This is a genomic window from Kitasatospora sp. NPDC008115 (assembly GCF_042957205.1).
Lineage (GTDB): Bacteria > Actinomycetota > Actinomycetes > Streptomycetales > Streptomycetaceae > Kitasatospora.
Window position 1 is genome coordinate 1 of record NZ_JBIBHU010000025.1, and the last position, 55,757, is coordinate 55,757.

Genomic DNA, 55,757 nt, shown 5'->3' on the forward strand with positions numbered 1-55,757 from the left:
GTACTCGTCCAGCTCCGACAGAAGGCCGTCCACGCCCTCCCGGTCGGTGGTGTGATCGTCCGAGAAACGACGGTCACCCGTCGCGTCCGGCACGTGCTTCACACAGACAACGATCCTCAAGCTCATGAGCGGTTCTCCTGGTACGGGTGCACTGGTCGGATGCACTGGTCCACGGCCCCTGTCGCGCCGAGGGTACTGAGTGCCAGATCGGCGCTTGTCCCGATCCGGCCCGTCGGCTCCCCTCGACAGTCTCCGAGGCTCTCCCGAGACAATACGGCACTCAGTACCCCTCGTAAAGGAACTCAGTACCCTTTGCCGCCTTCCGGCGCTCCGGGAGCGGCGGCGAGGGCGCTGCAAGGTTTGTGCAAGACCGGCCAGGAGCCGTCATGGAATCCGCCAGAACGCCCGGGCAGAGACCCGCCGGGGCCGCCGAGAACCGGGGCCCCGGTCCGGGATCAAGGAGGGGGAACGACATGACCTTGGTGCACGGGGAAGTCGACGAAGTCAACCACGGGGAACGGTCCGGCGGGGAGCACCTGCCGGAGGAGCAGCACGGCCGGGCCGACGGGTGCGACGGGGGCACGGCGCGCCCGGTGGGCCCGTGGGCCACGCTCACCGACTGCAAGGAGGTGCTGGTCGTCGTCCACTCGATGGTCTATGGCCAGCGGCTGCACGACATCTATCCGCTGCTCGCCGCGGACCTGCGGGTGCACGTCCAGTTCACGGTGGCGCCGCACGCGTTCAACGGGGGTGCGGCGGCCCACGTCCGGCGGCTCGGGGGCACCGTGCTGCCCTGGGCGGAGGCCGTCCGGCGGGAGTTCGACCTGGTGCTGGCCGCCGGGTCGCAGGGCCTGGAGCGGCTGCGCGGCCCGCTGGTCCGACTGCCGCACGGGGCCGGGCACATCAAGCTGTCGCCGGCGGGGGCCGGCGCCGGGCGCACGGTGGCCGGGCTGGGACCCGAGTACGTCACCTGGCGCGGCCGGCTGGTGCCCGCCGCGTACGCGCTCGCCCACGAGGACGAGCGCGCCGAACTCGTCCGCGGCTGCCCGGAGGCGCTGCCGATCACCGAGGTGGTCGGCGACGGCTGCTACGACCGGATCGCCGCCGCCCTGCCCGCCCGCGAGCGGTACCGCGCCGCGCTCGGGCTGCGGCCCGGCGAACGGCTGGTACTGGTCTGCTCCACCTGGGGCAGCGGCTCGCTGTTCACCCGGCTCGACGCGGTGCTGCCCCGGCTGGCCGCCGAACTGCCCCGGCACGGCTACCGCACCGCGCTGCTGGTCCACCCCAATGTGGCCGCCGCGCACAGCCCGTGGGCGGTCCGGTCGTGGGCGACGGCCACCGCGCGCGGCGCGGTCACCGTGCTCGCGCCCGAGGAGGACTGGCGCCCGCTGCTGGTCGCCGCCGACTTCGTCATCGGCGACCACGGCTCGGTCACCCTCTACGGCACCATGACCGGCGCGCCGATCCTGCTCGCCGAGTACCCGCACCGGGACGTCAACCCGCGCTCACCCGGCGCCCTGCTCGCCCGCACCGCCCCGGCGCTCAGCCCGTCCCATCCGCTCACCGCCCAGCTCGGCTACGCCGCCGAGCAGTACCGGCGGGAGGAGTACGCGGCCATCGCGGCGCGGATCACCTCCCGGCCGGGCGCGTTCGACCGGCGGATGCGGCGGCTGCTCTACCGCGTCCTCGGGCTGGGCGAACCCGCCCACCTGCCGGAGCCGCCCGCGCTGCCGCTGCCCGCGCCGCTGTGGCCGGGGGGCGACGAGGTCGCGCGGGCCGGACGGGCGAGCCTGGACGGCGGGGCCGGACGGGCCGGACGGGAGGACGGGTGACCGCGCTGCACACCGTGCGACTCGCCCCGGCCGACGGCCCGTCGCCCTCGGCCGGGGCGCCCGGCACGCACTTCGAGGCCCGCATCCACTCCCCCGCCGGGGTCTGCCACGGGCTGCTCGCCACCCGTCGTCCGGCCGGCCGGTCCGGCGGGCCGCTGACCCGGGCGTTCGTCGACGAGCACCTGGCGCTCGACCTCGCCGACCCCGACGCCGTCCGCTGGCGCCACCACGCCGACGTGCTCCACCTCGGCACCACCGCCCCCGGCCGGGCCCGCGAGCGGCTCGCCGCCGTCCTGCGGGCCCACCCCGGCTGCGCGGTCGCCACCGCCGACGGCGAGGGCGGCACGCTGCTCGTGCTGACCCGGACGGGCGGCCGGCTGGTACTCCGGCCCCGCCCTGGGAGCAGCGGCCCGCCCTCGCCCGCACAACGGCTCGCCGTCGGCTCCCTCGCCCACACCTGGCTGGCCGCCGGCCGCACCCTCACCGAGATCACCACCCTGACCGCCTCGGCCTACACCTCCCAACCCCCCTGCCTCACCTGCCCCCTGGCAGGTTGAGGCCGGGGGCCGGCCGCCCCGCCGGGTGCGGGGCGGGGCGGCCGGGGCCCGCGCTTCGCCACTCAGTTGCCACTGCCCCACGGCACGAACAGACCCCAGCCATCGGGCCGGCGCCGACACCACCGCCCCACCGACGCAGCCCCACACCCCGCCACCGGCCCATGCAACAGCCAGGCCCCGCACCTTCCCGTTGTCGCCACCCGGCACGGGCGTACAGACCCGAACTGTCGCGCCGGGGCCGTTCTCACCGCCCGACAAGGCGCACCCACCACCACACCGCACCGTGGCCGGGTCAACCCGCAACCCGACCCCTCGACAGCCAGGCCCTACACCTCGCCCCCGGCTGCCGACGCCGACGACCTCCCAGGACCCCGACCACCGGGCCGACATGGGCCAAACCCACATCTCGTTGGCTGACAGGGTGTGCCCCAACCCGGCCGCTACGGTCGGGCGGGGCCCTGAGGGCGGCGGTGATACGGGCGATGCCGGGCGGAGGCCGTACGCCACGCCCGCGCCAGCACTGCCAGGGGCCCCATGCCTCGCCAACCGGGCAGAGCGGCAAGGCCCGGTGATCACCGGAGACCAAGCCCCCCAACCAATCGCCACCACTGATCGGACACGGCACCGAGAGCCCCGTTAGCCGGGCGGTACCCGGGCCGGAGGCCACACCCCCGCCACCACCACCGGGGCCCCACACCTCGCCAACCGGGCAGAGCGGCAAGGCCCGGTGATCACCGGAGACCAAGCCCCCCAACCAATCGCCACCACTGATCGGACACGGCACCGAGAGCCCCGTTAGCCGGGCGGTACCCGGGCCGGAGGCCACACCCCCGCCACCACCACCGGGGCCCCACACCTCGCCAACCGGGCAGAGCGGCAAGGCCCGGTGATCACCGGAGACCAAGCCCCCCAACCAATCGCCACCACTGATCGGACACGGCACCGAAGGCCCCAGTAGCCGGGCGGTACCCGGGCCGGAGGCCACACCCCCGCCACCACCACCGGGGCCCCACACCTCGCCAACCGGACAGGGCAGCAAGGCCCGGTGATCACCGGAGCGCAGAACACAGACCAAGCCCCCAACCAGCCGCCACTACTGATCGGACACGGCACTGAGGGCCGCGGTTAGGCGGGTGGTGTCGGGGGCGGAGAGGGCCTCGTAGTGGGACAGGGACTCGCGGTAGTGGGTGGCTGCTGCGGTCAGGTCGCCGCGGGTGCGGGCGAGGTCACCGGTGAGTTCGAGGACGCGGGCCTCCCAGTGGCGGGCGCCGCCCGTGCGGAACTCCGTGAGTGCGGTCGCGTAGCACCGGGCGGCCTCGTCGTGGGCGCCGAGGGCGGCGTGGGCCTGGCCGAGGAAGGCGAGCGCGCGGGCCGCCTCGTACGCGGCGGGGACGGCGAGGAGGTCGCGGTGGGCTTCGGTGATGAAGGGGACGGCCTCGGCGGCGCGGCCGTCCGCGAGCAGGACGTCGCCGAGCGCGAGGCGGGCGAGCGCGGTGCCGCGGAGGTAGCCCTCGGCCTCGCGCAGCCCGGCCGTCGTGCGCAGGCAGTCGGCCGCCTCGGCGAGCCGGCCCGCCGTGCGGTGGGTCTGGCTCAGGCCGTAGAGGGCGTCGGCCTCGGCGAGCGGCCGGCCGGCCTCGCGGGCCAGGTGGAGTGCCTCGGTGAACCACTCGGCGGCCCGGTCCCCCTCCCCCGCGTTGCGCAGACCGGTGCCGCCGGAGGTGAGCATCCGCAGCCGGCCGTCCGGGTCGCCGTCGGTACGGGCGGCGGTGCGGCCGATCCGGTGGGCCTCGATCCACAGCCGGGCCGGGCGCAGCCGCAGGAACAGCGGCCACATGGCGTCGACCAGTTGCCACGCGGTGGCGGCCCGGCCGGTTCGGGCGGCCCAGCGGACGGTCTCGGCGAGCCGGCCGGTCTCCGCGTCGAGCCACCGGACGGCGTCCGGCTCGTCCGCGAACTCCCGTACGCCCTGCACCGGTTGGCTAGTGTAGTCGCGGCGCAGGCTGCGGTGGCTGGGGCTCAGCAGCGCCTCGGCGGCGGTGGCGGAGGCGAGGTACCAGTCGAAGACGCGGTCGACGGCGGCCCGTCCCTCCGGCTGCTCGCGCACCTCGTCGGCGCGGGCCCGGGCGTGGAGCTTCACCAGGTCGTGGAAGCGGAAACCATCCTTCATCTCCTCCAGCAGGTGGACGTCGATGAGTCCGCCGAGCAGACGGTCGGCCTCGGCGGGCTCCAGGCCCGCGACCGCGCAGACCACGTCGAGGGTGAAGACGGGAAACGGCAGCAGGCCCAGCAGCCGGTACAGCCGGACCGCGTCGGCCCCGAGCACCGCGAACGACGCGTCCAGTGCGTGCCGCACGGCTTCCCCCTCGACGTCGAGCGCGGCGATCCCCTCGGACTCGTGGCCCAGCGCCGCGGCGGTGGCGGCGAGCGGCTGGACCGGGCGGGCGGCGATCCGGGCGGCCGCCAGGCAGACGGCGAGCGGGAGCCGGCCGCAGCGCTGCACCACGAGGGCGGCGGCGTCCTCCTCGCGGGCCACCCGGTCGGCGCCGACCCGCTGGGCGAGCAGTTGCACCGAGGCGTCGTCGGAGAGCACGTCGACCGGCCGGAACACGGCGCCGTCTATGCCGAGTCCGGTGAGCCGGCGGCGGCTGGTGACGACGACCACGGCGTGTTCCGAACCGGGCAGCAGCGGGCGGACCTGGGCGGCGGTGGAGGCGTTGTCGAGCAGGACGGCGATCCGGCGTTCGGCGGCGAGCGAGCGCCAGAGCGCGGCGACCTCGGCGAGGCCGCGCGGTACCGGGGCGATGCCGAAGGCGCGCAGGAAGCCGCCGAGCGCCTCGACCGGGTCGGTGGGTCCGCCGGGCGCGTGGCCGCGCAGGTCGGCGTAGAGCTGGCCGTCCGGGAAGCGGTCGGCGACGCGGCGCAGCCACTTGGCGGCGAGCGCGGTCTTGCCGACGCCGGCCGGGCCGGTGACGACCACGGTGACGTCGGCGGCGCCGTCCGGCGAGTCGCCCAACTCCCGGTCCAGGGCCTCCAGATCGGCGTCCCGCCCGACCAATCGCCGTGGTGTCGGAGGGAGTTGGCGGGGCACCGGGAGCGCCGGGGCGGCGGGCGGCGGGGTGCTCTGGCCGTAGACGGTCAACTGGTGGATCTCCCCGGCCTGGACGACCGAGCCGCCGACCCGGGTGCCGGATACCGAGTTGTGCGCCCCGGGGTGCGAGGGCTCCCGAGGGGCGTGCGGGTGCTGCGGTTCGCAGGTGCCGTCCGCCTCTCTCATCGGCCGCTCCCGCCGGAGCTTCGATGCCGAACTCCCGGTGCCGCGAACCGATCCGGCTCCACTGGCTCCCCCAACCGTAGAACGATGGACAGAAGTGACGGGAGTTGCCGCTGTGGTGCGACAATCGGCGGTACTCCCATATCACATGAGGCTCGGCCGGACCGGGTTTAGTGTCAATAACGCCTCCCCGTACAGCGGGACACGGTATGGATGACGCCCCCGCAATCGTGGGATGCTCCCTGCGACACGGCAAGCTGGTAGCCAACCGGCGGGGGGCGTCACAATGGAGTTCCACCTTCTGGGTTCGGTTGAACTTTCGGTGAACGGCGAGTTGTCGGCAATTCGCACGGACCAGGGACGGCTGCTGCTGGCCGCCCTGGCACTGGACGTCGGCCGCCCGCTCGGCCGCGAGGCGCTGGCCAACCGGCTGTGGGACGAGGAGCCTCCGCCCAGCGCGGTGACCGGCATCTACACCGTTGTCTCCCGCATTCGGAGGCAGCTGCGAGAGGCCGCCGACGACGAGGGGCACGGCGCGGCCCGCGACGCCCCGACCATCAAGAGCCGATCGCACACGTATACGCTTCATGCCGATCGCCAATTGATCGACTATTGGCGCTTTGTCGACCTCTCCCGTCATGCCCGCCAACTCACCGAGAACGGCGACGACATCCAGGCCCGTACGGTACTGGGCCGGGCCGAGGAAATCTGGCGCGGCGAGCCGCTCGCGGGCCTGCCCGGCAGCTGGGCCCAGTCCACCCGCGCCACCATGACCGACCAGCGTCTGGCCACCACCCTGCTCCGGATCGAGATCGACCTGCGGCTCGGCCGGTTCGGCGAGGTCGTCCCCGAACTCACCGCCCTGCACGAGGAACGCCCCACCGACGAGCGGGTCGCCGCCCACCTGCTGGTCGCGCTGCACGGCGCCGGCCGGCAGGTGGAGGCGTTCACCGTCTACCCCGCCGTCGTCCGCCGGCTGCGCGCCGACCTCGGCACCGGCCCCGGCGAGGCCCTCGTCCGGCTGCACGAGCGGATGCTCGCCGGCGACCCGCTCACCGAACCGTCCGGCCGCACGCCCGTCGCGCCGCGTCCCTCCCCCGCCCAGCGCTCCGGCGGCCCGCCGACCGCCGCGGCGGGGCGCCGTCTGATCGGTCGGCGGGACGACCTGCGCCGGCTGCTCGGGGGTGCCGAGGAGGCCGTCGAACAGGGCGGCGTGGTGACCGTCTCGGCGATCCTCGGCATGGCCGGGGTCGGCAAGACCACCCTGGCGCTGCACGCCGCGCACCTGATGCGCGGCCGGTTCCCCGAGGGGTACGTCCACCTCAACCTCGGCGCCCACGCGGTCAACCGGAGACCGCTCGCGCCCCAGGCGGTCGCCACCGCGCTGCTGCGCCGGCTCGGCGTGCCGGCCACCACCATCCCGCTCGACAGCGAGGAGCTGTTCGCGCTCTGCGCCGAGGTGCTCGCCACCCGGCGGGCGGTCGTCGTGCTGGACGACGCGGCGACCGCCGCACAGCTGCGGCCACTGCTGCCGACCGCGCCCGCCGCGCTGATCCTCGTCACCAGTCGCCGCCGGCTCGCCGAACTCCCGGGCTCCAGACCGGTCTTCCTCGACCTCCTGTCGGTGGACGACGCGGTCGCCCTGTTCATCTCGGTGGTCGGACGGGAGCGCGCCGACGACCGAAGCCGGATCGTCGAGATCGTCGAGGGCTGCGGGCTGCTGCCGCTGGCCATCGAGATCGCCGCCAGCCGGTTCAAGGCGCGGCCGTCCTGGACCCTGGACCACCTCGCCCTGCGGCTCTCCCGCAAGACCGGCCGGCTCGCCGAGATCCGGCACGACACGGAGAGCGTCGCGCGCGCCTTCGAGATGTCCTACCGCTCGCTGCCGGCCGACCAGCAGGAGGCCTTCCGGCTGCTCGGCGCCCACCCCGGACCGGACATCGGCCTGCACGCGGCGGCGGCACTGCTCGGCCGCCCGGTCGACGAGACGGACCACCTGCTGGAGGCGCTGCTGCACTGCCACCTGGTGCAGGAGAATTCGCCCGAGCGGTACCAGCTCCACGATCTGCTGCGGGATTACGCGCTCGCCCTGATGCGGGACGAAGGCGCCGAGGAGGAGGGCGGGGCGGCCCTGCGGCGGTTGCTCGGATTCATGCTGCACGCGGCCGACCAGGCGGACCGGCTGCTCTATCCCCGGCGTTCACGCCTCCCTCTCCCGGATTTTCGCCAATTACCGGGAATGGAAACGTTGTTGTACGACCTTGACCTCGATTCGCAGGAGTCGGCACGGGACTGGCTGGACACCGAACAGGCCGCCCTGACCGCCCTCGCCTCCCACGCCCGCGCCACCCGCCACCCGGAGGCCGCCGCCTGGCTGGCCCACGTGCTGGCCGGCCGCCTGGACGCCCAGGCCTACTGGAGCGAGGCCCACGACATGCACCGGGCCGCCGCCGCCCACTGGCGTTCGGCGGCGAACGACCGCTGCGAGGCCCGCGCCCTCATCGACCTCGGCGCCACCCTCACCAACGCCTCCCGCTACCCCGCCGCCTTCGAGGCCCTCGACCGCGGCCTCACCCTCGCCCGCACCGAACAGGACCCCGACGCCACGGCGGAGGCCCTGAGCCTGCTCGGAAGCCTGCTGTGGCACCAGAGTTCCCTGCCCGAGGCGCTGGCCCGCCAGGAGGAGGCGCTGCGGATCCGAAGAGAGGGCGGCGACCTCTGGAACACCGCGCGCTGCCTCGCGAACATCGGCACCATAGAGAACTCCCTGGGAAACCGGGAAAGAGCGCTCGCCGCCTACGAGACCGCCCTCCCGCTGGCCGTTCGATTCCATGACCGAACCCTGGAATTGCGAATCCGGAACAATCTCGGGGATCTCCACCTGGGAATCAACGACCACGCGGCCGCGCGTAAATACTTCGAGCGCGTACTTCTCATCGCGGGCGACTCGATCTCCCCGTTCGACCTCGCCGTGGTGCATCTCAACCTGGCGGCCTCGCTCCCGATGCCCGGGCAGTTCGACCGGGCCGTCGCCCTGTACCGGTCGGCACTGGCGACGTTCCGCTCGACCGGAAGCATCCGGCACGAGGCGAACGCCCTGAACAGCCTGGCCGGCGCCCTCCTCGCCACCGACCGCCCGGCCGACGCCCGCGACCAGTACGCCATCGCAAGGGAGTTGGCCCGATCGGTCGGCGCGGCCCGCGAGGAGACGGCGGCCCTGCGCGGACTCGCGAGCTGCGAACTGGCACTCGGCGCCCCGGACCCGGCCGTCGCGCTCCTCCACGAAGCCGTCGCCCTGGCCGACCACATCAAGGCGGCCGACGAGGCCGCACTGGCCCGACAGGCACTCGCACAGGCGCGCCGTGTACGTGAAGATTCTGTCGCGGAATAGTATGTTTATCACCCCCATATCTACGAACTCAAGCGCGATTTGCTCAGGCGCGCCCGACCTGATTTGCTGATCCGCACAACGAACGACTTAGCACCTACCGCAGAAATGTGTGGTCGACTTGTTCAAGATCGTCATTGCAGCTGCCCTCACGCTCTCGCTCACCGCCGGTTTCGGTGGGACACCCGTCTGGGACATCGCCATTTGGTGCTGATGCTGAGCAGCAGCGTGGGGCCGGTGCGGGTTCGCACCGGCCCCGTGGTGTTGGTGGGGGGTCAGGGAGTGGTCAGGGGGACGGCGGCCTCGGGGGTGAGGAGGCGGGCTGTCAAGGTTTCGGTCAGGTACAGGTTGACGGTGTCGGGGGTGTGGGAGAGGTAGCCGACGCTGACGTCCTGGCCGAGGTGGAGTTCGAAGTCGCCGCCGCGGGTGGAGAGGAGGAGGGCGCCCTCGATGGCGGGGGCCCAGATGAGTTCGCCGTCGAGGAGGCGGGCGATGTGGCTGGCGACGGGGTAGCCGTGGTCGGAGGTCTCGTTGACGGCGGTGTAGGCGTCGGCGCCCAGGAGGAGGGCGTAGGGGCCGCCGACTCCGGCCAGGCGGAGGGTGGTGAGGGCGCGGCTCACGGCCTCCGGGTATTCGCGGACGTCCGCCGGGAGCGGGACGGCGGGGTTGGTGGCGGCGGCTCGGATGCCCTCGATGGCGGCGGCGGGGTAGCCGTCGAAGACGGCGCGGTCCTCGGTGAGGGCGAGGGTGCGGGCGGCGTCCTTGACCGGCTGCCAGTCGCTGTCCCGGGAGCCGCGTTCGACGTCGTCCACGGCCGAGCGGTCGACCGCGAAGGGCACCCGGAGCTCGACCAGCGGCCGCACCTCGCGGGCGTGGGCCTGGACGCCGGGGTTGGGCGGGTCGATGGCGGTGAGGTGGCCGGTGCCGACGGCCGCGAGAGCGGGGCCGTCGGGGCCGCTCAGGTCGACGACGCGGCGGCCGGCGAGGTGGAGCTTGAAGGTCTGCCTGGCCTCCTCCTCGATCTCCGCCCAGGCCGCGGCGGAGACGGGGGCGAGCTCGCGGTGCAGGTTGTTCATGGCGCGGGGGTGCCTTTCAGGCTGCCGATGGCGAGGGAGCCGTCGGAGGAGACAGCGGACGGGACGAGCGCGGTGACGGACTCGGCGGCGGTGGACGCGGCCGCGGACGGCGCGGGCGGCGGGGCGTCCAGGAAGTCGGCGGTCGGGACGTGGAACAGGGTCCCGGTGGCCGCGACGGAGAAGTCGAGCAGGCGGTCGTGGGCGCCGGGCGGGCGGCCGACGAACATGTTCTCCAGCATCTCCTCGGTCACCGCCGGCGTGCGCGAGTAGCCGATGAAGTACGTCCCGAACTCCCCGCCCCCGGCGAACGAGCCGAACGCCATGTTGAACCGCATGATCTGCAGCTCCTCGCCGTCCGGGCCGGTGACCGAGGTCAGCGCGACGTGCGAGTCGGCGGGCTTGACGTCGTCGGCGAGCTCGATGTCGGTGAGCTTGGTGCGGCCGACCGCGCGTTCCTGCGCCTCGACGGGGAGGCGGTTCCAGGCCGCCAGGTCGTGCAGGTACTTCTGGACGATCACATAGCTGCCGCCCGCGAACTCCGGGTCCTCCGCGCCGATCAGGACGGCGTCCGCCGCGGCCCGGCCTTCCGGGTTCTCGGTGCCGTCGACGAAGCCCAGCAGGTCACGGTCGTCGAAGTAGCGGAAGCCGTGCACGGCGTCGACCACGGTGGCGGCGCCGGCGAGGCGGTTGGTGAGCTGGCCGGCGAGTTCGAAGCAGAGGTCCATCCGGGCGGCGCGCAGGTGGAACAGCAGGTCGCCGGGGGTGGACGGGGCCCGGTGGCGGGCGCCGGTGATCTCCCGGAAGGGGTGCAGCCCGGCCGGGCGGGGGCCGTCGAAGAGCCGGTCCCAGGCGTCCGAGCCGATTCCGGTGACGCAGGTCAGGCCGGCCTCGGGGGCGCGGAAGCCGACCGCCCGGCGCAGGCCCGCCAGGTCGGGCAGCAGGGCCCGGACGGCGGGTTCGCCACCGGAGTCGACGGTGAGGACGAGGAAGATCGCGGCGCTGGTGAGCGGGGTGAGGACGGGCTGCGGCATCGGCGGACTCCGGTCTCCGGGGTCTGATCATCCGTACGATTACACCCCGGAGCGGACATTTCGGCGCGGTCGGCAGGCCGAGCGGGTAGTGGGAGGGGAAGCGGGAGGCGGAAAGGGGACGGCCCCTCACCGGGGTTCACCGGTGAGGGGCCCGACGGGTCCTGACGGGGCGGACGGTCGGGTCGTTCGGGGCGGCCGGGGCGATCGGGGCGCTCAGGACGCGGTGGCGCGCCGGCGGCGCACGCCGAGGGCGGTGATGACGGCGCCGAGGGTGACCGCGGCGACCGGGACCACCAGGGCCGTCCGGAAGCCCTCCAGCCCGGACTGCCCGGAGCCGGTGGCGGCCAGGTGGACGGCGGTGACCGCCGAGAGGCCGAGCGCCGCGCCGAACTGGAAGGCGGTGTTGAGCAGCCCGCCGGCCAGCCCCTGCTCCTCCTCGGCGACGCCGTCGGTGGCGGCGATGGTCAGCGGCCCGTAGGCGAGGGCGAAGGCCAGACCGGTGAGGATCATGGTCGGGAACATCATCGGGTAGCTCCAGTCCATGCCGACCGGCAGGAACAGCGCGTAGGACACCGCCGCCAGGACGAAGCCGCCGAGGATCACCCGGACGGTGCCGAACCGCTCCACCAGACGGGGCGTGAGGGTCGGCGCGAGCACCGCGTCCACGCCGATGGCGAGCAGCGCGAGGCCGGTCTGCAGCGGGGTCCAGCCGCGCAGGTCCTGGAGGTAGAGGGTGGCGGTGAACTGGAAGCCGAAGAAGGAGCCGGCGAACAGCAGCGCACCGAGGTTGGCGCGCAGCAGCGGGCCGGAGCGCAGCAGGCCGAGGCGCACCAGCGGTGCGGCGCAGCGTCGTTCGACGGCGACGAAGGCGGCCAGCAGGGCCAGTCCCCCGAGCAGTTCGGCGACGGTCGGCACGGCGGAGGCGGCCGGTTCGCCGATCCGGACCACCGTGTGGACCAGCAGCAGCATGGCGCCGGTGGCGGTGGCGGCGCCGGCCAGGTCGAAGCGCTCGCCGGGGCGGCGGGCGGCCGGCCGGTCACGCGGGAGCAGCGGCAGGGCGGCGAGCAGCAGGCCGCCGGCGAGCAGCACCGGGGCGAAGAAGACCCAGCGCCAGCTGATCGCGGTGAGCAGGCCGCCGGCGACCAGGCCGAGCGAGAAGCCGGCGGCGGCGGTGCCCGCGTAGAGGAGCAGCGCCCGGTTGCGGCGCGGGCCCTCGGCGAAGGCGGTGGTGATGATCGCCAGTCCTGCGGGTGTCATGAAGGCGGCGGCGAGGCCGGTGGCGAAGCGGGCCAGGATGAGCACCCAGGGGGCGGTGGCGAGGCCGCCGAGGCCGGAGAAGAGGACGAAGACGGTGAGCCAGAACAGGAACATCCGGCGCCGTCCGAGCAGGTCGGCGGTGCGGCCGCCGAGCAGCATGAAGCCGCCGTAGCCGAGCACGTAGGCGCTCAGCACCCAGCTGAGCGAGCCGGTGCCCATGCCGAGGTCGGTGCGGATCGACGGGAGCGCCACGTTGAGCATGGCGACGTCGACGCCCTCCAGGAAGATCGCGCCGCACAGGACGAGCAGGACGGCGGTCTCGCGGCCGGTCAGGCGGGACGACGGGGGTCCGGCGGTGGGCACGGGGACGGGCGTACCGGTTTCGGGCACGACTGAGGACGCGGACACGGAGGTCTCCTGGGAGTGCGCTGGGGGGGTGAGGAGGCCGGACGGGGCGGTTCCCCCTCGTCCGGTCGGTTCCCTCTTGTAACCACTGCCATCCTGAGGCAGCATCAGGAGGCATGGAAGAAGGCACTTTGAAGTCACCGACGCACTGCGCGGTTACCGAGGACGACTACGACGTGCTCCAGTGGGACACCCGGGAGGACTGCGAGGTCCGGCAGATCCTCGACCGGATCGCCGACAAGTGGTCGCTGCTGGTGATCGCGCTGCTGGACCGCGGTTCGCTGCGCTTCACCGAGCTTCGGCGGGAGATCCACGGGATCAGCCAGCGGATGCTGACCGTCACGCTGCGGCAGCTGGAGCGTGACGGGCTGGTCGAGCGTACGGTGCACCCGGTGGTGCCGCCCCGGGTGGAGTACGCCCTGACGCCGCTGGGGCGGACGCTGCACGAGACCGTCCGGTCGCTGGTCACCTGGACGGAGACGCATCAGCGCGAGATCGCGGCGGCCCGGGCCGCGTACGACGCCCGGGTGGGCTGAGGACGCGCGAAGGGGCGGGCCTCCCGGGCCCGCCCCTTGCTCGTCGTGCGCCGTCCGCCCCCGCCGTCAGGCCCGCAGGGCCGCGAGCTGCTCGGCGAACGGGACCACGGTCTCCTCCTGGGCCCCGCCGTCCGCCGCCGGCCCGCTGGGGGCGCGGCCGGCGAGCAGCCCGGCGAGTTCGCCGGCGGCCCGGTCGATCCGACCGGGGAGCCCGTCGGTGAGCCGGTCGCCGGTGGTGCCCCAGTCGTCGGTGGCCGCGTAGACCGCGGTCGGGACGACCACCGAGCGCAGGTAGCCGAACAGCGGCCGGACGGCGTGCTCCAGCGCCAGCGAGTGCCGGGGCGTGCCGCCGGTGGCGGCGATCAGCACCGGCTTGCCGCTGAGCACATCGGGGTCGATCACGTCGAAGAACGACTTGAACAGCCCGCTGTAGGAGGCGGTGAAGATCGGCGTCACCGCGATCAGCCCGTCGGCGCGGGTGACCGTCCCGATCGCCTCGCGCAGCGCGGCGCCGGGGAAGCCGGTGACGAAGTTGTGCGCGATGTCGGTGGCGAGGTCGCGCAGTTCGATCACCGTCACCTCCACCTCGCGTCCGTCGGCGCCGAGCCGGCGGGCCGTCGCATCGGCCAACCGGTCCGCGAGCAGGCGCGTCGAGGACGGCTTGCTCAGTCCGGCGCTGACCACCGCCAGCCGGTACGCGGTCACTTGGCCACCTCCACGTTCTCCTCGGTGTCGCTCTGCTGCTCCCGGCGGGCGCGGTCGGCCGCGACCAGCGAGGCGTGGGTCGGCGCGTCGGGGACGCCGGCCGGGCGGCCCTTGGCGAACTCCTCGCGCAGCACCGGCACGACCTCCTCGCCGAGCAGGTCGAGCTGCTCCAGCACGGTCTTCAGCGGCAGGCCGGCGTGGTCCATCAGGAACAGCTGGCGCTGGTAGTCGCCGAAGGTCTCGCGGAAGCCCAGCGTCTTCTCGATGACCTCCTGCGGGCTGCCGACGGTGAGCGGGGTCTGGTCGGTGAACTCCTCCAGCGACGGGCCGTGTCCGTACACCGGCGCGTTGTCGAAGTACGGGCGGAACTCGCGCACCGCGTCCTGCGAGTTCCTGCGCATGAACACCTGGCCGCCGAGGCCCACGACGGCCTGCTCGGGGGTGCCGTGCCCGTAGTGGGCGTAGCGCTCCCGGTAGAGGTTGATCAGCTTCTGGAAGTGCTCCTTGGGCCAGAAGATGTTGTTCGCGAAGAAGCCGTCGCCGTAGTAGGCGGCCTGCTCGGCGATCTCGGGGCTGCGGATCGAGCCGTGCCAGACGAACGGCGGGACGCCGTCGAGCGGGCGCGGGGTGGCCGTGAACGACTGCAGCGGGGTGCGGAAGCGGCCCGACCAGTCGACCACGTCCTCGCGCCACAGCTGGTGCAGCAGCGCGTAGTTCTCGATCGCGAGCGGGATGCCCTGGCGGATGTCCTTGCCGAACCACGGGTAGACCGGTCCGGTGTTGCCGCGGCCCATCATCAGGTCCACCCGGCCGTCGGCGAGGTGCTGGAGCACCGCGTAGTCCTCGGCGATCTTCACCGGGTCGTTGGTGGTGATCAGCGTGGTCGAGGTGGAGAGGATGATGCGGTCGGTCTGCGCGGCTATGTAGCCGAGCAGGGTGGTCGGCGAGGACGGCACGAACGGCGGGTTGTGGTGCTCTCCGGTCGCGAAGACGTCCAGGCCGACCTCCTCCGCCTTGCGGGCGATGGCCACGGTGGCCTTGATCCGCTCGTGCTCGGTCGGGGTGCGGCCGGTGGTCGGGTCGGGGGTGACATCGCCGACGGTGAAGATTCCGAACTGCATGTTGCTCACCACACTCCAGGCTGAATCCCGCTGGGAAACCCGGCTCAGGATCCGATCGTCAAAGTTTCAACCACTTTAGCATCCGCCACCCGGGTGTTATTCCCCCCAGCGCCCGGATCCTGGCCCGAGACCGTACTACGGGCGCGCAGGGCGTCCGGGACCAGGGTCAGCAGGCCCGCGACGGCCATGGCGACCCCCAGCCAGAGGGCGGCGCGCAGCCCCCAGGCATCGATGGCGAGCCCGCCGAGCAGGGAGCTGAGGATGACGCCCAGCGTGATGAAGGCGTTGTGGACGGTGTTCACCAGCGGACGGGCGTTGCCGATCCGCTGCACCCGCGAGGCCATCGCCGGGTTCATGGTGACACCGACCAGGCCGACCCCGAGCAGCAGGCCGACCGCCGGCACCCGGAGCTGGGCGAAGAGCGCGAGTCCGGCCAGGAAGACGGTGTTCAGCGCCAGGCCGACGGCGAGCACCGGCAGCGCGTAGCGGTCGGCGAGCCGGCCGACCACGGTGTTGCCGACCACGGTCGCCGCGCCGTAGGCGACCAGCAGCAGCGGGACGGAGCCGGCCGCGAACCCGGTGATCTCGGTGAGGACCGGGTTGATGTAGCTGAACAGCGAGAAGGTCGCGCCGATGATCAGGGTGCTGGTGGCGAAGGCCAGCCAGAGCCGCCGGTTGCGCAGCGCGCCCAGTTCCTCGCGGAGCGAGCCGCCGCCCTCGGCGTGGTCGGCGTCCGGCACCCCGGCGACGGTGGCCAGCGCGACCGCCACGGTGAGGACCGCCACCGCCCAGAACGCCGCCCGCCAGCCGAGGCGCTCGCCGATGACGGTGGCCAGCGGCAGACCGAGCAGGGTGCCGAGCATCAGTCCGTTCATCAGCACGGCGATCGCCCGGCCGCGCAGTTCGGGGCGGGCCAGCTGGGTGGCAAGCGAGATCGAGATGCCGAAGAAGGCCTGCGCGGCGACCCCGCCGATCACCCGGGCCACCAGCATCACCGGATAGCCGGAGGCGGTCGCGGCGAGCAGGTTGCCGACCAGGAAGACGCCGAACAGCAGCATCAGTGCCCGCTTCTGACGCATTCTCAGCAACGAGACGGTGAGGAGCGGGCCGCCGAAGGACATCGCGACGGAGAAGGCGGTGATCAGATAGCCGATCTGCGGGACGGTCGCGTCGAGACCCTCCGCCAGCTGCGGCATCAGGCCGGCGACGGCGAACTCACTGGTCACCATCGCGAAGATGCCGAGGGCGAGGACGTACACGGCACGTGGCATGGGAGGACTCCCCCGGTAGTTTTGGATGGATCGGTTCAAAACAAGGGCAGGCGTGGGCCCAGCACGGCCCCGCCGGATGGGCGGACCCGTCCGGTCAGGGGGTGAGCGCGTCCACCGCGGTGGCGGCGATGGCCTCGACGGCGGCCCGGTCGGCCCCGCCCTTGGCGGCGACCCGCATCCCGGCGATCACCGCGTTCACGAAGCGGGCCAGTTCGCCCGCCTCCCGGCGCCCGGAGATCTCGCCCGCACGCTGCCCGGCGCCGATCGCGGCCCCCAGCGCGGCGAGCCGCACCTCCTGGTCCCGCTCCAGCACCGCGGCCGCCTCCGCATCCCGCCCGGCCAGCTCGACCACGGTGTTCACGGTCAGGCAGCCGATGCTGCGCCCCTGCGGGCGGTTCTCGAACTCCCCGTCGACGACCCGCGCGAGCAGCAGCCGCACCCGCTCCAGCGGCGGCCGCTGCTCGTCCTCCAGCAGTGCGACCTGCGGGACGGTCATCAGGTCGTTGTAGCGGTCCAGCGACCGCCTGAACAGGTCGCGCTTGCTGCTGAAGGTGTTGTAGATGCTGCTCCGCCCGAGGCCCGTCGCCTCGCAGAGGTCCTGGGTGGAGGTGGCCTCGTAGCCGTTCGCCCAGAACGCGCGCATCGCCGCGTCCAGCGCCCGGTCCTCGTCGAAGGTGCGCGGTCTCGCCATGGCAGCACCGTAGCCGTTTTGGACCGACCGATGCAATACGGTCCCCCGGCCGCCGGCACCACCGGCGGCGGCGGGACCGGAGCAGGACAATGGGAGGGATCGGAAGCGGTCGGCCGGAGCACCCGAAGGGCGGCGGAACCGATGGCGGCGTACATCGCGGTGAGCGCGCTGAGCCACGAGGGCCTGCTGCGCGAGCGGAACGAGGACAGCCTCGCCGTCGGTCCGTGGACGCTCTGCGCGACCGTCACCACCAACCCGCAGACCCTGCTCTTCCCGCTCGGCCCGCCCTGCCTGGTCGCGGTCGCCGACGGGCTCGGCGGCCACCCGGGCGGCGAGGTCGCCAGCGCGCTGGCCGCCCGGCGGCTGGCGGCGGCCGGGCCGGGGCTGGACGGCGAGGAGAGCGTCCGGGACGCCCTCCAGACCTGCAACCGGGAGGTGTACGCGGCCGCCGGCGGCGATCCCGGGCTGGCCGCGATGGGCACCACGGTGGCGGGCCTGGTACTGCTGGAGGACCGGGCCGTGATCTTCAACATCGGCGACAGCCGGGTCTACCGCGTCGACGGCGGCGGGCTGCGCCGGGTCAGCGTGGACGACAGCCCGCCGCTGCCGCCCGGCCGGCGCACCACCTCGATGGTCACCCAGAGCCTCGGCGGCTCGCTCGGGCTGACCTTCGTCGAGCCGCACGTGCGCAGCGCGCCGCTGGCCGTCGGCGACCGCTACCTGGTCTGCAGCGACGGCCTGACCGATCCGGTACCGGAGGAGGAGCTGTCGGCGCTGCTCGCCCGCCCGCCCGCGGAGCCCGAACGGGCCGACGGGCGGGCGGCGTTCGAGCTCTGGAAGGCCGCGATCGAGGCCGGCGGGCCGGACAACATCACGCTCGCCCTGGTGCGGATCGGGAAGTAGCGGCCGACGAGGCGGGAGGGCCCCGGCGGTTGTGCCGCCGGGGCCCTCGGTCAGTTCGTTTCGGTCACAACTCCTGTGTCAGTACTCGGCCTTGATGCTCGCGCGGGAGAAGCCCTCCTGCGCGTAGAGGCTCAGGAAGACGTAGCCGGCGGGCGGGTTGGTGATGGTCAGGGTCTCGGTGTTGCCGGAGTTGGCGGACTTGGTGGCGTAGGAGTCGGTGTAGGCCCAGGCCTTGTCGTTGAAGTAGAGGTCGGCATTGCCGCTGCCGCCCGTGCTGGTGAGCCGCAGCTGCGTCACCCCGGCCGGCAGGAACAGGTAGAAGTGCGCGTAGTTGCCGGTGGTCGCCGCCGCGTTGTCGCGCCCGCAGTTGCGGTCCAGCTGCCGGGTGTCGGCACCGGTGCACTGGCCGCCGCCGGGGTTCGAGCCGCCGACGGTGACGTCCTGCCGGGCGCTCGCGGTGGCGCCCTTGTCGTCGGTCACCGTGAGCGTGACGGTGTAGGTGCCGGCCTTGGCGTAGGTCTTGGCCGGGTTGGCCGCGGTGTCGGTGGTGCCGTCGCCGAAGTCCCAGGCGTGGGAGGCGATCGTGCCGTCCTGGTCGGTGGAGCCGTTGGTGAAGGCGACCGCCAGGTCGGTGACCGAGGTGGTGAACGCGGCGGTCGGCGGCTTGTTGTCGGTCGGGTTCGTGGTGGCGCAGGCGCCGGCCGCGCACTCGGTCAGCCAGCGGTCGAAGTCCGCGTCGTAGCGGGTGCCGATGGTGGTCTTGAGCAGGGTGCGGGCGCCGTCCCAGTCACCGGCGCGGTACTTGGCGAGCACGGCGTCCGTGTCGGCGCGGCGCTGCTCCAGCATGTAGCGGACGGCCAGGTAGCCCCAGCGGTAGACGCGCTCCTGGTCGCCGTACGCGGTGTCGAAGAGGTCGGAGAGCCGGTAGGTGTGGCGTCCGGCGGCGGTGATCGCCGCGGTGTTGTTCTCCTTGAGGTAGGAGTAGGAGACGTACTCGGCGAAGCCCTCGACCCACCAGATGGTCGGGGTGGTCATGCCGGCGTCGAAGTCGCCGTACATGTTGTAGCGGCCGTCGAGGTAGTGGGTGTACTCGTGGTTGAGGTTCCAGATCTGGAACTCCGGCGACCAGTCGGCCTCGTAGGCGAGGAAGCGCGGCGTGTTGCCGGCCTCGTTCGGCTTGCCCTCCAGGTACATGCCGCCGTTGTTGGTGTCGATGCCGTAGATGCCGGCCGCGAACACGGCGTAGTCGAAGCGCGTGTGGAAGACCACGACCTCGATCCTGGTGTTCTGGTCGTCGGCGACCGGGCCGCTGTCCTTGGCCACCGAGTGGAAGAAGGCGTCCTGGCCGTTGAGGCTGGAGCAGGTGCTGGCCAGCTGCCCGGCGTCCAGCTTCTGGGCGAGGACGCGGATGCTTCCGCTGCAGGCGTGGTCGACGGTCAGGACGGCCGACTTGAGCCGGGCGGGGGCGTCACAGGTGCCGTAGTAGGAGCAGTTGCCGCTGTCGTAGGCCTCGCCCATCTCGGCGACGGCGGCCCACTGGTAGGAGGTGCGGTCGTTCGGCGCGGACCTGTCGGCCAGCCCCTTCATCAGCGGGCGGACCGTGGCCCGGAGCGGCTCGTCCTTCAGGAAGCGGCCCAGCTCCCGGGTCGCGTTGTAGACCAGGAAGGTGTAGTCGCCGCCGAGCAGGGCGCCGTTGGCGGTGGCGAAGGCGTAGAGCGCGTCGAGCACGCTCGGGTCGGCCCGCACCGCCTCGACGAAGCCCTCCGTCTGGTGGCCGCGCCACAGCACGGTGAACACGCTGTTGAGCGCGTTGCCCATGTTCGCCGGGTTGTGGGTGGCGGCGTCGTACGCGCCCAGCAGGCGCTTGACCACCGGCAGGTAGCGGACGTTCTCCTGCGCGCTGTCGATGAGGGTGATCGCCTCGCCGAGCGTGGCCGCGTTGGCGGCGGAGACGTCGCGGGAGTGCGCGCTGTTGAAGAAACCGTCCAGCGCGCCGCGGATCGAGGTCCGCAGGGCGGTGCCGTAGGTGCCGACGTCGGAGGCGTGGTACCACTGCACGTAGTAGCCGGCCCGCAGGAACAGCACCAGCTGGGCGGTGGAGGTGGAGTTGTCGCCCGGGTAGTTCGCGGCGTCGTCGCGCAGGGCGTCCGCCACCGTGACCATCTGGGACTCGCGGAACGTCCCGTTCGCGTCACCACCGGTCAGCAGGAACAGGCTGTTGATGCAACCGATGTCGGCCGCCTTGACGGCCTGCACCAGGGCGCCGCCGGTCCGGCTGAAGTCGGGGATGTTGCAGGGCTGTTCGGCGAGAGCCATGGGGGCGCTCTCGCCGAAGGCCTTGGCGATTTCGGCCTTCTGCTCGGACTTCGACAGGGTCTCGGTGCGCTCGGGGTTGGTGGTCGAGAACGGGGCGCGGTCACGGGCCGGCGCCGTCCTCGTCCCTTCCTCGGTGGCCGGCGCGCCCCCGATCGCGGGCTGCGGGGCCAGGCCGGCGGGGCCGGCCGAGGTGGCGGGCGAGCCGCCGCCGGGCTGCGGCGAGGCCGGAGGGGCGGCCTGGGCCTGCGGGGTGAACAGTCCGACCGCCACGAGCATCGCGAGGAGGAGCGTCAGCAGCCTCGCGATGTGCGGTCGTTGGTGCAAAGGACGTGCGGTACTCACGTGGGGGCCTCCAGGCCTTCGTCGGCCGCGTGGGGGCGCGGCCGGTGGGGGTGGTGAGGACCGTTGCGATGGCACCGTTCAGGGCGGTGCCATCGAGCACCGGTGGGGAGTGTGACATGTACAATTGCACGCATCACATGGCCTAGGAAGCCCCAGAACCGGCAACTGCCGCTTCCGCACAGGAACTTCACGGAAAAGCCGCAGAACGACAAAGGCCGCCGGTCGGTAGACCGGCGGCCCCTGCGGGCGGCGATGTCGCCGCCACGGTGCGTCAGTTGCGGACGAGGAGCACCACGCCCGCGGTGACCACGCCGAGCGCGACGGCGCCCGCGCCGTACGACAGCCGGTGCGAACGCACCACCGGCAGGTAGCGGTCCACGGCGTAGCGGCCGGGGCCGGTCAGCGCGAGCGCCGCGGCGGCGGCGATCAGGAGGTACTCGTACTCGGCGCCGCCCTTCATGGCGAAGAAGTTGCCGCTCCAGGTGACGGCGAGGGCGTTGAGCATGGTGCCCAGGATCGCGGCGGCGGCCAGCGGGGCCAACAGGCCGATGGCGAGCGCGATTCCGCCACCGGTCTCGGTGAGGCCGGCCACGACGGCCATGGCCTTGGCCGCGGGGTAGCCCTTCATCTCGAAGAACTTGCCGGTGCCGTCGATCCCGCCGCCGCCGAACCAGCCGAAGAGCTTCTGGCTGCCGTGCGCGGCCATGGTCAGGCCGAGGACCACGCGCAGCAGCAGGAGGCCCGCGTCGTAGGCGTGCGGGGAGGCGGCCGCGGAGCCGGGGACTCTCCCGGCCGCGGCGAGGGTGGTGGTGGCGGCGGTCGTGCTCGGGCTGGTGCTCGGCATGCGCGTCTCCATCAGGAAAAGGGGGGTTCGTCGAAAGTGGCCGGATTTGTTCAAATTCGAACCGGCGGGTCGTTTGACCGTACCTGGAAGTTTGAATTTGAACAACCGCCTCGGCGAGAGATTTTTGGCGTGATCGGGTCAGTAGTGGTGTAGACCGGCGTACGAAGTCGCCAGGCGGGGGACGCTCAGGACATGGCACATCGCAAGGAACACCGCCGGGCACAGAAGAAGGGCACTCCGCACACCGAGGCCCTCGCCGCCTTCACCGAACGGGTGCGGCTGGTCACCCCCGACCAGTGGGACGCGCCCACCCCGTGCGCCGACTGGACCGTGCGCGACCTGGTCAACCACCTCACCGGCGAGCAGCTCTGGGTACCCGAACTGCTGATGGGCGCCACCGTCTCCGAGGTCGGCGCCCGTTTCGACGGCGACGTCCTCGGTGACGACCCGCTCGGCGCCTGGACCGCCGCCGCGGACGCCGCCCGCCAGGCCTTCGCCGTCCCCGGTGCCACCGACATCACCGTGCACCTCTCCTTCGGCGACGTCTCCGGCCAGTACTACCTGGACCAGCTCACCGCCGACGCCGTCGTGCACACCTGGGACCTCGCCGAGGGCATCGGCCGGCTCACCCGGCTGCCGGAGGACCTGGTGGACTTCGCGCTCGCCGAGTACACCGGCTACGGGGACCTCTCCGGCAGCGGGCTGTTCGACCCGCCGCTGCCGGTGGCGGACGACGCCGGGCCGCAGACCCGGATGCTCGCCCTCACCGGGCGCCGGGACCGCCCCTGACATGCGGCGACGCCCGCTCCGCCCGGGTAACGGGCCCGCCGCCGGATACTGGAGGTGTCGGGGCGGGGCCGCAGCGAACGGGGGAACGGGAGAGGCGGGCAGGCCATGAGCCGCAGGCCGGACATCCTCGGCGAGTTCACCGCGGAGCACCGCGCGGTGGAGGACCTGCTCGCCCGGATCGAGGCCGGTGCGGCCGGCCAGGAGGCCGGAGCGGAGCAGGACCGGCTGCTCGGGCAACTCACCGACCTGCTGTTCAGCCACTGCGCGGCGGAGGAGGAGCATCTGTTCCCGGTCGTCCAGCACGACGTGCCGGACGGCGGCGCGATCGTGTTCCGGTGCATCCACGACCACCTCGCGATCGGGCAGTACCTCGCGGACCTCCAGACCCTTCCGCCCGGCGACCCCGCCCTGGACACCCTGCTGGGCGGACTGGCCGAGCTGCTGCGCCGGCACCTGGCGACCGAGGAGAAGCAGCTGTTCGCCCCCGCCCGCAAGGTCCTCCCGGCCGCCGCCCGCAACGCGCTCGCCGAACGGCTGCGGGCCGACCGGGCGGAGATCGCCGAGGCCGGACCGTAGGACCCGGGGCCGGAGGCCGGGGTTCGACGTCAGGGCTCGACGTCAGGGCTTGGCGTTGATCACCGCGAACCGGCCGCCCTCCGGGTCCTGGAGCCGGGCGACCCGCCCGTACGGCGAGTCGAACACCGGGCCGAGCGCACTGCCGCCGAGTTCCGCCGCCCTGGCCGCCGCCGCGTCGGTGTCCGGCACCGCGAAGGACACCTCCCAGTGCGGCGGCATCCCCGCCGGGCCGCCCGCCTGCTCCCTGGCGAGCGCGGCGACGCTGTGCCCCTCGGCCCGCAGCACCACCCGGTCGTGCTCCCAGCGGACCTCGAACCGTTCCGGGTCCCGGCCGTCCCAACGGAACACCGCACCGTAGAAGAGCGCGGCCGCGAACGGGTCCGGGGTGCGCAGCTCGATCCAGACCGGCGCGCCCATGAGGTCCAGCCGCCTGGCCCGGCCCAGCGGCCCCTCCCAGATCCCGAACACCGCGCCCGCCGGGTCGGCGGCGAACGCCACCCGGCCCGCATCGAAGGAGAGCGGGCCCACGGCGAGCGTCGCACCGCGCTCACGGACCGAGTCGGCGGCGGCGTCCGCGCTCTCCGTGCCGAAGTAGCTGGTCCAGGCGACGGGCATGTCCCAGCCGCCGCTCGCCACGCCCAGTCCGGCCACCGCCTCCCCGCCGGCGACGGCGTGCACATAGGGGCCGAAGCGGTCCGGCCCCGGTTCGAACTCCCAGCCCAGCAAAGGCCCGTAGAAGTCCTTGGCCGCGTCGAGGTCGCGCGCCATCAGGCTCACCCAGCACGGGACGGCCGCCACGCAGCGCACCTCGGCCGTTGTCCCACCGCTGACCATCGCGACCACCTCCGAGACCCCGGCCGCCGGGCCCCTCCCGACTCCCACGGCCGTCCGGCCGTCCGGGCGACCTCAGCCTAGGCCGTGTCCTACGGTTCGCGGCGGATCAGCGCGCGGGGTGGGGTGGAGGCGCGGTGAGGCCGTGGTGGGGCCGTAGTGAGGCCGCGGTGAGGGGCGCGCGCGGGAGCCGTCACGCCCCCGGAGGAATCAAAGCACGGGTGCACCGCCGAAGCCGTCGTGGCCGGCGCCCGGGGAAGTCAGGGCCGGCCGGCCGTGGCCGCGGACGGGGTGCCGGCGGTGATCGCGGCGGAGTCCACGGAGAGGGGCCGCCGCCGCTCCGACGGACCCGACCAGGGAGGCGTTGGGTTCGAGGCCCTCGTCGTCGCGCTCTTCCGCCGTCGGCAGCGGTTCCCGGGGCAGCGGCTCCCCCGTCCGCTCCGGCTCCCCGTAGCGCCGGTAGCCGCGCACCAGGGCGCCGTCCTCGGCGGCGGCCCGGATGACGGAGTCGGTGAACGGGTCCTGGAAGAGCACCTGGGCCCGGCCGCAGGCGGCGCTGAGGCGTTCGGCCACCTCGTGCGACCACCTCGTGCGGCCACCACGTCGTCTCCCGCAGCGGGGACTCCGCGCAGATCGGCCGCCGGCCCGCGTACTCGGGTGTGACGAACACCCGGTGCACCGGCTCGGGCGTGGACTTCTCGTCGTCCACCTGCGCGGCCGGCCCGTACCGGACGGTGACGGGTATCCGGTCGTGCAGGCCCAGCACGGCGAACGCCTCCTCGTACGTCCTGCCCGGGACGGCCGGCCGCCAGTGGCCGGGCAGCGGGCCCGGGCGCTCGGCCTCGAAGGCGCGCCGGATGGCCGGCTCGTCGAGGCCGCGCGCCGACGCCCCGGCGCCCAGGACGGCGAGGACGGCGAGGAGCGCGGTGATCGCCTCGGGGGCGGGGACGGCTGCGGTCGCGGTGTTCATGGTGCGGACGCCGGCCGAGGGGTCCGACACCCCCGTCACCCGAACGGGTGGGCCGGGGCGGCCGTCTCCAGCCGGCCGTCCGCGAGGGTCGCCACCGCGTCCGCGAGGGCCGTGACGGCCGCCGGGTCGTGGGAGATGAACAGCAGCGCGAGACCGGTGCGGTCCCGGCGGTCGGCGAGGTGGGCGAGGATCGCCGCACGGGTCGCCGTGTCCAGTCCCGAGGTGATCTCGTCGCACACCAGAACCTTCGGCCGGACGATCAACGCCCGTGCCAGAGCAGCCCGTTGAAGCTCCCCGCCGGAGAGCGCGGCGGTCGGACGGGCCGCCTTCGCCGGGTCCAGGCCGAGCCCCGCGAGCAGGTCGCCCGCCTCCACCGCGGCGGCCGGCGGGGTGAGGCCGCGCAGCCGGACCGCTGCCCGGGCCACCTGGTCCAGGACGGGGCGGTGGTCGGCGAACGCCGCCCCGGCGTCCTGGAACACGTACTGCACGGCCGCCAACTCCCGCCGCCCGCGCCGCCGGACGCTGCGCGGCAGCGGCGCGCCGTCCAGCCGGACGGTGCCCTCGTGGCGGGGGTGCAGTCCGGCCAGACAGCGGCCCAGGGTGGTCTTGCCGCTGCCCGAGCGACCGGTCAGGGCGAGGCACTCCCCCGGCCGGAGCGTCAGCCCGACCTCGTGCAGCACGACGGCGCCGCCGGGGTGGCGGGCGGTGAGGCCGGAGACGTCGAGGCGGGCCGGGCGCGGCGGTTCGGGCGTGGGACGGAACGGTGCGAGCGGGGCGGCCGACGGCTTCGGCTGCGCCTTCGGTTGCGGGAGCGGGAGCGGGAGCGGGAGCACGTCCGCCGGCGGGCCGGTGCGCACCGCGCGACCGTCCGCCAGCAGCACCACCTCGTCGGCCAGCTCCCGGACCAGGTCGAGGTCGTGGCTGAGCAGGAGGAGACCGGTGCCGCGCGCGGTCAGCCGGCCGAGCAGGGCGGCCAGCCGACGGGTGGTGACCGGGTCCTGTCCGGTGGTGGGCTCGTCGGCCACGATCACCCGGGCGCCGGTGAGCAACGCCTGGGCCAGCACCACGCGTTGCTGCTGGCCACCGGAGAGCTGGTGCGGGAAGCGGCGCAGCACGCCGTCCACGTCCGCGAGTTCGGCGTCCCGCAGCGCACGCGCGACCGCCTCCGGCCCGCCGCCGTGGACCCGGGCGAGGTCGCGCAGCAGCACACCCACCCGGCGGGCCGGGTTGAGCACGGCTCCCGGGTGCTGCGGCACGTAGCCGACCCGGGGGCCCGGCACGACCGCGCCCGACACCGCGGCGCCCTCGGGGTAGGCGCCCAGCAGGGCGAGCGCGGTCGTGGTCTTGCCGCTGCCCGACGGTCCGACCAGCGCCGTCACCCGGCCCGCCCGCACGCGCAACGACACGCCGTCCACCAGCACGCGTGCGCCCACCCGTACCCCCAGCCGGTCCACCGTCGCGAGGTCGTCGCCGGTCATGCCGCCGCCTTCCGGCCCGCCGTCGCGGAGCGGTACTGCGCGGCGTCGAACAGCAGGTTGGTGCCGGTGGACAGCGCCGCCACCAGCAGAGCGGGGACGACGACCGCCCACGGTTGCAGGAACAGCCCCGGCCGGTTGCGGTCGACCATCACCGCCCAGTCTGCGGCGTCCGGCTGCACGCCGACCCCGAGGAACGCCGCCGTCGCGACCAGGTACAGCGCGCCGACCAGGCGCGTTCCGGCGTCGGCGGCCAGGGTGCGCCGGATCGTCCGCGCGACCTGTCCGAACGCGATCCGCGTCCACGACTCACCGTGCAGCCGCAACGCCTCGACGACCGGCCGGGACGCCGCCGCCACCGCCGCCGCGTGCACGACCCGGGCGACGTCCGGCACCGCCGCCACCCCCACCAGGACGGCCAGCCCGGCGGGCCCGGGCTCCAGCGCGGTGGCGACCAGCAGGACGAGGAGCAGGGCCGGGACGGCGATCAGCACGTCCAGCGGCCGCAGCAGCAGCTCTTCGAGCCACGCCCGCCCCGTCAGCGCGGCGGCCAGCGCGAGGGGCAGGGCGATCACGTAGGCGAGCAGGGTCGCGGTGACCGCGACGAGAACCACCGACCGGCCGCCGAGCAGGACTTGACGCCAGACGTCACGCCCGGTGAAGTCCGTACCGAGCCAGTGGCCGTCGCCGCCCGCCGTGAACGACACCCCGCGCGGCCCGGGCTCCCCCGCCACCAGCGGGCCGAACAGCGCGAGCAGCAACGGCAGGGCTGTCAGCGCCAGCCCGAGCGCGTACCGCCTCACGTCGCGGCCTCGCCGGAACCCGGCCGCCGCCGGGCCGCCGCGACCGCCCGGCGGACCAGCCACCGACAGCGCCGCAGCACGACGCGGCCGACGCCGCACCCGAACCCGCCTCCCGGTAGCGGGCCGACCGGTGCGGGGGCTCGGCCCGGATCGGAGCCGCCCGGGTTCCGGCACGTCCGCACCGTCGACCTCCCGGCCGGCGCGCCGCCGGTGGCGCGGGCCGCGCCACCGGGCCGATGCGGTCGGGGGACGCCGTGCCGCGCGGCGCGGCTGCTGCCACCGGGCACGGCGCGGGACGGCCGCGCGGCATTGCCCGCGGGACCGGGCAGCCGGCCGGCGGTGACGGTGGCGGTGACGGCGGGCGATGGCGCGCCGTGGCGGACAAGGGAGCCGCCGGGCGGGCACGCGGCCTCATCGGTGGGAACCGGCAGCGGGGCGCCGGAAGCCCGGCGGCCCACCGCACCTCCGGGCACCAGGGCGGGCCGAGCGGCCCCGACGGCGGGAACCGGCAACGCACCCACCTCACCGGCAACCTGCCGAGCCACGGCAGCCCGGCGCGCCAGGGCGGACCGGGCGGCCTGGCCGACGAGGACGGGCGGCAGCCCAACAGCACAGCAGCGGTGAGGGACGAGGCCGCCCGCCGGCCGACACCCGCGCACAACGCCGAACCGCCTTGCCTCAGGAGCAGAAGCAGAAGCAGGCAACAGCTCGGCGGCACCGCAGGCGTGCCGGCCGAGCGACCGCCGCACAGCACGGCCGACGAGAACGGGCGGCGGCCCGACGGCACCGCAGGCGTGCCGGACGAGCCGGCCGAGTGACCGCCGCACGGAGGCGGCGCGCGAACGTCGGGTGGCCTCGCCGACGGGAAGGGACGGCAGGGCCACGGCGCGGGAGCAGCGCCGGACGAGGTCGCCGACCGGGCGGCGGGTGGGAGGCGGAGTGGCGGGGCGGGGGTGTGGGGTCATACGGCGAGCTCCGTTCGGGGGGCGAGGCGGCGGGCGATGAGGTCGGCGGCCAGGTTGAGGACGACGGTGACGGTGCCGAACAACACGGCCAAGGCCTGGACCACGGGTACGTCGCGGGCCGCGACGGCGTCCAGCAGGACGGTGCCGAGGCCGGGCACGACGAACAGCGCCTCGACCACGATCACGCCGCAGAGCAGCCAGTCCGCCGTACGGGCGAGGTGCTGGACGGCCGGGGCGAGGGCGTTGGGGAGGGCGTGGGTGAGGCGGACGCGGCCTGGCGGGACGCCGCAGCGCAGGGCGTGGACGGCGTAGGGGGCCGCCATCGCGTCGATCAGCCCGGCCCGGACCAGGCGGGCGGTGGAGCAGACCGGGCGGGCCAGCAGGACGGTGACGGGCAGCACCAGCACCGCCGGTTCCCGGGCGAGGCCGCCGACGGCGGTCGGCGGGAGCCAGCCGAGGCGCAGCGCGAAGACCGCCGTGAGCAGCACGCCGAACGCGAACTCCGGGACCGCGTACAGCCCGAGCGTCACCGTACTGAGGGTTCGATCGAGCAGGCCGCCCTCGCGGCGGGCGGCGAGCAGGCCGAGACCGACCGCGGCCGGGACGAGCAGGGTGAGGGTGAGCGAGGCCAGCAGCAGGGTGGGGGCGAGGCCGTCGACCAGATGGTCGGCGACCGGGCGGCCGCTGGCCAGTGAGCGGCCCGGCTCGCCGTGGGCGAGGTCCCCCGCCCAGTCGGCGAACCGCTGCACGGCCGGGCGGTCGAGTCGCAACGCGGCGCGGATCGCGGCGATCCGGGCCGGGTCGGGGTCCTCGCCCGCGAGGGCGACCGCGGCGTCACCGGGGAGCGCCTCGGTGAGGGCGAAGACCAGAACCGGGACGGCCGCGATCTGCCCGGCGCCGAGCAACAGCCGGCGCCGGGCCCAGCCGCGCGGTGACACCGTCATGCCAGCCAGACCTTGTCGAACCTGGCCCAGTCGAGGGTGTTGGCCGGAGCGTCGGCGGCGACGCCGCGCAGCCGCGGGGCCGTGCCGACGATCCAGTCGGCGAAGCCCCAGACCAGCAGCCCGCCCTCCTCGTGCAGCCTGCGCTGCATCCGCCCGTAGAGGGCGGCCCGGGCGGCCGGGTCGGCGGTGGACTGGGCCTGGGCGTAGAGGTCGTCGAAGTCGGGGTGGCGCCAGTGGGTGGCGTTGGTGGTGGAGCCGGAGAGCAGCCGCTGGGAGAGGTGGGACTCGATGGGCATCGCGCCGGAGCGGAAGGAGGCGAGCACACCGCCGTCCAGGACGTCCTTCCAGTAGGTGTCCTTGCTGCCGACCCGCACCTCGACGGTGACGCCGGCCTCGGCCGCCTGGTCCTTGAGGATGCCCGCCGCCTCGACCAGTCCGGCCGCGACCGGCGAGGTGTCGAGGGTGACCCGCAGCCCGTCGGCTCCGGCCTCGCGCAGCAGGGCGCGGGCCCGGTCGAGGTCGCGGGTGCGCTGCGGGAGGTCGGCCGGGTAGTACTGACTGCCCTTGCCGAACAGGTCGTTGCCGATCTCCCCGGCGCCGGAGAGAGCGCCGTCGACGAGTTCCCGCCGGTCGACGAGGTGGAAGAACGCCTGGCGGACCCGGACGTCGTCGAAGGGCGGCCGGTCGGTCTTCATGACGAAGCCCTGCATGGCGCTGTTGCGCAGCCGGACGATGCGGATCCGCCCGCCGGACTCGTGGGTGCGGGCGGTGGCGGGGGTCAACTCGTGGGCGTACTCGGCCTGTCCGGCGAGCAGGGCGTTCGCGCGGGCGGACTCCTCGGCGGCGGCGAGGATCTCCAGTTCGTCGAGGTGCGGCGCGCCGTCCCAGTAACCGTCGAAGCGCCGCAGCAGCAGAGAGCTGCCGGGCGTGAAGGAGACGTGGGCGAACGGGCCCGAGCCGACCGGCCGTCGGAAGTCATCGGCGCCGTCCGGGACGATGTAGGCGCCGAACGCGGCCAGGACGTTGGGGAATTCGGCGTAGCGCCGGGTGAGCCGGAACTCGACGGTGCGCGGGTCGACGGCGCGGCTGGCGGCGAGGTCGACGGGTTCGAGGGAGGCCCGGGCCCGGAACGCGCGCCCGGGGTCGGCTATCCGGCGGTAGCTGTACAGGACGTCGGCGGCGGTGACGGGGCGGCCGTCGTGAAAGCTCGCCTCGCGCAGCCGGACGGTCCACACGTCGAGACCGGGGCCCGGCTCCCAGCCGGCGGCGAGGCGGGGGACGGCGGCGAGGTCGGGGCCCCAGTCGGCGAGCTTGTCGTAGAGCGCCTTGGCGCGGGCGGCGTCGGCGAACAGGTTGACCCGGTGCGGGTCGAGGGTCTCGTTGGCACCGCCGCCGGCGAACAGGGCGCGCAGCCGGCCGCCGCGGCGGGGAGCGGCGGACCCGGGCGCGCCGTCGGCGGCGGTACCGGCGCGGTCCGGGGAACAGGAGAGCAGGGCGAGGGCCGGTGCGACGGCGGACGCGGCGAGCAGGGTACGGCGGGTGAGCGGCATGGGAATCAGCGCCTCTTCCGGTCGGGGGAGTCGAGTCGGGCGACCAGGTGGAGGCGGTCGCCGTCCGCGGTGTCGGCGGGCCGGTCGCCGTCCGCCCAGGGCGGCTCGGTGCGCGGGCCGGGCCGGTCGTGCAGGGCGAGGACACCGAAGCCGTGGTGGGCGAGCAGGTGCCGCAACTCCTGGGGGAAGAGCAGCCGCCAAGCGGAGTGCTGCTCGACCGGCGGGGCGCCGTCGTCGCTCGCCCAACTGCGGGTGCGGCGCAGCAGTTGGGCGGCGTGGTCGATCCACAGCACGGTGCGCGAGGTGTGCGTGACGCCGTCGTGGGTGACGCTGTCGAGCCGTGGGGCGTCGAGGAGTTCGGTGCGGCCGAGGAAGAAGGCGCCGTTGCGCATCTCGGCGACCAGCAGGCCGCCCGGGCGCAGGTGGTGGCGGAGCCGGCCGAACAGGGCGTCGAGGTCGGCGTTGGTGTGACAGTAGAGCAGCGCGCTGTCCAGGCAGAGCACGGCGTCGAACCGCCCGGGCAGGGCGAAGTCCCGCATGTCGCCGACGTGGTAGGCCGGTCCGGGGTGGCGGGAGCGGGCGTGGGCGATCATCGCCGGGGAGCTGTCGAGGCCGGTGACGGTGCGCCCGGCGGTGCGGTGCAGCCAGCCGGCGTCGCGGCCGGTGCCGCAGCCGAGATCGAGGACGTCCGGCCCGGCGCCGTGCTCGCGGAGCATCGACTCGGCCCACCGGGCGGCGGTGAACCCGGGGTCGGGGAAGCGGAGTTCGTAGAGCTCCGGGTGGTCGGTGAGCAGGTTGCGCCGGGCGGCGTCCGGGCCGGCGGCCGGGGGGCGGTGGTTCATCGGGCCTCGCTGGGGAGGGGGCGGGCGGGGACGGGGAGTCGTCCGGTGCGGTGCAGCCGGGCGAGGGCGGTGGCGGAGCCGAGGCCGAGGGCGGCGCAGAGCAGCCAGGGCGCGGTGGCGGTGCTGTCCATGGCCCGGCCGACCAGGGTGTTGCCGAGCGCGGCGGCGAAGCCGGACACGACGTAGTAGAGGCCGTAGTAGGTGCCGGTCAGGCCGTCGCGCGCGAACGCGGGGATCAGCGCGAGGACGAACGGCTGCGCGGTCATCAGGCCGAGTTGGAGCAGCAGCACGCCGCCGAGCACGCCGGGCAGACCGGGTGCGGCGAGCGGCAGCAGGAAGCCGGTGGCGGCGACGGCGAGGCCGCACGGGATCCACCGGGAGGGCGGGCCGTGCCGCTGCAGCCGGGCGGTGATGCGCAGTTGCAGGGTGAGGTTGGCGAGGGTGCTGGTCAGGAAGACCAGGCTGACGGCGCCCGCCCAGCCGGTGGCGCGGCGGGCGGCCTCGGGCAGCAGCAGGTAGAGCTGGCTCTCCATGCCGAACAGGCCGACCATGCCGAGCGAGAAGGCCAGGAACCGCCGGTCGGCGGCGACCTCCCGCCAGTCGGCGAGCACCCCGCGCCGCAGTGCGGGCCGGGCCTCGGGTTCGGGCAGCGCGCAGGCCTGGGCGACGGTGAGCACGGCGAAGACGCCGGCGGCGGTGATCGCGGCGGCCCGGAAGTCGACCAGCAGCAGGAGGGTGCCGATCAGGGGTCCGGCCAGCGCGCCGGTGGCGGCGAACACCGAGAACAGCGCGAACGCCTCGGCCTTGCGGTCGGCGGCCGCGTGGGCGACGTAGCTGCGCACGGCCGGGTTGAACAGGGCTCCGGCCAGCCCGCTGAGCGCGGAGGCGGCCAGCAGCGGGCCGAGGGTGTCGCCGAGCGCGAACAGCCCGAAGCCGACGCTGCGCAGCGCGCACCCGGCGATGATGACGCGCCGGGCGCCGAGCCGGTCGGCGGCCGAGCCGCCGAGGATGAACAGGCCCTGCTGGCTGAGGTTGCGCAGCCCGAGGACGGCGCCGACGGCGAGCGCGGACAGGCCGAGGTCGTGGCCGAGGTGGCCGGCCAGGTACGGGATGAGCAGGTAGAAGCCGGTGTTGACGCCGAACTGGTTGACCAGCAGGAGCCGTACGGGCAGCGGGAAGGACCGTACGGCGCGCAGTATCCTCACCGGCCGGCCACCGGCCGGGGGCCCGCGAGCGGCTCGGCGACCTGCCCGGGGAGTGGTTCGGGCGCCGGCGCGGGCAGCACGCCGAGCCCGGCCCGGTCCGGGGTGCGGACGGTGCCGTCGGTGCCGCCGATGCCCTGCCAGGGGTCGTGGGCGAGCAGCAGGTGCCCGTCGAGGTCGAGCCAGCGGGCCCGGTCGGCGAGGTGCACGGCGGGCGCGATGCCGAGCGAGCTGGCGGCCAGGCAGCCGAGCATCAGCTCGGTGCCACTGCCGCGCAGGGCCTCGGCGATCCGCAGCACCTGGTGGACGCCGCCGCACTTGGCGAGCTTGAGGTTGACGCCGTGCACCCGGCCGGCGAGCCGGCAGGCGTCCTCGTAGCCGACGGCGTCCTCATCGGCGATCACCGGGATCGGCGAGCGTTCGGCGAGGGCGGCGAGCGTGTCGGGGCACCCCGGGGGGATCGGCTGCTCGACGGCCTCGACGCCGGTGGCGGCGAAGGCGTGCAGCAGTTGGAGGGCCTGGCCGGGGGTCCAGGCGCCATTGGGGTCGAGCAGCAGCCGGGCGTTCGGGGCGGCCTCGTGGATGGCCTGGACCCGGGCGAGGTCGAGGCCGGGGTCGACGGTGCCGGCCTTGACCTTGAGCACGGTGAACCCGGCGTCCGCGAGCCGGGCGGCCTGCACGGCGGCCCGGGCGGGCGGTTCGATGCCGATGGTGCGGGCGGTGGCGGCGGCGACCGGCTCGGCGCGGCCGAGCAGCCGGTGCACGGGCTCGCCGGCCCGTTTGCCGACCAGGTCGAGCAGGGCGGCCTCGACGGCGGCCAGCACCCCGGCCGGCAGCGCCGCGTACGGGGCCGTGCCGTCGCGGAGGTCGGCGAGCGCCTGCTCCGGGTCGGGGCCGTCCTCCAGCGCGGCGCGCAGCGCTTCGAGTCCGCGCCGGATCCGGTCGGTCGGCAGGTCCAGGTAGACGCTGCTGACGGCCTCGCCGTGGCCGGTCAACCCGCCGTGGCCGAGGGCGAGTTGGACGGCGTCCCGTTCGGTGGTCACCGAGCGGGAGATGCGCAGCGGCTCGGCCAGCCGGAGCCGGACGGTGCGGACGTCGAGCCTCATCGGCCCTCCTCGGTGCGGGTGGGGACGGTCACGGGGTGGGTCCGGCGGCGCCCGCCGCCAGGGCGGCGGGCGCGGTCCGGTCGGTGCGGCAGCGGGCCCAGCCGGTGACCTCGGCGGCCGCCGGGTGCGGGATCTCGGTCGGGCGGGGCGCGGCCCGTGCGGCGTCCAGGCCGTGCCGGCGGCAGAACGCGTCGTCGTACACGGTGCCGAGGTAGCGGTGCGGGCCGTCGGGGAAGACGGTGGCGACGGCGGCGCCCGGGTCGGCGCGGGCGGCCCAGGCGGCGACCAGGGCGACCGCGCCGGTGGACCAGCCGCCGCTGACGAAGGCGCCCCGGGCGAGGCGCCGGCAGGTGTCGACCGCCTCGGCCGGGCCGACCCAGTGCACCTCGTCGAAGGCCTGGTGGGCGACGTTGCGCGGGTGGATGGAGCTGCCGAGGCCGCGCATCAGCCGGGGCCGGGCCGGCTGGCCGAAGATGGTGGAGCCGACCGAGTCGACGCCGATGATCCGCAGCCGGGGCCAGCGGCGGCGCAGCGCCTCGGCGAGCCCGGCGCTGTGGCCGCCGGTGCCGACGCTGCAGACCAGCACGTCGAGGTGGTCGAGTTCGGCGGTGATCTCCTGGGCCATCGCCCGGTAACCGTCCGCGTTGTCGGGGTTGTTGTACTGGTCGGGCCAGTAGGCGTCGGGCAGCCGGTCGAGGACGGCGCGCAGCCGGTCGAGCCGGGCGGCCTGCCAGCCGCCGTGCCGGGCGGGCTGCTCGACCAGCTCCAGCCGGGCGCCGTAGGCGCGCAGCAACTGCCGCATGGACGGTTCGAGTTCGCTGTCGCCGACCAGCACGACGGGGTGGCCGAGGGCCTGCCCGGCGAAGGCCAGGCCGACGCCCATGGTGCCCGAGGTGGACTCCACCACCGTGGCGCCGGGCCGCAGTTCGCCGCGCGCGTGGGCGCCGCGGAGCATGGCGACGGCCGAGCGGGCCTTCATGCCGCCGGCGCTCAGCCCCTCCAGCTTGGCCCAGAAGCCGGGGTGCGGGTGCGGCAGCGGGGTGGTGATCCGGGCCAGCGGGGTGCCGCCGAGCAGCGGCAGCAGGGCCGGGTTGCCCAGGGCCGGACGGCCCGGCGCCGCGGCGGAGGCGAGCACGGCGGTCACCGCTTGGCCCCCCCGTACAGGTGGAGCAGGCTCGGGCCGCCGTCGAGCCAGAAGAAGGGGTAGGGCTCGGCGCTGACGGCGGTGACGCCGTCGCCGATCAGCCGGGGCAGGACGGCGCTGCCGGTCTGCGCGAACAGCACCAGGGGCTTGCCGGTGGCGCGGGCGTGGGTGAGCAGCGGGTCGAGGGTGCCGTTGCCGAGGGTCATGCCGGAGGCGAGGATGGCGTCGCAGTCGTCGAGGTGGGCGAGGGCGTCGGTGTGCACCGGCTCGTCCCATTCGGTGGTGCCGCCCTTGAGGTCGCACGGCAGGTAGCCGACCTCGTTGGAACGGAGCTGCTCCAGGAGGGAGTTGACGACGCCGACGACCAGCACCCGGCGGACGGCGGCGAGCGGCAGCAGCCCGACCACGGCGGCGGCGCGGACCCGTGACTTCACCAGCGAGGAGCCGGCCGGCAGCCCGAAGCGCCGGGCGCCGTAGGCGGGTGCGTGCGGGAGGCAGTGGCCGAGGTAGGCGTCGAGCGCGGCGACCCGGACGGCGGTGTGGGGGTGGTCGAGCAGCTCGTCGACGGTGGCGCCGACGCAGTCGGTGACCGTGTCGGCGGGCAGGTCGCCGGGTTCGACGGCGCAGGACCCGACGGCTGCGCCGAGCCGGAGGCTGAGCACCTCGTTGCGGTAACCGCGGGTGCGGCCGCTGTGCCGCACGGCCTGGGTGGTGCCGAAGGCCAGCGCGATCCGCAGCGAGGCCGGGTCGGGCCCGTACGCCCCCGTACGGGCCCGCCCGGTGATCAGGTCGAGCACGGGGTAGGCGTCGATCCCGAAGCTCGTGGTGGGACTGGGAGGCGGGGTGGGGCTGGGGGCGGAGGCGGGGGCGGGGGCGGTCAGGACGGTCGCGGCGCTCATGCGGACACCGCCGCGGGCTCGGCGGGGCGGGCGGTGGGCGCGAGGCGGGGGGTGAGCCCGGCGAGCAGCCGCTCGGCCGTACGGCGCGCCCCGGCCCCGCCGGCGTCGGCGGTCATGACGTGCCCCAGGTACTCGTTGTTGCTGGTCGCGGGCCGCACCTCGCGGCCGGACCCGGCGAGGGCGAGCTCGACCACGGCCGGGTCGCGTCGCACCGCGTCCTCCCCGTCGAAGCCGTCCAGCAGTCCGGCCTGCCGGCCGCCGGGCACCAGGAACGCGATGGCGGCGCTGGCGACCCCGGTCGGGCGGGCGGCCAGGTCGGGCCGTCGGCCGAGCGCGAGGTCGACGGCGGCGGCCGCCAGGTCCACCCCGGTGACCCGCCGGACCAGTTCGGTGATCCGGTTCCCGGCCGGGCGCGCGTTGACCTCCACCACCCGGGGGCCTGCGGGGGTCAGCTTGATCTCGGTGTGCGCGACGACCTGGTCGAGGCCGAGCGCGGCCAATGCGGCGACGGCGGTGCCGGCGGCGGCCTCGGCCTCGGCCGGGTCGAGGGCGGCCGGGAACATGTGGCCGGTCTCGACGAAGGCGGGCGCGCCGCCGACGCTCTTGTCGGTGATCCCGACGACGTGCGCGACGCCGTCCACCGACACCGTCTCGACGCTGACCTCCGGCCCGGTGAGCAGTTCCTCCAGCAGGACCGAGGGCTCCCGCCGCTGGCCCCTGGCGTTGACCGGGAAGGCCTCCAACGCATCGACTGCGGCGAGGAGTTCGGCCTCGTCGTGGACCGCGCGGACGAACATCCCGGCGCACAGGTCGACCGGCTTGACGACCAGCGGGTAGCCGATCGCCCGGGCCTCGGCGCGGGCCTGCCCGGCGTCGGCGCACAGCGCGTACGCGGGGCCGGGGACGCCGGCTCCGGCGAGCCGGCGGCGGGTGAGGTCCTTGCGGCAGGCGGCGGAGACGGCGTCGGGCGCCGGCCCGGGCAGGCCGAGCCGGCGGGCCACCAGGGCGACCTGCGGCAGGTAGTAGTCGCAGGAGGAGAGCACGCCGTCGAAGCCGAGCAGCGCGTGCAGCCGTTCCGCGTACGGGAGCAGCGCGCCCGGGTCGTTGGTGTCGGCGGTGAGGATGTTCTCGGCGGCGAGCAGCGGGTGCGGGCCGTCGGCGGGGGCGGCGGCGCGCAGGTAGTGGTGCAGATCGCGGGTGAGGAAGGTGAAGCGGTGGCCGCCCTCCCCCAGCGCCCGTGGCAGCAGCCTGCTCATGGAGCCGACCCAGCTCTCGATCACCAGCAGATGTGCCACGACTCTCCCTTTCGACGGACACGACGGACACGACGGACGCGGTGGACACGACGGACCCGGTTCTCGACGGACCCGCTGGACCCGGTGGACCCGGCCGACAGGCAGGACCGTAACGGGATTCGTTTTCATTTTCAACACGCTTGACCGCGTTTTCGTCGATGCATCAGATGAAAGTGGTTTTCATGTACTCTTGCCCACACCCGCCGCGCCCCAGTCCTGCCGGAGATGTCTGATGGATCGTCACTTCCCTTACACCGTCCGCCATGCACTCCCCCAGGACGTGCCCGGCGCACGCCGGCTGATCCTGGACACCTTCTACCGCGAGTTCGGCTACGGCTACGTGCCCGACTGGCACGCCGACGTCGTCGATCTCCAGGGGCACTACCTGGACCACCCCCGGCACGCGCTACTGGTCGCCGTGCACGGCGAGGAGGTGGTCGCCACCACCGCGCTGCACTCCACCGGACCGGCCCACCCGCCCCACCCGCGCGAACTCGCCCGGCGCTACCCGTCCGGGACCACCGCACAGCTGGTCCGGGTCTACGTCCGCGCCGAGCACCGGCGGCACGGGCTGGCCCGGGAGCTGGTCCACCGGGCCCGCGCGTTCGCCGCCGCAGAGGGCGGCTACCGGCGGCTCTACCTGCACACCAACACCGCGATCCCGGGCGCCGAGGCGTTCTGGCGCAGCCTCGCCGAGGAGGTCTACGACGCCCGACCGACCGGGGAGCACGGGCCGGGGGTGTCCACCGTGCACTTCGAGATCCCGCTGCACCGGCCGGTGGCGGCAAGCCTCGGGGCGGGCGTCGGCGAGGGCGCCAGGACGATGTGATACAGGTCACATCCGGGTGCGAAATTTCCGGGGACGGATTCCCCGTTTAGCCCTTCGTAGGACTAAGCGGGGAGTGACTCCCCGGAAACCCGTACCCGGGAGGAGTGCCCCGTGACCACCGTCGCCCCCCGTTCGACCCGCGCCGCGGGCCCGGCCCGCGCGCCCAGACTGCGCGCGGACGCGAGCCGCAACCGCGAGCGGATCGTCCTGGCGGCCCGGGACGCGTTCGTCGAGCACGGCGCGGACGCGCCGCTGGACGAAATCGCGAAGCGGGCGGGCGTCGGAAACGCTACGCTCTACCGGAACTTCCCCACCAGGACGGCGCTGATCCGCGAGGTCGCGCTGCTGGTCAAGAACCGCATCGTGGCGATCGCCGAGCGGGCGGCCGCCGAGGTCCCCGGCCCGTTCGACGCCCTGGAGCGGTTCGCCCACGAGACGGTCGACGAGAAGGTCGGCGCGCTCTGCCCGCTGCTCACCAACCGGGTCGACATGAACGACCCGGACCTGGTGGAGGCGCGCGAGCGTCTGCTGGCCGTCGCCGGCGGTCTGCTGGAACGGGCGAAGGCGGCGGGCGAGGCCCGTCCGGACGTCGACCACGGCGATCTGTTCATCGCGCTGAGCCAGCTCACCCGCCCCCTTCCGGGCACCTCGTGCCACGTCCTGGACGGCTTCGTCCACCGGCACCTGCAACTGTTCCTGGACGGCATGCGGGCACCCGCCCCCACCGTCCTGCCCGGCCGGGCCGCGATCTTCGAGGACTTCCACGGCGACCACTGATCCACCACTGATCCACCACCACTGATCCGTCACTGACCCGGCGCGCCGGCCCGACCGGCGCGACCCGGCACCGAGAACCCCTTCACCAGACCCCTTCACCGTGGCGACGCGGTGCGGCCGCCCCTGCGCGCCCGCCGCTCCTGTCCGCGTTCCTCCGTACCGCCCGCACACCCCGCACACCCCGCACACCGAAGTGAGTACCCCCATGCCGGAAACCGCCCAACCCGCCCTCCAGCCCGACCCGAGGCGCTGGAAGGCCCTGATATTCATCGGCCTCGCGCAGCTGATGGTCGTGCTCGACGCCACCATCGTGAACATCGCCCTGCCGTCCGCCCAGAAGGACCTCGGCATCACCGACGGCAACCGCCAGTGGGTGATCACCGCGTACGCGCTGGCCTTCGGCGGACTGCTGCTCTTCGGCGGCCGGGTGGCCGACCTGTGGGGGCGCAAGCGGGCCTTCGTGGTCGGCCTGACCGGCTTCGCGCTGGCCTCCGCGCTGGGCGGCGCCGCCGCCAACACCCCGATGCTGCTCGGCGCCCGCGCCCTCCAGGGCGTCTTCGGCGCGCTGCTGGCCCCGGCCGCGCTCTCGCTGCTGGCCGTCATGTTCACCGAGGCCAAGGAGCGCGCCAAGGCGTTCGGCATCTACGGCGCGATCGCCGGCGGTGGCGGTGCGATCGGTCTGATCCTCGGTGGTCTGCTCACCGAGTACATGAACTGGCGCTGGACCTTCTTCGTCAACATCCCGTTCGCCGTGATCGCCGCCGTCGGCGCCGTCATGGTGATCCGCGAGCCGGCCGTCGGCCGCAACCGCGACCGCCTCGACGTCCCCGGCGTGCTGCTGGTCACCACCGGCCTGGTCGCCCTGGTCTACGCCTTCACCCGGGCCGAGTCGGACGGCTGGGGCTCGGGCGTCACGATCGGCCTGTTCGTCGCCGCCGCCGTGCTGCTGGCCGCGTTCGTCCTGGTCGAGCGGAAGGTCAAGGCGCCGCTGCTGCCGCTGCGGGTCGTGCTGGACCGCAACCGCGGCGGGGTCTACCTGTCGCTGGGCCTGGCCGTGATCGGCATGTTCGGTCTCTTCCTGTTCCTGACCTACTACCTGCAGATCGTGCTCGACTACAGCCCGGTCCTGACCGGCGTGGCCTTCCTGCCCATGGTGGCGGGCATGATCACCGGCTCGACCCAGATCGGCGCCCGGCTGATGACCCGCCTGCCGGCGCGGTTCCTGATGGCGCCCGGCTTCCTGGTCGCCTCGCTCGGCATGCTCATCCTGACCCAGATCGACCTGGACACCTCCTACCCGGCGCTGATCCTGCCCGGTCTGATCCTGATGGGCCTCGGCATGGGCACCGCGTTCATGCCGGCCATGAGCCTGGCCACGCACGGCGTCCAGCCGCGCGACGCGGGCGTGGCGTCCGCCATGGTGAACACCTCGCAGCAGGTCGGCGGCGCCATCGGCACCGCGCTGCTGAACACCATCGCGGCCAGCGCCACCACCACCTGGCTGGCGGCCCACGCGGCCTCCACGACCACCCCGGCCGCCGCGCAGGCGGTGCAGTTCCAGGGCATGGTGGAGGGCTTCTCGACCGCGATCTGGTGGTCCTTCGGCATCCTGGTGCTGGCGTCCGCGCTCGCGTTCGTCCTGATCAACGCCGGCCGTCCCGGCTCCGGCGGCGGCGCGAACGGCGAGGGCGCCGACGCGGACGCGGTGGCGGCCAACGAGGTGCCGGTGCTGGTGCACTGATCCCGCGGAATCCACGACGGTGTGCGGCGGCCCGTCCGGTGTCTTCCCGACACCGGACGGGCCGTTCGCCGTCCGCGGGCGGCCACCGGCCGGGCGGGGTCGCCGGGCCTGCGCCGTCCGGGTGGATTCCCGTCGCCCCGGCGGCCGTCCGGGGCGCGGGACGGGTGCCGGACGGCCGCGCGCCCTCGAACCGACCGCCCCCGTGGACGACAATGGAGTGGCCCACCCGGCCGGGGTGCCCGACCGCACCCGTGCGAGGCTGTCCCGTGGGCCGTACGGCGAGGGTGCCCGGGACCACCGGACCCGGCGCCGGGGAGTTCCACCGGGCCGGGGAGTCCCACCGGGCCCGCCACCGCGCACCACCCACCCGCCGAACCGGACAGCCGGACAGGGAGGACACCGTGCACGACCGTACCGACCAGTTGGCCGACAGCAGATACCTCCTGCTCACCACCTTCGGCGAGGACGGCCGCCAGGTCCGCTCGCAGAGCTGGGTGATCGCCGACGGCACCGCGCTCGGCATCTGGACGCCCGCCCACTCCGGCGAGGCCGAGCGGATCCGCCGCCACCCCAAGGTCCTGGTCGGCCCGTGCGACGCGCACGGGCGCCCGACGGGGCGTCAGCTCCCGGCCCGCGCCGCCGTCTGCGACGAGGACGCCACCGCGCGGTACCGCACGTCGCTGATCAACAAGTACGGGCTCGCGGCCTTCCTGGCCCTCGCCCGCAGCCGGATGCGGCTCGGGCTGGCCGGGACCATCGGGATCCGGATCACGCTCAACGAGCTGGAGCAGCGGCTGATCGGGCCCGAGTGGCAGGTGCCGACCACCTACTGCCCGAACTGAGGCAGGGGGCGGGCCGCACCCGGGGGGTCAGGCCGTGCCGTCGTCCGGTGCGCGGGCGAGGTCCCCCGGCTCGCAGGCCTCCCGGCCGGTGCCGGCGTGCACCACCTTCACCGCGCGGCCCGGACCGCCCGGCACCACCCGCTGTTCCCGCCCGCAGCGCGGGCAGATCAGCGGAATGCGGGACCGGTGGGCGGTCGGGCCGGCAGTGCCGTCCGATGGCGTCACGACAGCGGGTGGGTCGGGACCGGGCTGACCTCCTGGATCTCACCGTGGGCTTTGGTGAGCAGTTGCGAGGCGAGGTCGTTGAGCGCCCGCGCGGCCGCGATCTCCTCGCCGACCCTCAGCTGTTCCGGATCGGAGGGGTGGCGGCTGGTGTCGCCACGCGCGTGCAGTTCCGTGCCGTCCGCCAGTCTCAAGAGGGCGACGGCGGCCGTGTGCGGCCCCTCCTCCCGGAACTCCATCTCGATGTGCCAACCGACAAGAGTCTGCATGGCGGATCACCTCCGGCGGTCGCTTCTCGTCCGGGTTACTCCTCCAGGGTGCGCCGCACCCCCGGTGAACACCAGGGCAGGAGACTTGAACGCGTTCAATCCGGTGCGTAGAGTCGGCCGGGCGAGAAGTGTTTGAACGTGTTCAAGGGAGCGGACCGCCATGGGACGAGGCACCACGGAGCTGGTCGGCCTGCTGGTCCTGCTCGGCATGGGCGCGGTGATCCCGCTCGGCCTCGCCCTGATCGACGAACCCGGCCTCGCCCGGCTGCGCCGCCTCTGGCCGCTCGCCGCCGTCCCCGGCGCGCTCTCGCTCTGGCTGCCGCGCGGCGCGCTCGCCACCGGCAGCGCCACGCTCTACGCGCTCGGCACACTCGCCGTCGCCGCGCACGCCCCGCTCCGGCTGGCCCGCACCCGCTCGCTCGCGCCGCCCGAGATCGCCGTGCTCACCGCGCTGGCGGCGCCGGCGGTGGCCGGGGTCGCCCTGGTCGCGGAGCGCTCCGGGCACCGGCTGTTCGGATTCGACCTCGACATCCTCGCCCTGACCGTCCCCCACTTCCACTACGCCGGGTTCACCGCCGCCCTGGTCGCCGGACTGGTGTGCCGCGCCGTCCCGGACCGCCCGGCCGCACGGTGGGCCGCGCTCAGCGTCCCGGCCGGGACCCTGCTGGTACTGGGCGGCTACTTCGTCGGCGACTGGGCCGAACTCGCCGGGGCCGCCGTCCTCACCGCGGGCATGTGGCTGGTCGGCCTGCTGACCTGGCGCGACCTGCGGGTGCGCGGCACACCCGTACTGCTCGGCGTCTCGGCGGCCGTGCTCGCCGTCACCATGCTGCTCGCCCTCTGGTGGGCGCTCGGCGAGGCCACCGGACTCCCCCACCCCACCCTCGGCTGGATGGCCGCCACCCACGGCGTCGGCAACGCGCTCGGCTTCGCCCTGTGCTCGCTCCTCGCCTGGCGCCGGCTCGCCCCGACCCCGCAGGAGCGCACCCGATGAACGACCTCAACTACCCCGAGGTCGGCGCCAGCACCGACCTCCACACCCCACTGCCCGCCGGCTACCACCACCTCCGCCACCGCGCCCTCGTCGGCCACGGCCGCGCCGCCCTGGACGAGGCCGGGGCCGCCGTCCTGGAGTGGCGGATGCACCGGGCGGCCGGGGTCCGCGTCACCGCCGAGGCGGACCGGGCGGCGGCCGGCGTCGCCGTCCACTGCGCCGTCGGCATCGGCCCGCTGCGGGCCGGCGCCCCGTGCCGGGTGGTCTGGAGCACCACCGACAGCGGGGAGCGCGACCGCCACGGCTTCACCTACGGCACCCGCCGGGGCCACCTCGCGGTGGGCGAGGAGACGTTCATGGTGGAGATGGCGGCGGACGGCGCGGTCTGGTTCACCGTCAACGCGTTCAGCCGCCCCCACCGCTGGTACGCCCACCTCGCCGGCCCCCTCCTCCCCCTCGCCCAACACCACTTCGCCCACCGCTGCGCCCAAACCCTCACCCACCTGGCCACCCCCACGACGCACTAGCGGACCGCCTGGAGTGGGAAGTCGGACCGGCCGACTTCCCACTCCGGCACCGACCGTGGGAACGGCGGAAGTGGCTCCCCCGGCCACAAGCGAAAGGCGAAACCACTCGCCCAGGGGCTCCGCGCGCACGCGAGAGCCGGTAGACGAAGCCCGGAACACCCAGGCACAGCCCCGACACCCGCACAGCAGGTAACCCCACCCACCAACTCCAGGGCACCGGAGAGAGGCCCGCAGGCACGGCCGCAACCGCAGGGCGGCCGGGAAGCCGAACCGGCCGACTCCCCACTCCGACACCGACCGTAAGCCGGCGGAAGTGGCTCCGACGGCCACAAGCGAAAGGCGGAACACTCGCCCAGGGGCTCCGCACGCAGGTGTGGCCGCCCGCCAAGGCCGGGTGGCTCAGGCCAGGGAGAAACCACACGTCCAGGGGGACTGCGGGCAGGGGTGTGGCCCAACTCCCGTGCAGCGAGGGGCCGCAGCGCCGGAGAGGCCGACCGAGGCCCCTGGTGCACGCGACAGGTCGGCCCCCGCGCCCACCCGGCTCCGGGGACACGGGGTACACGCGAAGCCCGTGGGCAGGCCACCCGGGGTTGGTCCCACCGCCCGAGGCCGCGTTTCGCGGGCCGGGTCCGGGGGCGGAGGTGGAGTGGGAAGTCGGCCAGGCCGACTTCCCACTCCGGCCGCCTCATCGAGGCCCGGGCCAGGGCGGAGGAGAGGAGGTCGGACCGGCCGACTTCCTACTCCGGCACCGGCCGTGGGAGCGGCGGGGAGGCGCAGGCGAAGGGTGGGGCCGGCGCCCTTGGGGCTCCTGGCACGGGCGTGGCCAGCATTCGTGCGGCAGGGGGCGTCTGCCGCAGTCAGGACGCGGACGGACCCCGCCCACCGCCTCCGGCCTCACGGGTGTGGGCGCGCGGCGGGCGGGCTCGCCGGAGTTCGGGGCGCGCGGGTGCGTGGCGGGGAGGCCTGCCGGTGGGTGCGCCTGTGGGCAGGGGGGCGGGGGTGGAGTGGGAAGTCGGGTGGGCCGACTTTTCGCTCCGGACGGCTGCTCCGGGGGGCCGGAAGGGGTTGCGGAATAGGGCATGGGGGGTAGCCGTTGTCGGGGGCACATGGCCTTGACCGCCACCACCGGAAGGGCAGGAACCGCGACATGAGCAGCACGGTCGAGCTGACCAAGGAGAACTTCGACGAGATCGTCCCCGGCCCGGACGGCAAGGATTTCGTCTTCATCGACTTCTGGGCGAGCTGGTGCGGCCCGTGCCGGCAGTTCGCGCCGGTGTTCGAGAAGGCTGCCGAGCGTCACTCCGACCTGGTCTTCGCCAAGGTGGACACCGAGGCGCAGCAGGAGCTGGCGGCGGCCTTCGGGATCCAGTCGATCCCCACGCTGGCGATCATCCGCGAGGGGGTGCTGGTCTTCTCGCAGGCCGGTGCGCTGCCCGAGGCGGTGTTCGAGGACCTGATCGGCCAGGCCCGCAAGCTGGACATGGCCGAGGTGAAGCGGAAGGTGGCGGCGGAGCAGGACGGCGGCCCGAAGGCCTGAGGCCCGGCCCGTTCGTCACGGCGAGCCCCCGGGGTTGGTGCACCCGCCCGGGGGCTCGCCGCCGTGTGTCCGGGGCCGTCGGCCGCGTTCAGTCCTCGCCCGCCTCGCTCCAGGTGGTGAGGCGGGCGGCGAGGGCGCGCAGTTCGTCCCGCAGGGCGGCGGGGCGGCGGACGGTGAACGGCACGCCGAGGCCGGCCAGCATCACGGCCATGCCGTCGAGCCGTTCGGCCCGCGCGCGGAAGAGCACGCGTCCGTCGCCGCTCTCGGTGACCGTGCCCGCGATGGGCGGGATGCGGTGGCGGGCCTCGTCGAGGGTGGTCGTGAGGACCACCTCGACCTCGTGCGTCCACGGCACCGAGGCGAGCGACTCCAGCACCCGCTGCACCGGGTCGACGCCGGCGGGCGGCTCGAACCCCTCCTCGCTCAGCTCGACCGCGTGGATCCGGTCCAGCCGGAAGGTCCGCTGCTCGCCGCTGCGGTGGTCCAGCCCCGTGGTGTACCAGCGGCCCGAGTGGAAGACCAGCCCGTACGGGTCGAACGCGCGCTCGCTGGGCGCACCGGTGCGGTCCCGGTAGTCGAGCCGGACGCGGCGCTGTCGGCGGGCCGCCTCGGCGAGCGTGAACAGCGCGGACGCGGCCGGGCTGGGTCCGACGGCGGGCGCGGCGGTCAGGCCGAGGGTCTGTTCGACGGCCGCGACCCGCTCGCGCAGCTGCGGCGGCAGCACCCGCTGGATCTTGGCGAGCGCCGACTCCCCGGCCTGCTCCCCCACCGACATCCCGGACCGCCGCCCGGCCAGCAGGCCGAGCACCACGGAGGCGGCCTCGTCACCGGTGAGCATCAGCGGCGGCAGCCGGTAGCCCGGCATCAGGCGGTAGCCGCCGTACCGGCCCCGCTCCGCGCGGACGGGGATGCCGAGGTCGGCGAGCCGGGCGGCGTACCTGCGCACGGTGCGGACGTCGACCTCCAGCCGGGCGGCGAGTTCCGCGCCGGTGAGGCCGGGCCGGGCCTGGAGGAGTTCGAGCAGCGCGAGGGTTCGGCTGACCGGGTGCTCCACGGGTTGCGCTCCTTGGTCGACAAGCCGGCTTATCCGGTCGAGTTCTGTCCTCATTTGATTCTAGGGTCGGAGTCGACGACGGGCTGCCGGGTGACGTTCCCGGCACCCCAGGACACTCCAGGAGAGGACCGCCCTCATGAGCACCTTCGTACTCGTTCCCGGTTTCTGGCTCGGCGGCTGGGCCTGGGACGCGGTGGCCGAACCGCTGCGCGCCGCGGGCCACATCGTGCACGCGGTGACCCTGCCCGGGCTGGCCGAACGCGCCGACGAGGCCTCGCCGGAGACCGGCGCGCAGGCCCACATCGACGATCTGACCGACCTGCTGGTCCGCGAGGACCTCCGGGACGTGGTCCTGGTGGCGCACAGCGGCGGCACCGTCGCCGTGAGCGGCGCGGCCGACCGGGTGCCGGAGCGGATCCGCCGGGTGGTCTGGGTCGACTCCGGCCCGATGGCCGACGGCGTCGCGATCGGCGACCTGTGGGACCCCGCCTACCGCGCCGCGCTGGAGGACTCGCTGGTCGACGGCTGGCGGCTGCCGCTGCCCACCTGGGAGGTGCTGGCCTCGGGCGGCGCCGACACGGCGGGGATCGACGAGGCGGGCCTGGCCCGGTTCCGGGAACTGGCGACCGACCAGCCGGGCCGCACCTTCTCCGAGCCGGTGCGGCTGACCGACGGGGCGGCGAAGCTGCCGAAGGGCCTGGTCTCCTGCTCGATCCCGCTGGCGCAGGTGAGGGAGATGATCGCCGCCGGGCACCCGTACTTCGCCGCGCTCGGCGGGCCGGAGTGGGAGCTGCGCGAGGTGCCGACGGGGCACTGGCCGATGTTCTCCCGGCCGGCCGAAACGGCGGCGGTGCTGGCCGAGTTGGCGTCCGTCGAGTAGCGGGCCCGCGGGAGCGGGGCGCAGCCGAACGCGCGGACCGGTGCTTCGCCCGCGTGTTCGGCTGCGCCTGGCGGGCGGGGCGGCGCAGGATGGGCACGGCACCACGGCACACCCGCGAGAGCACGGAGGAAGACGGATGACCACTCCCCAGTCCACCGCCCCCGAGGAGTACGACGTCATCGTGGTCGGCGCCGGACCGACCGGCGAGAACGTGGCCGACCGGACGGCCGCCGCCGGGCTGCGCACCGTGATCGTGGAGAGCGAGCTGGTCGGCGGCGAGTGCTCGTACTGGGCCTGCATGCCGAGCAAGGCGCTGCTGCGCCCGGTGGCCGCGCTGGCCGACGCCCGCGCGGTGGCCGGTTCCCGGGAGGCGGTCGGCGGCGGCGCCCTGGACCCGGCGGCGGTGCTCGCCCGGCGCGACTCCTTCACCTCGCACTGGCAGGACGACGGTCAGGTGCAGTGGCTGCGCGACACCGGCATCGAGCTGGTCCGCGGCCACGGCCGGCTGGCCGGCGAGCGGCAGGTGACGGTCGAGTCGGAGGACGGCGGCGAGCGGCTGCTGGTGGCCCGGCACGCCGTGGCGATCTGCACCGGCAGCCGGCCGGTGCTGCCGAAGGACGTCCCCGGGCTGGCCGAGGCGCGGCCTTGGACCAACCGGGAGGCGACCGGCTCGCCCACCGTCCCCCGCCGGCTGGCGGTGGTCGGCGGCGGTGTGGTCGGGGTGGAGCTGGCCACCGCCTGGCGGGCGCTCGGCTCGCAGGTGACGCTGCTGGTGCGCGGCGGCGGGCTGCTGCCCCGGATGGAGCCGTTCGCCGGTGAGCTGGTCGCGGACGGCCTGCGGACGGCGGGGGTGGACGTCCGGTTCGGGAGCGAGGTCGCCTCGCTGGAGCGGCGGGCTGCGGACGGCACGTCCGGCGGTGCGACGGAAGGCGCGTCCTCCGAGGTCACGCTGGTGCTGGGCGACGGGCAGCGGCTGACCGTCGACGAGGTGCTGTACGCGACCGGGCGCGCCCCGCGCACCGCGGACGTCGGCCTGGAGCAGGTCGGCCTGCACCCCGGTGACTGGCTCGACGTGGACGACAGCTGCACCGTGCTCGGGGTCGAGGGCGACTGGCTGTACGCGGCCGGGGACGTCAACCACCGGGCGCTGCTCACCCACCAGGGCAAGTACCAGGCGCGGATCACCGGCGCCGCCATCGTCGCGCGCGCCGAGGGGCGCCCGCTGGACACCGCGCGCTGGGGCGCGCACGCCGCGTCCGCCGACAGCGCGGGCGCGCCGCAGGTCGTGTTCACGCACCCGGAGGTCGCCGCCGTCGGCCTGACCCTGGACGCCGCCGAGCGGGCCGGCCTGCGGGTCAAGGCCATCGACCAGGACCTCGGCGCGGTCGCCGGCGCCTCGCTCTACGGCGACGACTACAAGGGCCGGGCCCGGGTGGTCTTCGACCTGGACCGGGGGGTGCTGGTCGGCGCGTCGTTCGTCGGGCCCGGCGTCTCCGAACTGCTGCACTCTGCGACCGTCGCGGTGGTCGGCGAGGTGCCGATCGACCGGCTCTGGCACGCGGTGCCCGCCTACCCGACGATCAGCGAGGTGTGGCTGCGGCTGCTGGAGGGCTGCCGGGGCTGACCCCCGCCCTTGCCCGCGGGCCGCCCACCGGTTTCCGGCGGGCGGCCCGGTGCCCGGCGCGGCGAGATGTGGCGGGGGTCCGACGGCGGGACACTGGCCCGAGGAGGGGGTGTCCGGGCGGGGCCGTTTTCGCCGAGCAGGTGGTGTGTGGCAATGAGCGAAGTGCTGTTGGCCGTCGGGACCGAGAAGGGCCTCTTCCTCGGACGCAGCCGCGACCGGTTGAACTGGGAGTTCAGCGGGCCGCACTTCCGGATGAACGCGATCTACTCCGTCGCGATCGACCGCAGGGACCGCGCGAACGGCGGGCCCCGGCACGACGGCGGCGTCCGGCTGCTGGTGGGTGCCGACAGCAGCCACTGGGGCCCGTCGGTCTGGCACTCCGACGACCTCGGCGCCACCTGGGTCGAGCCGGCCACCCCGGCGATCCGCTTCCCCGAGCACACCGGCGCCTCGCTCACCCGGGTCTGGCAGCTCCAGCCGGCCGGCCCCGAGGCCCCCGGCGTCGTGTACGCGGGCACCGAACCGGCCGCGCTGTTCCGCTCCGAGGACGGCGGCGAGAGCTTCGCCCTGGTCGAGCCGCTCTGGAACCACCCGCAACGCGGCGAGTGGGGCGCCGGCTACGGCGGCCAGGGCCTGCACACGGTCCTCAGCGACCCGCGCGACCCGGAGCGGCTGCTGATCGCCGTCTCCAGCGGCGGCGTCTACCGCAGCAAGGACGGCGGCGGCAGCTGGGAGCCGTCCAACAGCGGCCTGCGGGCCGAGTTCCTCCCGGAGGAGAGCCAGTACCCCGAGTTCGGCCAGTGCGTGCACAAGGTCGCCCGGGACGCCGTCAACCCGGACCGGCTCTACCTGCAGAACCACGGCGGCGTCTACCGCAGCGACGACGCCGGTGCGAGCTGGCGTTCGATCGCCGACGGGCTGCCCGCCGACTTCGGCTTCGCGATCGCCGCCCATCCCCGGCGCGCCGACACCGCGTACGTGTTCCCGCTCGGTGGGGCCGACGACCGGATCCCGCCCGGCCGGCGCTGCCGGGTGTTCCGCACGAACGACGCCGGTGACAGCTGGCAGGCACTGGCCGAGGGCCTGCCGGGCGAGGACCACTACGGCATCGTGCTGCGCGACGCGCTGCGCACCGACGACGTCGAGCCGGCCGGCATCTACTTCGGCACCCGGACCGGCGACGTCTACGCGAGCCACGACGAGGGCGAGCACTGGGCGTTGCTGGTCTCCCACCTGCCGGACGTCCTCTGCGTCCGGGCGGCCGTGATCGCGGACTGAGGCAGGCCCGGGGGCGGCGGGGCCGGAGCGGCGGCGGGCTCAGGTGTCGTACTCGCCGTCCCACGGGGCGTGGAAGCCGAGGTTGTCGGGGTAGAGCTCGGCCCAGTCGTCCTCGGCCGCGTCCTCGCCGTGCCGCTCGACGACCAGGCCGAAGAGGCAGTCGTCGACGTGCACGGCGAAGGACGCGATCGCGATGTCCCCGAACTCCCGCTCCGGCAGGGCGTCCAGCCACTCCCGCAACCGGTCGTCGGCTGCGTGGGCGGCCCCGGGCAGCCCTCCGGGCACCGCTTCGATCCGGGAATCGAGGTGGCGGCCCGCCTCGTCGAAGCGGTGCAGCACGGCGAAGCAGCGGTGGCTCTCCGGGGCCGCCGCCATCCCGCCGGGTGCGGCGTAGGCGACGGAGGCGAAGAACTGGCCGCCCCGGAAGCGGCCGATGGTGTCGGTGCGGTAGCCGGGTTCGTACGCGATCGGGATGACCTCGGGGACGCTCATACCCGGACACGGTAGGCCCGGGTACCGACAACCACGCGCTCAGGGCGGGGTGGGTGAAGCCCTGCGCCGAGAGCGCGACCGGATGGAACGCGTCGACCGGGCCGATCCGGTTGATCCGAACGAATCGTTCACCGAGCATGGCCGGGGACAGGGTGCGCCGAGGGGTGCGCCGACGCGCGATGATCGGACAAGCGGAGTGGCTCAGAAGGAACCTGACTGGCAGTACGGCTACGGGGCCGACGGCGTCGCCCTCGTGCGGTACGGACTGGGGGAACGGGAGGGGCGCCCCTGGGCGGACCTGCTGGAGGTGGTCGACCCGCGCGCCGACCTGGCCACCCAGGTCGCGTACGTGCGGGCGGAGATGGCGGGCTGGGTGGTCTCCGGACCGGTCGGCCTCGGCCAGGAGCTGGTGCGGCAGGGGGCGGCGGTGCTGCGCCACGGCCACAGCATGCAGCGCGAACTCACCGATCCGCCGGCCGGGGGCTGGGAGGCCTGGGCGGGAGCCCCGCTGCGGGACGGGTTCCGCGCCGTTCCGTGCGACCGCGCGGCCGCCGCGCTCGTCCCGGCCACGCTGGCCGCCTTCGGACCCGGCCACCCCGACCACCGCCCGGATGAGCGCGAGGACGACCAGCACGCGCTGCAGCGGCTCGCCGAACTGCTCGCCGGGCAGGTCATAGGACCACTGCTGCCGTTCAGCGCCCTGGTCGTGAACGCCGCCGACCGGGTGGTGGCCGGAGCCGTCCTGACCGACTGGGACGGGCTGCCCTGGATCGCGAGCGTGTTCCGCGACCCGGCGCTCGGCTACCCCGGCCTCGGCCGCGACCTGCTGCGCCGCACCGTCGGTGCCGTCGCCCTCGCGGGCGGGACGCGAATCGGGCTGGCGGTGACCGAGGGCAACACGGCCCGACGGCTGTACGAGGAGATGGGCTTCACCGTGACCGCCACGTCCCTGACGGTCGTCGTCCCCTGAACCATCACCGGGCGCCGTCCTGGAGCCGGCCCTCAGGGGCGGGCCAGCTCCAGGACGGCTATCCCGGCGAGCACGGCCGCGCTCGCCGCCATCCGCAGCCGCCCCAGGCGTTCGCGGAAGACCAGGGTGGCGATCAGTGCGGCGATCACGATGCTGGTCTCGCGCAGGGCGGCGATGGTCGCGAGGTCGCCCCGGGACTGCGCCCAGACCACCAGCCCGTAGGCGGTCAGCGAGAGCACCCCGCCGAGCAGCCCGAACGGGACCGCCGGGCCGGCCCCCACCAGCAGACTCCGGCCCCGGCGCGCCCAGGCGATCAGCGCCAGCAGCGGCCCCTGCAGCAGGAACAGCCAGGCGACGTAGCCGCCGACCGTGCCCGCGTACCGCACCCCGCCGCCGTCCGCGACCGTGTACCCGGCGATCATCACCCCGGTGCCGAGGGCCGCCGCGAGCGCGGGCAGTTGGGCCCGGCCCGGGATGCCGTGGGCGAAGGCCAGTCCGGCCAGGCCGCAGGAGATGACGGCCACCCCGAGCAGTTCCCCGGCACCGAGCCGGTCGCCGAGCACGGTGACCGACAGGGCCGCGACCAGCAGGGGCGCCGACCCGCGCGCGAGCGGGTACATCTGCCCGAAGTCCCCCAGCCGGTAGGCGCGCAGGAGGAGCAGCTGGGAGGTCACCTGCAACACCACCGAGGTGATCAGGTACGGCCAGGCCGCGGCCGCCGGAAGCGGGTTGAGCAGCACCAGGACCAGCGCACAGGCGGTGTACGAGAGGTTGATCAGCGTGAAGCCGACCAGCTTGTCCTGGATCCGGTGCGCCAGCCCGTTCCAGACCGCGTGCAGCACGGCGGCGGCCAGGACGGCCACGGGGACCGTGGCGGGAACGGCGGCGGGCATGGCGGGACTCCCCTCCGACGGGCGGCGAGGGGTCGGCGGAACACCGGCCCCGGAATCGGGTTCCACGGTACACTGATTCCATGGAAGAGCATTCCGAATTCTCCCCGCTGGAGTCCCAGCTGGCCGCGCACATCCGCGCCCGGCTCGGCGACCTGCGCGGCAGCGAGGCCCGGGTGGCCCAGGTGGTCCTCACCCGGGGCGCCGACCTGGTCGGCCTCAGCGTGAGCGATGTCGCCGAGCTGGCCGGGACGGCCCCCTCCTCGGTGGTCCGCGCCTGCCAGCGGCTCGGCTTCCGGGGCTACCAGGAGCTCAAGATCGCCGCCGTCCGGCAGGCCCCGGCCCCCGCGCCCGGCCCCGCCGACAGCGGGGACCCGGCCGCCCGGGCGCTCGCCGACACCGTCCGCGCCGCCCGCGAGGCGCTCGACGGGATCACCACCACCCTGTCCCCGGACCGGCTGCGGGCGGCGGCCGAGGCGCTGGACGCCGCCGACCACGTGCTGGTCCTCGGCGCGGGCCTGTCCGGCGCGGTGGTCCTGGACGCCGCGTACCGGCTGCGCGCGCTGGGCCTGCGCGCCGACGCCCCCGCCGACCCGATCACCGCCCGGCTGGCCGCCGCCCAACTTCCGCCCACCGCCGCGTGCCTGGCCGTCAGCCACACCGGCGCCACCCGCACCGTGGTGGACGCCGCCCGCCACGCCCGCGGCAACGGCGCCACCGTGATCGCGCTGACCGGCTACGCCCGCTCGCCACTGGTCGACACCGCCACCCACGCCCTGGTCGCCGGCGGCCAGGACCTCGTCTTCGGCCTGGAGACCACCGCCAGCCGGATCGCCCACCTGACGGTGCTGGACGCCCTCACCCTGACCCTGCTCGCGCTGCGCGGCGAACCGGCCGAGCGCGCCCTGCGCCTGTCGGCGGACGTGACGGCCGACCACGCGTACTGACGCCCGTGCGCCGGCCGTGGACGGCCGGATCCGCGCTTCCCTTCCGCCCCGGCGCCCCATCGCACCGCCACCGTCCCGCCCGTCCAGCCGGTGAAACGGCGGAGAGGGCCGTCGGTCGCGGTGTGTAGGCTCGCGGGCATGGCAAGGGTGACGCGGGACGACGTGGCGAGGGCGGCGGGGACGTCGACTGCGGTCGTGAGTTATGTGATCAACGACGGGCCGCGGCCGGTGGCGGCCGCGACGCGGGCCCGGGTGCTCGCCGCCGTCGAGCAGCTGGGGTACCGGCCGAACCGGGTCGCGCAGGCGATGGCCCGGCGGCGCACCGACCTCATCGGCATGGTCGTGCCGGACGCCCGCCAGCCCTTCTTCGCCGAGCTCGCGCACACCGTGGAGCGCGCCGCCGCCGAGCGCGGCCGGCTGCTGCTGATCGGCAACTCCGACTACGCGGACGAGCGCGAGGCCCACTACATCCGTGCCTTCCTCGGCATGCAGGTGGACGGCCTGATCCTGGTGACCCAGGACCCGTCCGTCCCTGGTGTCGCCGGTGTGGACGCCCCCGACGGGACGCCCGTCGTACTGCTGCACCACCGCGCCGAGACCGAGCGCGGGATCGCGGTGGTCGCGGACGACGAGGGCGGCGCCCGCGAGGTCGTCCGTCACCTGCTCGGCCACGGGCACGCCGAGGTGCACTGCTTCGGCGGCACCTTCGCGCTCAGCCCGAGCGACCCGGTCACCGTCCGCACCGCCGGCTGGGCCGCCGCGCTCACCGAGGCCGGCCTGGCCACCGAGGGCCGGTTGACCCCGGCACCGTTCGACCGCGTGCGGGCGCACCGGGAGGCGCTCGCGCTGCTGGCGCGCGCCGACCGGCCGTCCGCCGTCTTCTGCGCCACCGACGACCAGGCGATCGGCCTGCTGCGGGCCGCCGACGACCTGGGCATCCGGGTGCCGGAGGACCTCGCGGTGGCCGGGTTCGACGACATCGCCGAGGCGGTGATCGCCGGACCGCCGCTGACCAGCGTGGCCACCGCCCAGGCGGAGATGGCGCGGGCCGCCGTCGACCTGGTGCTGAGTGCGGGCGCCGACGGGGAGTCGGCGCCCGCAGCCGGGGCCCGGACGTTCCCGGCCCGGATGGTGCTCCGCCGCTCCTGCGGCTGCGCCGGGGACTGACGGAGGCGGCTCGGGCTGCGCGGCCGGGGACGGGGACGGGTCGGGACGCGGCTCAGGCGTCGCCCGAACCGCCCGGCGGCGGGCCTGCCATGAGGTGCAGGTTCTCGTGGCCGTCGGGGGCGAGCATCCGGTCGTGGTTGAACGCGGCGATCCCGGCCCAGAAGGCGCCCCGCTCGAACATCGCCTTCTCGTAACCGGCGAGGGCGGCGTCCAGGGCGTCCGGGCCGCCGGGCCCCTCGGCCCTGGCCAGCACCGGGGCCACGGCGAGGGCGAGTTCGGCGGCGTCCCACATCGCGAGGTTGACGCCCTGACCGGCGAACGGCGACATCAGGTGCGCCGCGTCGCCGACCAGGGTGACGCCCGGGCGGCGCGGCCAGGTCAGGCCGACCGGCAGCTTCTCCAGCCGCTGGGTGCGCAACGTTTCGTCGCAGGCGGCCAGGACGGCGCGGAACTCCGGTGCCCAGTCGGCGAAGTGGCGGGCCACGGCGCTGCGGGTGCGTTCCGGCTCCCGCTCGGAGAGGCCGGCCACCGTCAGCCAGTCCTCGGGGCAGCGGAAGAATGCGTAGATCCGGATCCGGCCGTCGCTGTTGCGCTGGAGGACCAGGCCCTTGTTGTCGTGGAAGGCGAACAGGCTGCCGTGGCCGACGGCGGCCGCCGCCCCGGGAGCGGTGCGGTCGGCGTCGGGGATGCCGAGTTCGACCAGGCTGACGCCGGTGTAGTGGGGCTCGGCGGCGGTGAGCAGCGGGCGGACCCGGGAGTGGGCGCCCTCCGCTCCGACGAGCAGGTCGCAGGTCTCGACGGCGCCGCCGGCGAAGTGCAGCCGGTGCCTGCCGTCGCCGAGCGGTTCGGCGCGCTCCAGGCGGTGGCCCCAGCGGACGGCGGCCGGGTCGAGCGCGTCGAGGAGCAGGTCGCGCAGGTCGCCGCGGTCGATCTCGGGGCGCCCGGACCGGCCGTCCGCACCGTCCTCGTCGCCCGCGCCCGGGGTGAGGCCGGTCTCGAAGGTGACGTGCGCGGTGCCGTGCTTGTCGACGACCCGGAAGTCCTCGCCCTCGGGCCTGGCCTTCGCCCGGAACCCCTCGGTCAGCCGCGCCTCCTGGATCGCGCGCCGGCCGGTGTCGCCGTGCAGGTCGAGGGTGCCGCCCTGGCCCCGGACGTCCCGGCCGGCCTCGCGCTCGTACACGGTGGCGGCGATGCCGCGCACCCGCAGGATCCTGGCGAGGGTGAGGCCGGCGGGACCGGCGCCGATGACGGCGATCCGCGGGGTGTCCGGTGTGCCGTCCTTCGTGGGGTCCGTCGTCGCTCCGGTCATGCTGCGCCGTGCTCCTTCCGGGACGGGGAGGCCTTCCGGCCGTGACGCCGCCCCAGTCTGCTCGGCCGGGCGCGCGGGCAGTAGACCGGAATCGGACGGCGTGCGACCGCCCGGTCCCGCCCGGTCGGATCCCGGCCCGGTCAGATCCCGGCCCGGGTGAACCGGCGGAAGACGACGGCCACGACGACGATGGTGAGCGCCAACAGTATTCCGGTCTCGACGAGTTGGATCGGGATGAAGTGCGACACCGGGTGGTACCGCCCCCAGAAGGACGGCGCCGCGTTGCAGACCTCGAAGGCACTCGCACAGTCGGCGACCGTCATCCTGGTGCCGTCCGCCAGCTCCGCCCCCTGCTCCAACAGCCAGGCGTTGTGGGGCTGGTAGAAGCCGCCCAGGTTGAAGCGGCGTGACTGGACCTCCTCGACCACCGGCCAGAGGTGCGGCCGCAGCGCGATCATCGCCGCGTGGGCG

The 55,757-nt window shown here is 74.7% G+C and carries 50 protein-coding genes and 1 pseudogene (1 of these 51 running past the window's edge); 21 read left to right on the plus strand and 30 right to left on the minus strand.

The window, feature by feature from the left end:
• Positions 1-126: pseudogene (locus tag ACFZBX_RS27550) on the minus strand (electron transfer flavoprotein subunit beta); the annotation flags it as partial.
• 347 nt (positions 127-473) lie between these two features.
• On the opposite strand from ACFZBX_RS27550, the gene ACFZBX_RS27555 reads away from it, so the two are divergent.
• On the plus strand, positions 474-1,832 hold the full coding sequence (locus tag ACFZBX_RS27555) for a hypothetical protein (protein WP_391536478.1): 1,359 nt from the start codon (positions 474-476) through the stop codon (positions 1,830-1,832).
• Positions 1,829-2,389, plus strand: a complete 561-nt coding sequence (locus tag ACFZBX_RS27560) for a hypothetical protein (RefSeq protein ID WP_391536479.1) — start codon at positions 1,829-1,831, stop codon at positions 2,387-2,389. Before ACFZBX_RS27555 ends, ACFZBX_RS27560 begins: the two co-directional genes overlap by 4 nt.
• A 1,093-nt stretch (positions 2,390-3,482) precedes the next feature.
• Here ACFZBX_RS27560 and ACFZBX_RS27565 read toward each other — a convergent pair.
• Positions 3,483-5,663 carry an ATP-binding protein gene (locus ACFZBX_RS27565; protein WP_391536480.1) on the minus strand — a complete coding sequence of 727 codons (2,181 nt, stop codon included), beginning with the start codon at positions 5,661-5,663 and terminating at the stop codon, positions 3,483-3,485.
• A gap of 331 nt (positions 5,664-5,994) precedes the next feature.
• Here ACFZBX_RS27565 and ACFZBX_RS27570 point away from each other — a divergent pair, with 331 nt between their 5' ends.
• On the plus strand, positions 5,995-9,051 hold the full coding sequence (locus ACFZBX_RS27570; protein ID WP_391536481.1) for a tetratricopeptide repeat protein: 3,057 nt from the start codon (positions 5,995-5,997) through the stop codon (positions 9,049-9,051).
• A 272-nt stretch (positions 9,052-9,323) separates the two neighbouring features.
• Here ACFZBX_RS27570 and ACFZBX_RS27575 read toward each other — a convergent pair whose 3' ends face one another.
• The 3 genes from ACFZBX_RS27575 to ACFZBX_RS27585 all read right to left on the minus strand — a co-directional run bounded on the left by ACFZBX_RS27575 (position 9,324) and on the right by ACFZBX_RS27585 (position 12,745).
• The gene (locus ACFZBX_RS27575; RefSeq protein WP_391536482.1) at positions 9,324-10,124 is read right to left on the minus strand and encodes a family 1 encapsulin nanocompartment shell protein; all 801 of its coding nucleotides are present in this window, start codon (positions 10,122-10,124) and stop codon (positions 9,324-9,326) included.
• On the minus strand, positions 10,121-11,155 hold the full coding sequence (locus ACFZBX_RS27580; protein WP_391536483.1) for a Dyp-type peroxidase: 1,035 nt from the start codon (positions 11,153-11,155) through the stop codon (positions 10,121-10,123). Before ACFZBX_RS27580 ends, ACFZBX_RS27575 begins: the two co-directional genes overlap by 4 nt.
• Positions 11,156-11,368: 213 nt before the next feature.
• Positions 11,369-12,745, minus strand: coding sequence for an MFS transporter (locus ACFZBX_RS27585; RefSeq protein ID WP_391536604.1), 1,377 nt, complete (start codon positions 12,743-12,745; stop codon positions 11,369-11,371).
• Between the two features lie 188 nt (positions 12,746-12,933).
• Here ACFZBX_RS27585 and ACFZBX_RS27590 point away from each other — a divergent pair, with 188 nt between their 5' ends.
• Positions 12,934-13,353 carry a winged helix-turn-helix transcriptional regulator gene (locus tag ACFZBX_RS27590; protein ID WP_391536484.1) on the plus strand — a complete coding sequence of 140 codons (420 nt, stop codon included), beginning with the start codon at positions 12,934-12,936 and terminating at the stop codon, positions 13,351-13,353.
• Positions 13,354-13,419: 66 nt separating this feature from the next.
• On the opposite strand, the gene ACFZBX_RS27595 is transcribed toward ACFZBX_RS27590, so the two are convergent.
• From ACFZBX_RS27595 to ACFZBX_RS27610, 4 genes are all read right to left on the minus strand, one after another.
• Positions 13,420-14,058, minus strand: coding sequence for an FMN reductase (locus ACFZBX_RS27595; protein ID WP_391536485.1), 639 nt, complete (start codon positions 14,056-14,058; stop codon positions 13,420-13,422).
• A complete protein-coding gene (locus ACFZBX_RS27600) occupies positions 14,055-15,179 on the minus strand; it encodes an LLM class flavin-dependent oxidoreductase (RefSeq protein ID WP_391536486.1) in 1,125 nt (374 codons plus the stop codon). The genes ACFZBX_RS27595 and ACFZBX_RS27600 overlap by 4 nt, the downstream gene beginning before the upstream one ends.
• Before the next feature lie 44 nt (positions 15,180-15,223).
• Entirely contained in the window at positions 15,224-16,450 is a 1,227-nt protein-coding gene (locus tag ACFZBX_RS27605; RefSeq protein ID WP_391536487.1) for an MFS transporter, read from the minus strand.
• Between the two features lie 94 nt (positions 16,451-16,544).
• Positions 16,545-17,141 (minus strand): TetR/AcrR family transcriptional regulator, encoded by a 597-nt coding sequence (locus ACFZBX_RS27610; protein ID WP_391536488.1) that lies wholly within the window; start codon positions 17,139-17,141, stop codon positions 16,545-16,547.
• A gap of 141 nt (positions 17,142-17,282) precedes the next feature.
• On the opposite strand from ACFZBX_RS27610, the gene ACFZBX_RS27615 reads away from it, so the two are divergent.
• Positions 17,283-18,044 carry a PP2C family protein-serine/threonine phosphatase gene (locus ACFZBX_RS27615; protein WP_391536489.1) on the plus strand — a complete coding sequence of 254 codons (762 nt, stop codon included), beginning with the start codon at positions 17,283-17,285 and terminating at the stop codon, positions 18,042-18,044.
• A 78-nt stretch (positions 18,045-18,122) separates the two neighbouring features.
• Here ACFZBX_RS27615 and ACFZBX_RS27620 read toward each other — a convergent pair whose 3' ends face one another.
• Entirely contained in the window at positions 18,123-20,636 is a 2,514-nt protein-coding gene (locus tag ACFZBX_RS27620) for a collagenase (protein ID WP_391536605.1), read from the minus strand.
• Positions 20,637-20,973: 337 nt separating this feature from the next.
• Positions 20,974-21,546 (minus strand): DoxX family protein, encoded by a 573-nt coding sequence (locus ACFZBX_RS27625; RefSeq protein WP_391536490.1) that lies wholly within the window; start codon positions 21,544-21,546, stop codon positions 20,974-20,976.
• A 192-nt stretch (positions 21,547-21,738) separates the two neighbouring features.
• On the opposite strand from ACFZBX_RS27625, the gene ACFZBX_RS27630 reads away from it, so the two are divergent.
• Together ACFZBX_RS27630 and ACFZBX_RS27635 are read left to right on the plus strand one after the other, a co-directional pair.
• Complete coding sequence (locus tag ACFZBX_RS27630; protein WP_391536491.1) at positions 21,739-22,335, plus strand: TIGR03086 family metal-binding protein; 597 nt, start codon at positions 21,739-21,741, stop codon at positions 22,333-22,335.
• Positions 22,336-22,440: 105 nt separating this feature from the next.
• A complete protein-coding gene (locus ACFZBX_RS27635) occupies positions 22,441-22,911 on the plus strand; it encodes a hemerythrin domain-containing protein (RefSeq protein ID WP_391536492.1) in 471 nt (156 codons plus the stop codon).
• 42 nt (positions 22,912-22,953) lie between these two features.
• On the opposite strand, the gene ACFZBX_RS27640 is transcribed toward ACFZBX_RS27635, so the two are convergent.
• From ACFZBX_RS27640 to ACFZBX_RS27655, 4 genes are all read right to left on the minus strand, one after another.
• Entirely contained in the window at positions 22,954-23,709 is a 756-nt protein-coding gene (locus ACFZBX_RS27640) for a VOC family protein (protein WP_391536493.1), read from the minus strand.
• A 243-nt stretch (positions 23,710-23,952) separates the two neighbouring features.
• The gene (locus ACFZBX_RS27645; RefSeq protein WP_391536494.1) at positions 23,953-24,315 is read right to left on the minus strand and encodes a hypothetical protein; all 363 of its coding nucleotides are present in this window, start codon (positions 24,313-24,315) and stop codon (positions 23,953-23,955) included.
• Between the two features lie 432 nt (positions 24,316-24,747).
• Positions 24,748-26,190 (minus strand): ABC transporter ATP-binding protein, encoded by a 1,443-nt coding sequence (locus ACFZBX_RS27650; protein WP_391536495.1) that lies wholly within the window; start codon positions 26,188-26,190, stop codon positions 24,748-24,750.
• Positions 26,187-26,990, minus strand: a complete 804-nt coding sequence (locus ACFZBX_RS27655) for an ABC transporter permease subunit (protein ID WP_391536496.1) — start codon at positions 26,988-26,990, stop codon at positions 26,187-26,189. Before ACFZBX_RS27655 ends, ACFZBX_RS27650 begins: the two co-directional genes overlap by 4 nt.
• Positions 26,991-27,364: 374 nt before the next feature.
• On the opposite strand from ACFZBX_RS27655, the gene ACFZBX_RS27660 reads away from it, so the two are divergent.
• Complete coding sequence (locus tag ACFZBX_RS27660; protein ID WP_391536497.1) at positions 27,365-27,808, plus strand: hypothetical protein; 444 nt, start codon at positions 27,365-27,367, stop codon at positions 27,806-27,808.
• Between the two features lie 143 nt (positions 27,809-27,951).
• Here ACFZBX_RS27660 and ACFZBX_RS27665 read toward each other — a convergent pair whose 3' ends face one another.
• The 8 genes from ACFZBX_RS27665 to ACFZBX_RS27700 are packed head-to-tail and all read right to left on the minus strand — an operon-like array spanning position 27,952 to position 36,937.
• A complete protein-coding gene (locus ACFZBX_RS27665; protein WP_391536498.1) occupies positions 27,952-28,899 on the minus strand; it encodes an ABC transporter permease in 948 nt (315 codons plus the stop codon).
• Positions 28,896-30,449, minus strand: a complete 1,554-nt coding sequence (locus tag ACFZBX_RS27670) for an ABC transporter substrate-binding protein (RefSeq protein ID WP_391536499.1) — start codon at positions 30,447-30,449, stop codon at positions 28,896-28,898. The genes ACFZBX_RS27665 and ACFZBX_RS27670 overlap by 4 nt, the downstream gene beginning before the upstream one ends.
• A 5-nt stretch (positions 30,450-30,454) precedes the next feature.
• Positions 30,455-31,291 carry a class I SAM-dependent methyltransferase gene (locus tag ACFZBX_RS27675; protein WP_391536500.1) on the minus strand — a complete coding sequence of 279 codons (837 nt, stop codon included), beginning with the start codon at positions 31,289-31,291 and terminating at the stop codon, positions 30,455-30,457.
• A complete protein-coding gene (locus tag ACFZBX_RS27680) occupies positions 31,288-32,496 on the minus strand; it encodes an MFS transporter (RefSeq protein WP_391536501.1) in 1,209 nt (402 codons plus the stop codon). Before ACFZBX_RS27680 ends, ACFZBX_RS27675 begins: the two co-directional genes overlap by 4 nt.
• On the minus strand, positions 32,493-33,599 hold the full coding sequence (locus ACFZBX_RS27685) for a dipeptide epimerase (RefSeq protein ID WP_391536502.1): 1,107 nt from the start codon (positions 33,597-33,599) through the stop codon (positions 32,493-32,495). The genes ACFZBX_RS27680 and ACFZBX_RS27685 overlap by 4 nt, the downstream gene beginning before the upstream one ends.
• Before the next feature lie 28 nt (positions 33,600-33,627).
• The gene (locus ACFZBX_RS27690; protein WP_391536503.1) at positions 33,628-34,743 is read right to left on the minus strand and encodes a PLP-dependent cysteine synthase family protein; all 1,116 of its coding nucleotides are present in this window, start codon (positions 34,741-34,743) and stop codon (positions 33,628-33,630) included.
• Complete coding sequence (locus tag ACFZBX_RS27695; protein ID WP_391536504.1) at positions 34,740-35,642, minus strand: Rossmann-like domain-containing protein; 903 nt, start codon at positions 35,640-35,642, stop codon at positions 34,740-34,742. The genes ACFZBX_RS27690 and ACFZBX_RS27695 overlap by 4 nt, the downstream gene beginning before the upstream one ends.
• On the minus strand, positions 35,639-36,937 hold the full coding sequence (locus tag ACFZBX_RS27700) for an ATP-grasp domain-containing protein (RefSeq protein ID WP_391536505.1): 1,299 nt from the start codon (positions 36,935-36,937) through the stop codon (positions 35,639-35,641). Before ACFZBX_RS27700 ends, ACFZBX_RS27695 begins: the two co-directional genes overlap by 4 nt.
• Positions 36,938-37,169: 232 nt before the next feature.
• Between ACFZBX_RS27700 and ACFZBX_RS27705 the strand changes: the two genes are divergently transcribed.
• The 4 genes from ACFZBX_RS27705 (at position 37,170) to ACFZBX_RS27720 (ending at position 41,126) form a co-directional block, all read left to right on the plus strand.
• Entirely contained in the window at positions 37,170-37,766 is a 597-nt protein-coding gene (locus tag ACFZBX_RS27705; protein WP_391536506.1) for a GNAT family N-acetyltransferase, read from the plus strand.
• A 111-nt stretch (positions 37,767-37,877) separates the two neighbouring features.
• Positions 37,878-38,543, plus strand: a complete 666-nt coding sequence (locus tag ACFZBX_RS27710; protein WP_391536507.1) for a TetR/AcrR family transcriptional regulator — start codon at positions 37,878-37,880, stop codon at positions 38,541-38,543.
• Between the two features lie 205 nt (positions 38,544-38,748).
• Complete coding sequence (locus ACFZBX_RS27715) at positions 38,749-40,284, plus strand: MFS transporter (RefSeq protein WP_391536508.1); 1,536 nt, start codon at positions 38,749-38,751, stop codon at positions 40,282-40,284.
• A 401-nt stretch (positions 40,285-40,685) separates the two neighbouring features.
• Positions 40,686-41,126 carry a PPOX class F420-dependent oxidoreductase gene (locus tag ACFZBX_RS27720; protein ID WP_391536509.1) on the plus strand — a complete coding sequence of 147 codons (441 nt, stop codon included), beginning with the start codon at positions 40,686-40,688 and terminating at the stop codon, positions 41,124-41,126.
• 27 nt (positions 41,127-41,153) lie between these two features.
• Here ACFZBX_RS27720 and ACFZBX_RS27725 read toward each other — a convergent pair whose 3' ends face one another.
• Both ACFZBX_RS27725 and ACFZBX_RS27730 read right to left on the minus strand, forming a co-directional pair.
• Positions 41,154-41,351: a hypothetical protein gene (locus tag ACFZBX_RS27725; RefSeq protein WP_380752578.1), complete on the minus strand. Its 198-nt coding sequence runs from the start codon at positions 41,349-41,351 to the stop codon at positions 41,154-41,156.
• Positions 41,348-41,617, minus strand: a complete 270-nt coding sequence (locus tag ACFZBX_RS27730) for a DUF1876 domain-containing protein (protein WP_391536510.1) — start codon at positions 41,615-41,617, stop codon at positions 41,348-41,350. The genes ACFZBX_RS27725 and ACFZBX_RS27730 overlap by 4 nt, the downstream gene beginning before the upstream one ends.
• Before the next feature lie 160 nt (positions 41,618-41,777).
• Between ACFZBX_RS27730 and ACFZBX_RS27735 the strand changes: the two genes are divergently transcribed.
• From ACFZBX_RS27735 to trxA, 3 genes are all read left to right on the plus strand, one after another.
• Entirely contained in the window at positions 41,778-42,611 is an 834-nt protein-coding gene (locus tag ACFZBX_RS27735; RefSeq protein WP_391536511.1) for a YndJ family protein, read from the plus strand.
• A complete protein-coding gene (locus ACFZBX_RS27740; RefSeq protein ID WP_391536512.1) occupies positions 42,608-43,138 on the plus strand; it encodes a DUF1990 domain-containing protein in 531 nt (176 codons plus the stop codon). Before ACFZBX_RS27735 ends, ACFZBX_RS27740 begins: the two co-directional genes overlap by 4 nt.
• A 1,147-nt stretch (positions 43,139-44,285) precedes the next feature.
• On the plus strand, positions 44,286-44,675 hold the full coding sequence (gene trxA, locus ACFZBX_RS27745) for a thioredoxin (RefSeq protein ID WP_391536513.1): 390 nt from the start codon (positions 44,286-44,288) through the stop codon (positions 44,673-44,675).
• Between the two features lie 88 nt (positions 44,676-44,763).
• Here trxA and ACFZBX_RS27750 read toward each other — a convergent pair whose 3' ends face one another.
• The gene (locus ACFZBX_RS27750; RefSeq protein ID WP_391536514.1) at positions 44,764-45,729 is read right to left on the minus strand and encodes a helix-turn-helix transcriptional regulator; all 966 of its coding nucleotides are present in this window, start codon (positions 45,727-45,729) and stop codon (positions 44,764-44,766) included.
• A gap of 136 nt (positions 45,730-45,865) precedes the next feature.
• Here ACFZBX_RS27750 and ACFZBX_RS27755 point away from each other — a divergent pair, with 136 nt between their 5' ends.
• The 3 genes from ACFZBX_RS27755 (at position 45,866) to ACFZBX_RS27765 (ending at position 49,511) form a co-directional block, all read left to right on the plus strand.
• Entirely contained in the window at positions 45,866-46,609 is a 744-nt protein-coding gene (locus tag ACFZBX_RS27755) for an alpha/beta fold hydrolase (RefSeq protein ID WP_391536515.1), read from the plus strand.
• A 136-nt stretch (positions 46,610-46,745) separates the two neighbouring features.
• Positions 46,746-48,233, plus strand: a complete 1,488-nt coding sequence (locus ACFZBX_RS27760; RefSeq protein WP_391536516.1) for a dihydrolipoyl dehydrogenase family protein — start codon at positions 46,746-46,748, stop codon at positions 48,231-48,233.
• Between the two features lie 153 nt (positions 48,234-48,386).
• A complete protein-coding gene (locus tag ACFZBX_RS27765) occupies positions 48,387-49,511 on the plus strand; it encodes a WD40/YVTN/BNR-like repeat-containing protein (protein ID WP_391536517.1) in 1,125 nt (374 codons plus the stop codon).
• A 39-nt stretch (positions 49,512-49,550) separates the two neighbouring features.
• On the opposite strand, the gene ACFZBX_RS27770 is transcribed toward ACFZBX_RS27765, so the two are convergent.
• Entirely contained in the window at positions 49,551-50,003 is a 453-nt protein-coding gene (locus ACFZBX_RS27770; protein ID WP_391536518.1) for a hypothetical protein, read from the minus strand.
• A 196-nt stretch (positions 50,004-50,199) separates the two neighbouring features.
• Between ACFZBX_RS27770 and ACFZBX_RS27775 the strand changes: the two genes are divergently transcribed.
• A complete protein-coding gene (locus ACFZBX_RS27775; RefSeq protein ID WP_391536519.1) occupies positions 50,200-50,973 on the plus strand; it encodes a GNAT family N-acetyltransferase in 774 nt (257 codons plus the stop codon).
• Between the two features lie 32 nt (positions 50,974-51,005).
• Here the strand turns inward: ACFZBX_RS27775 and ACFZBX_RS27780 are convergent, their stop codons facing one another.
• Positions 51,006-51,866, minus strand: a complete 861-nt coding sequence (locus ACFZBX_RS27780; protein WP_391536520.1) for an EamA family transporter — start codon at positions 51,864-51,866, stop codon at positions 51,006-51,008.
• Between the two features lie 80 nt (positions 51,867-51,946).
• Here ACFZBX_RS27780 and ACFZBX_RS27785 point away from each other — a divergent pair, with 80 nt between their 5' ends.
• Positions 51,947-52,810 carry a MurR/RpiR family transcriptional regulator gene (locus tag ACFZBX_RS27785; RefSeq protein ID WP_391536521.1) on the plus strand — a complete coding sequence of 288 codons (864 nt, stop codon included), beginning with the start codon at positions 51,947-51,949 and terminating at the stop codon, positions 52,808-52,810.
• Positions 52,811-52,948: 138 nt separating this feature from the next.
• Positions 52,949-53,977 carry a LacI family DNA-binding transcriptional regulator gene (locus ACFZBX_RS27790; protein WP_391536522.1) on the plus strand — a complete coding sequence of 343 codons (1,029 nt, stop codon included), beginning with the start codon at positions 52,949-52,951 and terminating at the stop codon, positions 53,975-53,977.
• Between the two features lie 52 nt (positions 53,978-54,029).
• Here the strand turns inward: ACFZBX_RS27790 and ACFZBX_RS27795 are convergent, their stop codons facing one another.
• Positions 54,030-55,286: an FAD-dependent oxidoreductase gene (locus ACFZBX_RS27795; protein ID WP_391536523.1), complete on the minus strand. Its 1,257-nt coding sequence runs from the start codon at positions 55,284-55,286 to the stop codon at positions 54,030-54,032.
• 140 nt (positions 55,287-55,426) lie between these two features.
• Positions 55,427-55,757, minus strand: partial view of an ABC transporter permease subunit gene (locus tag ACFZBX_RS27800; protein ID WP_391536524.1) — the end only. 566 nt of this gene lie beyond the right edge of the window; the window shows 331 of its 897 coding nt (coding positions 567-897); its start codon lies off the right edge, out of view; it ends in the stop codon at positions 55,427-55,429.

Coding starts and splice junctions, on each gene's coding strand:
- ACFZBX_RS27555 (WP_391536478.1), top strand. CDS start 474: ATGACCTTGGTGCACGGGGAAGTCGACGAAGTCAACCACGGGGAACGG.
- ACFZBX_RS27565 (WP_391536480.1), bottom strand. CDS start 5,663: ATGAGAGAGGCGGACGGCACCTGCGAACCGCAGCACCCGCACGCCCCT.
- ACFZBX_RS27575 (WP_391536482.1), bottom strand. CDS start 10,124: ATGAACAACCTGCACCGCGAGCTCGCCCCCGTCTCCGCCGCGGCCTGG.
- ACFZBX_RS27580 (WP_391536483.1), bottom strand. CDS start 11,155: ATGCCGCAGCCCGTCCTCACCCCGCTCACCAGCGCCGCGATCTTCCTC.
- ACFZBX_RS27590 (WP_391536484.1), top strand. CDS start 12,934: ATGGAAGAAGGCACTTTGAAGTCACCGACGCACTGCGCGGTTACCGAG.
- ACFZBX_RS27600 (WP_391536486.1), bottom strand. CDS start 15,179: ATGCAGTTCGGAATCTTCACCGTCGGCGATGTCACCCCCGACCCGACC.
- ACFZBX_RS27605 (WP_391536487.1), bottom strand. CDS start 16,450: ATGCCACGTGCCGTGTACGTCCTCGCCCTCGGCATCTTCGCGATGGTG.
- ACFZBX_RS27610 (WP_391536488.1), bottom strand. CDS start 17,141: ATGGCGAGACCGCGCACCTTCGACGAGGACCGGGCGCTGGACGCGGCG.
- ACFZBX_RS27615 (WP_391536489.1), top strand. CDS start 17,283: ATGGCGGCGTACATCGCGGTGAGCGCGCTGAGCCACGAGGGCCTGCTG.
- ACFZBX_RS27620 (WP_391536605.1), bottom strand. CDS start 20,636: ATGCTCGTGGCGGTCGGACTGTTCACCCCGCAGGCCCAGGCCGCCCCT.
- ACFZBX_RS27625 (WP_391536490.1), bottom strand. CDS start 21,546: ATGCCGAGCACCAGCCCGAGCACGACCGCCGCCACCACCACCCTCGCC.
- ACFZBX_RS27630 (WP_391536491.1), top strand. CDS start 21,739: ATGGCACATCGCAAGGAACACCGCCGGGCACAGAAGAAGGGCACTCCG.
- ACFZBX_RS27635 (WP_391536492.1), top strand. CDS start 22,441: ATGAGCCGCAGGCCGGACATCCTCGGCGAGTTCACCGCGGAGCACCGC.
- ACFZBX_RS27650 (WP_391536495.1), bottom strand. CDS start 26,190: ATGACCGGCGACGACCTCGCGACGGTGGACCGGCTGGGGGTACGGGTG.
- ACFZBX_RS27665 (WP_391536498.1), bottom strand. CDS start 28,899: ATGACGGTGTCACCGCGCGGCTGGGCCCGGCGCCGGCTGTTGCTCGGC.
- ACFZBX_RS27670 (WP_391536499.1), bottom strand. CDS start 30,449: ATGCCGCTCACCCGCCGTACCCTGCTCGCCGCGTCCGCCGTCGCACCG.
- ACFZBX_RS27675 (WP_391536500.1), bottom strand. CDS start 31,291: ATGAACCACCGCCCCCCGGCCGCCGGCCCGGACGCCGCCCGGCGCAAC.
- ACFZBX_RS27685 (WP_391536502.1), bottom strand. CDS start 33,599: ATGAGGCTCGACGTCCGCACCGTCCGGCTCCGGCTGGCCGAGCCGCTG.
- ACFZBX_RS27695 (WP_391536504.1), bottom strand. CDS start 35,642: ATGAGCGCCGCGACCGTCCTGACCGCCCCCGCCCCCGCCTCCGCCCCC.
- ACFZBX_RS27705 (WP_391536506.1), top strand. CDS start 37,170: ATGGATCGTCACTTCCCTTACACCGTCCGCCATGCACTCCCCCAGGAC.
- ACFZBX_RS27715 (WP_391536508.1), top strand. CDS start 38,749: ATGCCGGAAACCGCCCAACCCGCCCTCCAGCCCGACCCGAGGCGCTGG.
- ACFZBX_RS27730 (WP_391536510.1), bottom strand. CDS start 41,617: ATGCAGACTCTTGTCGGTTGGCACATCGAGATGGAGTTCCGGGAGGAG.
- ACFZBX_RS27735 (WP_391536511.1), top strand. CDS start 41,778: ATGGGACGAGGCACCACGGAGCTGGTCGGCCTGCTGGTCCTGCTCGGC.
- ACFZBX_RS27740 (WP_391536512.1), top strand. CDS start 42,608: ATGAACGACCTCAACTACCCCGAGGTCGGCGCCAGCACCGACCTCCAC.
- trxA (WP_391536513.1), top strand. CDS start 44,286: ATGAGCAGCACGGTCGAGCTGACCAAGGAGAACTTCGACGAGATCGTC.
- ACFZBX_RS27755 (WP_391536515.1), top strand. CDS start 45,866: ATGAGCACCTTCGTACTCGTTCCCGGTTTCTGGCTCGGCGGCTGGGCC.
- ACFZBX_RS27760 (WP_391536516.1), top strand. CDS start 46,746: ATGACCACTCCCCAGTCCACCGCCCCCGAGGAGTACGACGTCATCGTG.
- ACFZBX_RS27765 (WP_391536517.1), top strand. CDS start 48,387: ATGAGCGAAGTGCTGTTGGCCGTCGGGACCGAGAAGGGCCTCTTCCTC.
- ACFZBX_RS27770 (WP_391536518.1), bottom strand. CDS start 50,003: ATGAGCGTCCCCGAGGTCATCCCGATCGCGTACGAACCCGGCTACCGC.
- ACFZBX_RS27780 (WP_391536520.1), bottom strand. CDS start 51,866: ATGCCCGCCGCCGTTCCCGCCACGGTCCCCGTGGCCGTCCTGGCCGCC.
- ACFZBX_RS27785 (WP_391536521.1), top strand. CDS start 51,947: ATGGAAGAGCATTCCGAATTCTCCCCGCTGGAGTCCCAGCTGGCCGCG.
- ACFZBX_RS27790 (WP_391536522.1), top strand. CDS start 52,949: ATGGCAAGGGTGACGCGGGACGACGTGGCGAGGGCGGCGGGGACGTCG.
- ACFZBX_RS27795 (WP_391536523.1), bottom strand. CDS start 55,286: ATGACCGGAGCGACGACGGACCCCACGAAGGACGGCACACCGGACACC.